This is a genomic window from Campylobacter sp. CFSAN093227 (genome assembly GCF_012897855.1).
Classification (GTDB): Bacteria; Campylobacterota; Campylobacteria; order Campylobacterales; family Campylobacteraceae; genus Campylobacter_D; species Campylobacter_D jejuni.
Genome location: NZ_CP040610.1, coordinates 287,201 through 344,871 on the forward strand (window position 1 = coordinate 287,201; position 57,671 = coordinate 344,871).

The 57,671-nt window shown below is 30.5% G+C and carries 59 protein-coding genes and 2 pseudogenes (2 of these 61 running past the window's edge); 35 read left to right on the forward strand and 26 right to left on the reverse strand.

The genetic code is table 11. The annotated features are described in order from the left end of the window. The 13 genes from FBF06_RS01510 to FBF06_RS01570 all read left to right on the forward strand — a co-directional run. On the forward strand, positions 1-733 hold the 3' portion of the coding sequence (locus FBF06_RS01510) for an HAD-IIA family hydrolase (RefSeq protein WP_168977501.1). Its footprint begins 35 nt before the window's first position; only the last 733 of its 768 coding nucleotides appear in the window; its start codon lies beyond the left edge, outside the window; its stop codon occupies positions 731-733. After that, positions 721-1,794: a prephenate dehydratase gene (gene pheA / locus FBF06_RS01515; protein ID WP_032582615.1), complete on the forward strand. Its 1,074-nt coding sequence runs from the start codon at positions 721-723 to the stop codon at positions 1,792-1,794. The genes FBF06_RS01510 and pheA overlap by 13 nt, the downstream gene beginning before the upstream one ends. Continuing rightward, the gene (gene hisC / locus FBF06_RS01520) at positions 1,784-2,878 is read left to right on the forward strand and encodes a histidinol-phosphate transaminase (RefSeq protein WP_168977502.1); all 1,095 of its coding nucleotides are present in this window, start codon (positions 1,784-1,786) and stop codon (positions 2,876-2,878) included. The genes pheA and hisC overlap by 11 nt, the downstream gene beginning before the upstream one ends. A 51-nt stretch (positions 2,879-2,929) precedes the next feature. Continuing rightward, positions 2,930-4,612 carry a flagellar basal-body MS-ring/collar protein FliF gene (gene fliF, locus FBF06_RS01525; protein WP_032582619.1) on the forward strand — a complete coding sequence of 561 codons (1,683 nt, stop codon included), beginning with the start codon at positions 2,930-2,932 and terminating at the stop codon, positions 4,610-4,612. Continuing rightward, positions 4,612-5,640 carry a flagellar motor switch protein FliG gene (fliG, locus tag FBF06_RS01530; protein WP_002854670.1) on the forward strand — a complete coding sequence of 343 codons (1,029 nt, stop codon included), beginning with the start codon at positions 4,612-4,614 and terminating at the stop codon, positions 5,638-5,640. Before fliF ends, fliG begins: the two co-directional genes overlap by 1 nt. A 7-nt stretch (positions 5,641-5,647) precedes the next feature. Further along, positions 5,648-6,478 (forward strand): flagellar assembly protein FliH, encoded by an 831-nt coding sequence (fliH, locus tag FBF06_RS01535; RefSeq protein WP_002867751.1) that lies wholly within the window; start codon positions 5,648-5,650, stop codon positions 6,476-6,478. Next, entirely contained in the window at positions 6,471-8,318 is a 1,848-nt protein-coding gene (dxs, locus tag FBF06_RS01540; protein WP_002901197.1) for a 1-deoxy-D-xylulose-5-phosphate synthase, read from the forward strand. The genes fliH and dxs overlap by 8 nt, the downstream gene beginning before the upstream one ends. Before the next feature lie 85 nt (positions 8,319-8,403). Then, complete coding sequence (gene perR, locus FBF06_RS01545) at positions 8,404-8,814, forward strand: peroxide-responsive transcriptional repressor PerR (RefSeq protein WP_002854244.1); 411 nt, start codon at positions 8,404-8,406, stop codon at positions 8,812-8,814. A gap of 45 nt (positions 8,815-8,859) precedes the next feature. Continuing rightward, entirely contained in the window at positions 8,860-10,056 is a 1,197-nt protein-coding gene (locus FBF06_RS01550) for a hypothetical protein (RefSeq protein WP_002860308.1), read from the forward strand. Positions 10,057-10,058: 2 nt separating this feature from the next. Further along, positions 10,059-10,766, forward strand: a complete 708-nt coding sequence (gene ubiE, locus FBF06_RS01555) for a bifunctional demethylmenaquinone methyltransferase/2-methoxy-6-polyprenyl-1,4-benzoquinol methylase UbiE (RefSeq protein WP_052796130.1) — start codon at positions 10,059-10,061, stop codon at positions 10,764-10,766. Continuing rightward, on the forward strand, positions 10,763-11,926 hold the full coding sequence (gene xseA, locus FBF06_RS01560; RefSeq protein WP_038400990.1) for an exodeoxyribonuclease VII large subunit: 1,164 nt from the start codon (positions 10,763-10,765) through the stop codon (positions 11,924-11,926). The genes ubiE and xseA overlap by 4 nt, the downstream gene beginning before the upstream one ends. A gap of 9 nt (positions 11,927-11,935) precedes the next feature. Continuing rightward, positions 11,936-13,012, forward strand: a complete 1,077-nt coding sequence (serC, locus tag FBF06_RS01565) for a phosphoserine transaminase (protein WP_168977503.1) — start codon at positions 11,936-11,938, stop codon at positions 13,010-13,012. Continuing rightward, complete coding sequence (locus FBF06_RS01570) at positions 13,009-13,359, forward strand: RidA family protein (RefSeq protein ID WP_002901194.1); 351 nt, start codon at positions 13,009-13,011, stop codon at positions 13,357-13,359. Before serC ends, FBF06_RS01570 begins: the two co-directional genes overlap by 4 nt. On the opposite strand, the gene FBF06_RS01575 is transcribed toward FBF06_RS01570, so the two are convergent. From FBF06_RS01575 to FBF06_RS01600, 6 genes are all read right to left on the reverse strand, one after another. Next, positions 13,356-14,330, reverse strand: coding sequence for a beta-ketoacyl-ACP synthase III (locus FBF06_RS01575; protein WP_002869731.1), 975 nt, complete (start codon positions 14,328-14,330; stop codon positions 13,356-13,358). The genes FBF06_RS01570 and FBF06_RS01575 overlap by 4 nt on opposite strands. Next, positions 14,323-15,309 carry a phosphate acyltransferase PlsX gene (gene plsX / locus FBF06_RS01580; protein ID WP_002860304.1) on the reverse strand — a complete coding sequence of 329 codons (987 nt, stop codon included), beginning with the start codon at positions 15,307-15,309 and terminating at the stop codon, positions 14,323-14,325. Before plsX ends, FBF06_RS01575 begins: the two co-directional genes overlap by 8 nt. A gap of 5 nt (positions 15,310-15,314) precedes the next feature. Continuing rightward, complete coding sequence (gene rpmF, locus FBF06_RS01585) at positions 15,315-15,461, reverse strand: 50S ribosomal protein L32 (RefSeq protein ID WP_002858674.1); 147 nt, start codon at positions 15,459-15,461, stop codon at positions 15,315-15,317. 23 nt (positions 15,462-15,484) lie between these two features. Next, on the reverse strand, positions 15,485-15,838 hold the full coding sequence (locus FBF06_RS01590; protein WP_002857618.1) for a hypothetical protein: 354 nt from the start codon (positions 15,836-15,838) through the stop codon (positions 15,485-15,487). After that, positions 15,839-16,252: a nucleoside-diphosphate kinase gene (gene ndk, locus FBF06_RS01595; protein WP_070318271.1), complete on the reverse strand. Its 414-nt coding sequence runs from the start codon at positions 16,250-16,252 to the stop codon at positions 15,839-15,841. 112 nt (positions 16,253-16,364) lie between these two features. Further along, complete coding sequence (locus FBF06_RS01600; RefSeq protein WP_002854354.1) at positions 16,365-16,649, reverse strand: 4Fe-4S dicluster domain-containing protein; 285 nt, start codon at positions 16,647-16,649, stop codon at positions 16,365-16,367. 205 nt (positions 16,650-16,854) lie between these two features. Between FBF06_RS01600 and FBF06_RS01605 the strand changes: the two genes are divergently transcribed. Continuing rightward, entirely contained in the window at positions 16,855-17,451 is a 597-nt protein-coding gene (locus FBF06_RS01605; protein WP_002854219.1) for a peroxiredoxin, read from the forward strand. 118 nt (positions 17,452-17,569) lie between these two features. Beyond that, positions 17,570-18,658, forward strand: a complete 1,089-nt coding sequence (gene flhB / locus FBF06_RS01610) for a flagellar biosynthesis protein FlhB (RefSeq protein ID WP_002857279.1) — start codon at positions 17,570-17,572, stop codon at positions 18,656-18,658. A 5-nt stretch (positions 18,659-18,663) separates the two neighbouring features. Here flhB and motB read toward each other — a convergent pair whose 3' ends face one another. The 3 genes from motB to polA are packed head-to-tail and all read right to left on the reverse strand — an operon-like array spanning position 18,664 to position 22,841. Further along, the gene (gene motB, locus FBF06_RS01615) at positions 18,664-19,407 is read right to left on the reverse strand and encodes a flagellar motor protein MotB (protein WP_168977504.1); all 744 of its coding nucleotides are present in this window, start codon (positions 19,405-19,407) and stop codon (positions 18,664-18,666) included. Between the two features lie 2 nt (positions 19,408-19,409). Beyond that, positions 19,410-20,186 (reverse strand): flagellar motor stator protein MotA, encoded by a 777-nt coding sequence (gene motA / locus FBF06_RS01620; protein ID WP_002869732.1) that lies wholly within the window; start codon positions 20,184-20,186, stop codon positions 19,410-19,412. Positions 20,187-20,201: 15 nt separating this feature from the next. Beyond that, positions 20,202-22,841, reverse strand: coding sequence for a DNA polymerase I (polA, locus tag FBF06_RS01625; RefSeq protein ID WP_168977505.1), 2,640 nt, complete (start codon positions 22,839-22,841; stop codon positions 20,202-20,204). 163 nt (positions 22,842-23,004) lie between these two features. Between polA and FBF06_RS01630 the strand changes: the two are divergent. Then, positions 23,005-24,366, forward strand: a pseudogene (locus FBF06_RS01630) (MFS transporter). Further along, positions 24,363-25,369 (forward strand): annotated as a pseudogene (locus FBF06_RS01635) (nucleoside hydrolase). The pseudogenes FBF06_RS01630 and FBF06_RS01635 overlap by 4 nt, the downstream one beginning before the upstream one ends. Here the strand turns inward: FBF06_RS01635 and FBF06_RS01640 are convergent. The 6 genes from FBF06_RS01640 to FBF06_RS01665 all read right to left on the reverse strand — a co-directional run bounded on the left by FBF06_RS01640 (position 25,325) and on the right by FBF06_RS01665 (position 31,305). Then, entirely contained in the window at positions 25,325-25,768 is a 444-nt protein-coding gene (locus FBF06_RS01640; RefSeq protein WP_002858712.1) for a YqaA family protein, read from the reverse strand. The pseudogene FBF06_RS01635 and the gene FBF06_RS01640 overlap by 45 nt on opposite strands. Continuing rightward, positions 25,768-26,364 carry a hypothetical protein gene (locus FBF06_RS01645; protein ID WP_002860300.1) on the reverse strand — a complete coding sequence of 199 codons (597 nt, stop codon included), beginning with the start codon at positions 26,362-26,364 and terminating at the stop codon, positions 25,768-25,770. Before FBF06_RS01645 ends, FBF06_RS01640 begins: the two co-directional genes overlap by 1 nt. Beyond that, the gene (locus FBF06_RS01650; RefSeq protein WP_002894535.1) at positions 26,345-27,052 is read right to left on the reverse strand and encodes a hypothetical protein; all 708 of its coding nucleotides are present in this window, start codon (positions 27,050-27,052) and stop codon (positions 26,345-26,347) included. Before FBF06_RS01650 ends, FBF06_RS01645 begins: the two co-directional genes overlap by 20 nt. A gap of 19 nt (positions 27,053-27,071) precedes the next feature. Continuing rightward, on the reverse strand, positions 27,072-27,623 hold the full coding sequence (locus tag FBF06_RS01655; protein ID WP_002860298.1) for a hypothetical protein: 552 nt from the start codon (positions 27,621-27,623) through the stop codon (positions 27,072-27,074). 1 nt (position 27,624) lies between these two features. After that, complete coding sequence (gene uvrA / locus FBF06_RS01660; protein WP_070317314.1) at positions 27,625-30,447, reverse strand: excinuclease ABC subunit UvrA; 2,823 nt, start codon at positions 30,445-30,447, stop codon at positions 27,625-27,627. Positions 30,448-30,519: 72 nt separating this feature from the next. Next, complete coding sequence (locus FBF06_RS01665) at positions 30,520-31,305, reverse strand: TSUP family transporter (RefSeq protein ID WP_002858695.1); 786 nt, start codon at positions 31,303-31,305, stop codon at positions 30,520-30,522. A 121-nt stretch (positions 31,306-31,426) separates the two neighbouring features. Between FBF06_RS01665 and FBF06_RS01670 the strand changes: the two genes are divergently transcribed. From FBF06_RS01670 to FBF06_RS01710, 9 genes are all read left to right on the forward strand, one after another. After that, positions 31,427-31,516, forward strand: a complete 90-nt coding sequence (locus FBF06_RS01670; RefSeq protein WP_042635777.1) for a hypothetical protein — start codon at positions 31,427-31,429, stop codon at positions 31,514-31,516. Between the two features lie 201 nt (positions 31,517-31,717). Continuing rightward, entirely contained in the window at positions 31,718-32,968 is a 1,251-nt protein-coding gene (locus tag FBF06_RS01675) for an anthranilate synthase component I family protein (protein WP_052796124.1), read from the forward strand. Continuing rightward, positions 32,965-34,566: an anthranilate phosphoribosyltransferase gene (gene trpD / locus FBF06_RS01680; protein WP_002867764.1), complete on the forward strand. Its 1,602-nt coding sequence runs from the start codon at positions 32,965-32,967 to the stop codon at positions 34,564-34,566. Before FBF06_RS01675 ends, trpD begins: the two co-directional genes overlap by 4 nt. Next, positions 34,553-35,152 carry an N-(5'-phosphoribosyl)anthranilate isomerase gene (locus FBF06_RS01685; RefSeq protein ID WP_002872431.1) on the forward strand — a complete coding sequence of 200 codons (600 nt, stop codon included), beginning with the start codon at positions 34,553-34,555 and terminating at the stop codon, positions 35,150-35,152. The genes trpD and FBF06_RS01685 overlap by 14 nt, the downstream gene beginning before the upstream one ends. Continuing rightward, a complete protein-coding gene (gene trpB, locus FBF06_RS01690; protein WP_052796123.1) occupies positions 35,149-36,315 on the forward strand; it encodes a tryptophan synthase subunit beta in 1,167 nt (388 codons plus the stop codon). The genes FBF06_RS01685 and trpB overlap by 4 nt, the downstream gene beginning before the upstream one ends. Positions 36,316-36,318: 3 nt before the next feature. After that, on the forward strand, positions 36,319-37,068 hold the full coding sequence (gene trpA, locus FBF06_RS01695) for a tryptophan synthase subunit alpha (RefSeq protein WP_052796122.1): 750 nt from the start codon (positions 36,319-36,321) through the stop codon (positions 37,066-37,068). Positions 37,069-37,138: 70 nt separating this feature from the next. Further along, the gene (locus tag FBF06_RS01700) at positions 37,139-37,561 is read left to right on the forward strand and encodes a chemotaxis protein CheX (protein ID WP_002854524.1); all 423 of its coding nucleotides are present in this window, start codon (positions 37,139-37,141) and stop codon (positions 37,559-37,561) included. Continuing rightward, the gene (gene fliN / locus FBF06_RS01705) at positions 37,561-37,869 is read left to right on the forward strand and encodes a flagellar motor switch protein FliN (protein ID WP_002824739.1); all 309 of its coding nucleotides are present in this window, start codon (positions 37,561-37,563) and stop codon (positions 37,867-37,869) included. Before FBF06_RS01700 ends, fliN begins: the two co-directional genes overlap by 1 nt. Further along, positions 37,870-38,667 carry a hypothetical protein gene (locus FBF06_RS01710; protein ID WP_002901809.1) on the forward strand — a complete coding sequence of 266 codons (798 nt, stop codon included), beginning with the start codon at positions 37,870-37,872 and terminating at the stop codon, positions 38,665-38,667. On the opposite strand, the gene FBF06_RS01715 is transcribed toward FBF06_RS01710, so the two are convergent. The 5 genes from FBF06_RS01715 to plsY all read right to left on the reverse strand — a co-directional run bounded on the left by FBF06_RS01715 (position 38,664) and on the right by plsY (position 42,142). Beyond that, entirely contained in the window at positions 38,664-40,124 is a 1,461-nt protein-coding gene (locus tag FBF06_RS01715; RefSeq protein ID WP_002866641.1) for a Ppx/GppA phosphatase family protein, read from the reverse strand. The two genes, FBF06_RS01710 and FBF06_RS01715, sit on opposite strands and share 4 nt — an antisense overlap. Further along, the gene (locus FBF06_RS01720; RefSeq protein WP_002854647.1) at positions 40,124-40,369 is read right to left on the reverse strand and encodes a YfhL family 4Fe-4S dicluster ferredoxin; all 246 of its coding nucleotides are present in this window, start codon (positions 40,367-40,369) and stop codon (positions 40,124-40,126) included. The genes FBF06_RS01715 and FBF06_RS01720 overlap by 1 nt, the downstream gene beginning before the upstream one ends. Positions 40,370-40,481: 112 nt before the next feature. After that, positions 40,482-41,153: a homeostatic response regulator transcription factor HsrA gene (gene hsrA, locus FBF06_RS01725; protein ID WP_002854696.1), complete on the reverse strand. Its 672-nt coding sequence runs from the start codon at positions 41,151-41,153 to the stop codon at positions 40,482-40,484. Positions 41,154-41,231: 78 nt separating this feature from the next. After that, on the reverse strand, positions 41,232-41,549 hold the full coding sequence (locus FBF06_RS01730; protein WP_002854273.1) for a dihydroneopterin aldolase: 318 nt from the start codon (positions 41,547-41,549) through the stop codon (positions 41,232-41,234). Then, positions 41,534-42,142 carry a glycerol-3-phosphate 1-O-acyltransferase PlsY gene (gene plsY, locus FBF06_RS01735; RefSeq protein ID WP_002854681.1) on the reverse strand — a complete coding sequence of 203 codons (609 nt, stop codon included), beginning with the start codon at positions 42,140-42,142 and terminating at the stop codon, positions 41,534-41,536. The genes FBF06_RS01730 and plsY overlap by 16 nt, the downstream gene beginning before the upstream one ends. A gap of 200 nt (positions 42,143-42,342) precedes the next feature. Here plsY and FBF06_RS01740 point away from each other — a divergent pair, with 200 nt between their 5' ends. The 4 genes from FBF06_RS01740 (at position 42,343) to hemJ (ending at position 45,698) form a co-directional block, all read left to right on the forward strand. Continuing rightward, complete coding sequence (locus FBF06_RS01740; RefSeq protein WP_002854298.1) at positions 42,343-43,368, forward strand: cytochrome-c peroxidase; 1,026 nt, start codon at positions 42,343-42,345, stop codon at positions 43,366-43,368. Positions 43,369-43,461: 93 nt separating this feature from the next. Next, positions 43,462-44,799: a phosphoglucosamine mutase gene (gene glmM, locus FBF06_RS01745; RefSeq protein WP_002854369.1), complete on the forward strand. Its 1,338-nt coding sequence runs from the start codon at positions 43,462-43,464 to the stop codon at positions 44,797-44,799. Further along, the gene (lspA, locus tag FBF06_RS01750; RefSeq protein WP_002858678.1) at positions 44,792-45,262 is read left to right on the forward strand and encodes a signal peptidase II; all 471 of its coding nucleotides are present in this window, start codon (positions 44,792-44,794) and stop codon (positions 45,260-45,262) included. The genes glmM and lspA overlap by 8 nt, the downstream gene beginning before the upstream one ends. Next, positions 45,246-45,698, forward strand: coding sequence for a protoporphyrinogen oxidase HemJ (gene hemJ / locus FBF06_RS01755; RefSeq protein WP_052799364.1), 453 nt, complete (start codon positions 45,246-45,248; stop codon positions 45,696-45,698). The genes lspA and hemJ overlap by 17 nt, the downstream gene beginning before the upstream one ends. On the opposite strand, the gene FBF06_RS01760 is transcribed toward hemJ, so the two are convergent. After that, the gene (locus FBF06_RS01760; protein WP_002851099.1) at positions 45,695-47,041 is read right to left on the reverse strand and encodes a coproporphyrinogen III oxidase family protein; all 1,347 of its coding nucleotides are present in this window, start codon (positions 47,039-47,041) and stop codon (positions 45,695-45,697) included. The genes hemJ and FBF06_RS01760 overlap by 4 nt on opposite strands. Before the next feature lie 127 nt (positions 47,042-47,168). Between FBF06_RS01760 and cmeU the strand changes: the two genes are divergently transcribed. Then, complete coding sequence (gene cmeU, locus FBF06_RS01765) at positions 47,169-47,420, forward strand: CmeU family protein (protein ID WP_052800600.1); 252 nt, start codon at positions 47,169-47,171, stop codon at positions 47,418-47,420. Between the two features lie 22 nt (positions 47,421-47,442). Here the strand turns inward: cmeU and cmeC are convergent, their stop codons facing one another. The 5 genes from cmeC to ccoG form a co-directional block, all read right to left on the reverse strand. Beyond that, positions 47,443-48,921, reverse strand: coding sequence for a multidrug efflux transporter outer membrane subunit CmeC (cmeC, locus tag FBF06_RS01770; protein ID WP_052800599.1), 1,479 nt, complete (start codon positions 48,919-48,921; stop codon positions 47,443-47,445). Beyond that, on the reverse strand, positions 48,914-52,036 hold the full coding sequence (gene cmeB / locus FBF06_RS01775) for a multidrug efflux RND transporter permease subunit CmeB (protein WP_168977506.1): 3,123 nt from the start codon (positions 52,034-52,036) through the stop codon (positions 48,914-48,916). The genes cmeC and cmeB overlap by 8 nt, the downstream gene beginning before the upstream one ends. After that, the gene (gene cmeA / locus FBF06_RS01780) at positions 52,036-53,139 is read right to left on the reverse strand and encodes a multidrug efflux RND transporter periplasmic adaptor subunit CmeA (RefSeq protein ID WP_002869744.1); all 1,104 of its coding nucleotides are present in this window, start codon (positions 53,137-53,139) and stop codon (positions 52,036-52,038) included. Before cmeA ends, cmeB begins: the two co-directional genes overlap by 1 nt. A gap of 93 nt (positions 53,140-53,232) precedes the next feature. Continuing rightward, complete coding sequence (gene cmeR, locus FBF06_RS01785) at positions 53,233-53,865, reverse strand: multidrug efflux system transcriptional regulator CmeR (protein ID WP_168977507.1); 633 nt, start codon at positions 53,863-53,865, stop codon at positions 53,233-53,235. Continuing rightward, the gene (gene ccoG, locus FBF06_RS01790; RefSeq protein WP_002868682.1) at positions 53,852-55,228 is read right to left on the reverse strand and encodes a cytochrome c oxidase accessory protein CcoG; all 1,377 of its coding nucleotides are present in this window, start codon (positions 55,226-55,228) and stop codon (positions 53,852-53,854) included. The genes cmeR and ccoG overlap by 14 nt, the downstream gene beginning before the upstream one ends. 160 nt (positions 55,229-55,388) lie before the next feature. On the opposite strand from ccoG, the gene rpsU reads away from it, so the two are divergent. From rpsU to FBF06_RS01810, 4 genes are all read left to right on the forward strand, one after another. Then, positions 55,389-55,601, forward strand: coding sequence for a 30S ribosomal protein S21 (rpsU, locus tag FBF06_RS01795; RefSeq protein WP_002780697.1), 213 nt, complete (start codon positions 55,389-55,391; stop codon positions 55,599-55,601). A 119-nt stretch (positions 55,602-55,720) separates the two neighbouring features. Continuing rightward, positions 55,721-56,326 carry a UPF0323 family lipoprotein gene (locus FBF06_RS01800; protein ID WP_002868683.1) on the forward strand — a complete coding sequence of 202 codons (606 nt, stop codon included), beginning with the start codon at positions 55,721-55,723 and terminating at the stop codon, positions 56,324-56,326. Between the two features lie 9 nt (positions 56,327-56,335). Next, positions 56,336-57,505 carry a glutathionylspermidine synthase family protein gene (locus FBF06_RS01805; RefSeq protein ID WP_002868684.1) on the forward strand — a complete coding sequence of 390 codons (1,170 nt, stop codon included), beginning with the start codon at positions 56,336-56,338 and terminating at the stop codon, positions 57,503-57,505. Positions 57,506-57,508: 3 nt separating this feature from the next. Continuing rightward, a protein-coding gene (locus tag FBF06_RS01810) for a D-2-hydroxyacid dehydrogenase (RefSeq protein WP_002854730.1) crosses the window boundary here: on the forward strand, positions 57,509-57,671 show its start. Its footprint extends 773 nt past the window's final position; the window shows 163 of its 936 coding nt (coding positions 1-163); it begins with the start codon at positions 57,509-57,511; its stop codon lies beyond the right edge, outside the window.

Below are 57,671 nucleotides of genomic sequence, written 5' to 3' on the forward strand. Positions count from 1 at the left end.
TGATCATGATAAGAGTTTAATCCATGGCGCTAAAGAATTGATCGATTTTTTAAATGCAAAAAATCTTCCTTATGTTATCATTACTAACAATACAAAAAAACTTGATTTTTTAGAAAAATTACAGCAAAAAGGATTGGCTATAAAAGAAAATGCTTATATTGATCCTTTTAGCGTTTTAAAACACCTTTTAAAACCTTGTAAAGTTGCGGCTTTTGGTGCAGATGAGTTTGTAAAAAGTCTTGAAAATCTTGGTTTTGAACTTGATTTTGTAAATCCTAGTGCTGTGCTTGTAGCTAGTTATGATGATTTTAAATTTGTAGATTTTGCTAGTATGATAGAATTGGCTAGAAGAGAAGTTAGGTTTATAGCTATGCACGAAACTAGCATTTATAAAAAAGATGGTAGGCCTTATCCTGGTGTAGGTAGCATTATGGCTATGCTTAAAAATGCTATTGATTTTGAATACGAGGTTGTGGGTAAGCCTAGCATTACTTTTTATAAAGAAGCTTTAAATTTGATAAGAAAACAAAATTCAAAAATCGATTTTGAAGATATTAAAATCATTAGTGATGATTTTAGAGGAGACTTGCTTAAGGCAAAAGAACTTGGCATGAAAACCTTGCTGGTTTTAAGCGGAAAGATAAGCGACACAAAAGGGCTTGATACGGATTTGCTTGATGGAGTTTATCCTAGTGTTTTTGAGTTTTTAAAGGAGCTAAAATGCCAAATTTAGAAGAATTTAGAAATAAAATCGATGCGGTTGATGATAAAATTTTAGAACTTTTAAATGAAAGAATGACTTATGTTAAAAGTATAGGCGAGCTTAAACAAAGTAGTGGGGGAGCTATTTATCGTCCTGAGCGTGAAAGAGCCATTATCAATCGTTTAAAAAATGCAAATTTAGGACTTTTAGATCAAAATGCCATAGAGGCAATTTATCAAGAAATTTTTGCAGTTTCAAGAAATTTAGAAATGCCTCAAACTATAGCTTATTTAGGGCCTGAGGGAACTTATACTCATCAAGCAGCAAGAAGTCGTTTTGGTGCGATGAGTCGTTATATAGCCTTGGCTAATATCGAAGATGTTTTTAAAGAGTTAAGCAACAAAGAAGCAAAATACGGTGTTGTGCCTATAGAAAATAATACCGAAGGTGCAGTAGGTATTACTTTAGATTGTCTAGGTAAGTATAATGAGCTTAAAATTTTTGGTGAAATTTATATGGATATTCATCATTCTTTTGTGGGAATTAATGAAAATTTAAAAGAAATCAAACGCATTTATTCGCATCCGCAAGGTTATAATCAATGTCGTAAATTTTTAGAAAGTCATGAACTTAGTGCTATAGAATTTGTTCCTTCAAAATCTACAGCTAATGCAGCTTACCTAGCTTCGCAAGATAAATATGCGGCAGCAATTTGTTCTAGAATAGCGGCTAAGCTTTATAATGTGCCTGTACTTTTTGATAAAATAGAAGATAATGCAGCCAATAAAACAAGATTTTTAATTTTAAGCGATATTAAAAATCCTAAAATGCCAAATTGTAAAACTTCTATTTTAGCACACACAGCACATAAACCTGGGGGACTTAGCTTTTTATTAGAGCAGTTTAAAAAAGAAAATATCAATCTTACTAAGCTTGAATCTCGCCCTGTAAAATCAAAAGAATTTTTACACAGTTTTTATATAGATTTTGAAGGGCATATTGATGATGAAAATGTAAAAAAAGCCTTAAAAGATATACAAGAGATTGTTTGGCTTGGATCTTATTTATCAGGAGAAAAAGATGAAATTTAATGAATTTTTAAATCATTTAAGCAATTATGAACCCGGAAAAGATATAGAAGTTATTGCTAAAGAATATGGCGTTAAAGAAGTGATAAAATTAGCAAGCAATGAAAATCCTTTTGGCACGCCACCAAAAGCTATAGAATGTTTAAGACAAAATGCAGATAAAGCCCATCTTTACCCTGATGATAGTATGATAGAACTTAAAAGCACATTGGCTCAAAAATACAAAGTTCAAAATGAAAATATTATCATCGGTGCAGGTAGTGATCAAGTGATTGAATTTGCTATACATGCTAAGTTAAATTCTAAAAATGCTTTTTTGCAAGCTGGAGTTACCTTTGCTATGTATGAAATTTATGCCAAACAATGTGGTGCAAAGTGTTATAAAACTCAAAGTATTACTCATAATTTAGATGAGTTTAAAAAACTTTATGAAACGCACAAAGATGAAATTAAACTTATTTTTTTATGCTTACCAAACAATCCTTTAGGCGAGTGTTTGGATGCAAGTGAGGCGACCGAGTTTATTAAAGGTGTAAATGAGGATTGTTTAGTTGTGATTGATGCAGCTTATAATGAATTTGCAAGTTTTAAAGATAGCAAAAAACATTTAAAACCTTGCGAATTGATTAAAGAATTTGACAATGTACTTTATTTAGGAACTTTTTCTAAGCTTTATGGATTAGGAGGTTTACGCATTGGTTATGGTATAGCTAATGCTAATATTATTAGTGCATTTTACAAGCTTCGTGCGCCTTTTAATGTGAGTAATCTTGCTTTAAAAGCAGCAGTTGCAGCAATAAATGATGATGAATTTGCTAAAAAAACTTTAGAGAATAATTTTTCTCAAATGGAGCTTTATAAAGAATTTGCTAAAAAACATAATATCAAAATCATTGATAGTTATACAAATTTCATCACTTATTTTTTTGATGAAAAAAATAGTACAGATTTGTCTGAAAAATTGCTTAAAAAGGGTATAATAATAAGAAATTTAAAAAGCTATGGTTTAAATGCTATACGCATTACTATAGGAACATCTTATGAAAATGAAAAATTTTTTACAGAATTTGATAAGATTTTAAGATAGATAAATCAAATAAAAATATGTAAAATTCGCTAAACTAAGGGATGAGAATTAATGGATTTTAAAAATATGCTTCATCAAATTGGGCAACTTTATCAAAATTTAACTCGCAAGCAGCGTATAGTGATTGCTGCATCTATTATAGTTGTGGTTGGGTTTTTGGTTTTTTTAGCTTTATTTCGTGGAAGTGGTAGTAATGCAAATAATGGATATGCAGTTTTAATTGAAAATGTAAGCCCAAGTTCTTCTGCTGCAATTGTAGCTAAACTTGAACAAAATAATATTCCCTATAAATTAGAAAGTGAAAATAAAATTTTAGTTCCACAAGATCAGGTTTATCGTCAAAGAATGTTTATTGCAAGCGAAGGTCTTATAAAAGATAGTCGCGTGGGTTTTGAAGCTTTTGATACTCAAGCTTTTGGAGCTACAAATGAAGAGCAAAAGGTAAAATACCAAAGAGCCATAGAAGGTGAACTTGCAAGAACTATTGAGACTTTAGAACCTATTCGTAGTGCTGTTGTACATATAGCATTTCCTAAAGATAGTGTTTTTACCGAAAGGCAAATTCCGCCTACAGCTTCAGTTGTTGTTAATGTTCGCGAAGGTTTAAAGCTTACTAGAAAACAAATTGATGGTATAAAAAATATTGTTTCAGCGGCAGTTCCAAAACTTACTAAAGAAAATGTTAAGATTAGTGATCAAAGTGGTGTGCCTTTAGATGAGCAAGAAGCATATGAAGATGACTTGGTTCGTGCGCAAATTAAATTTAAAAGTGATCAAGAAAAAGCTTTAGAAGATAAGATTATAGAAAATTTAGCTCCTTTTGCAGGTGGCATGGATAAAGTAAAAGTGAGTGTAAATATAGATTTTGATTTTTCCAAGCAAGAATCTCAAAGTGAAATTTATGATCCAAATCCTATAGTGCGTAGTGAGCAAACTTTAAACGAGGAAAGAACAGGTAGAAAAGATCCAGAAATTCAGGGTGTTCCAGGTGCTGTTTCTAATATAGGTCCTGTTGAAGGACTTGACAATAAGGGTCAAATTGACACTTATAAAAAAAATCAAGTTACTACAAATAATGAACTTTCTAAAACTATCACAAATACCAAAAAACAATTTGCAACAGTTTTACGCACTTCAGCAGCTGTTACTATAGATGGAAAATATCAAGATGTGGTTGATGAAAATGGGGATGTGAAAAGCGAATATGTCCCATTGACTAAAGAAGAGCTTGCAAGTGTTGAGAGTATAGTTAAAAATACTATTAATTTTAGCGCTACTAGAGGTGATAGTGTTGTGGTGCAAAATTTACCATTTCATCGTGAGTCGATTAGAGTTGAGAGTAAAGTTAAAACTTTTTACAATCGTTTTGTTGAGCCATTTATTCCGCCGGTTAAATACTTTATTGCAGCGATTTTACTTTTTATTTTTTACAAAAAAGTTATTGCTCCATTTACTCAAAAAATGCTTGAAGATGTCGCAGCACAAGAGGAAATGCAGCAAGGTCCAAATGCTGTTTTAGATGATGCTGAAGATGCTTTAGAGAAATTTAATGCAGCAAGGAAAAAAGTTGAAGAACAACTTGGTTTTGGGGATAACTTCAATGAAGATTCTATCCAGTATGAGGTTTTGCTTGAAAAATTGCGTGGTTTGGTAAGTGATAAAGGTGAGGAAATTGCAGCACTTTTGCAAAACTTAATTCAAAATGATAGCGAATTTGGCGAAAAGGATATGTGATGATAAAGCTAAGTGAAGAACAAAAAATGGTCTATGATGATTTATCGATGCCTGAGAAGGTAGCGATATTTCTTATACAACTTGGCGAAGATGCAACCACTTCTGTGTTTTCACATATGGAAATTGATGTAATCACAGAAATTTCACGTTATATTGCTATGGCTAAAAATGTTGATAGATCTGTAGCTACTGCAGTTTTAGAAGAATTTTACACTCTGCTTCAATCAAATCAATATATTAAAAGTGGTGGTTTAGAATATGCTAAAGAAATACTTTTTCGTACTTTTGGACCAGAGATTGCAAATAAAATTCTTGAAAAACTCACTAAAAGCATGGAGAATAATCAAAATTTTGCTTATTTGGCGCAAATTAAACCACAGCAACTTGCAGACTTTATTACCAAAGAGCACCCACAAACCATCGCTCTTATTTTGGCACACATGGATTCTATTCATGCGGCAGAAACTTTAGAGTATTTTAGCGATGAATTAAGGGCTGAGGTGGTTATAAGAATGGCAAATCTTGGCGATATTTCTCCAAGTATTATTAAAAGAGTTTCTGCAGTGCTAGAAAGCAAGCTTGAAAGTCTTACCTCTTATAAGGTTGAAGTGGGCGGCCCAAGAGCAGTAGCAGAAGTGCTTAATCGTTTGGGTCAAAAAGCAAGCAAATCAACCATTACTTATATTGAACAAAGTGATGAACGCTTAGCAGAGACTATTAAAGAGCTTATGTTTACTTTCGATGATATACAAAAACTTAGCACTCAGGCTATAAGAGAAATTTTAAAAGTAGCCGATAAGCGTGATTTAATGATAGGTTTAAAAGGTGCAAGTGAAGAGTTAAAGCAAAAATTCTTAGCCAATATGTCTACGCGTGCAAGCGAAGCTTTTCTTGAAGAAATGGGTTTTTTGGGTGCTGTGCGTGTTAAAGATGTTGAAGATGCACAAAGAAAGGTTGTTGAAGTGGTGCAAAAACTTGCAGAACAAGGTCTTGTTCAAACAGGCGATGCGGATGAAATGATAGAGTAGGTGAGAGATGGTTAATCGTAGCAATGTAATTTCTGGTGGGGCTTCTGATCAGCATGTTGTTGAAGGATATCGTTTTAAAGTTATTTCAGAATTTGATAATCATACAGGTGAAAAAAAACATACTCAAACTCCAGATGAAGAAAATGCTAATATATCTTTAAATGACGAAAAACCAGTCGAAGAAAATCAAGTCATTGCCTCTACGCAAGCTGTTATGGAAACTCAAATTCCAACATTTCAACCAAGTTTTGTTGAAGATTTGCTTAAAAAAACAGATGAAATGTCAAGCAATATTATTAAACTTCAAATGCAAATAGAAAGCCAAGAGAATGAATTTAATAACCGCTTAAATTCAGAACTTGAAAATGCTAAAGAAAAATTTGCCAAAGAAGGTTATGAGAAAGCAAAAGAAGAATTTCAAAAGGAATTGAGTGATTTTAAAGATAAGTATTTAAAAAGTATAGCCAAACTCGATAATGCTTGCGAAAATCTTGAAAATTTCATAGAAAAAAATGAGAAAGAATTAGCAGATACTGCTATAGATATCGCTAAAGAAGTAATCTTAAAAGAACTTGAACTAAATTCAAGTAAGATAGCTTATGCTTTGGCTAAAGATTTAATCGGCGAGCTTAAGGGTGCTAGTGCAATTGAGCTTAAGGTTAATGCAGAGGATTATGAGTATTTAAAAGAGCAATTTGATCAGAATGCTCACATTAAAATAAGTCTTGATGATGCAATTAGCAAAGGAAGTGTTGTTATTATAAGTGACGCAGGTAATATAGAATCCAATCTTAACTCTCGTCTAGCTAAAATTAAAAAAATGGTGAATAATGAGTAAAAAATTTGTCCATACTCAAGAAGAGTTAGAAAAGCTAAGTTTAAAAGAATTAGAAAATTTAGCAGCATCTATGCGTGAAAAAATCATACAAGTTGTGAGTAAAAATGGTGGGCATTTAAGTTCAAATTTGGGTGCTGTAGAACTTAGTATAGCAATGCATTTGGTTTTTGATGCAAAAAAAGATCCTTTTATTTTTGATGTGTCGCATCAGTCTTATACACACAAGCTTTTAAGCGGAAAAGAAGAAATATTTGATACTTTAAGACAAATCAATGGTTTAAGTGGTTATACAAAACCTAGCGAGGGAGATTATTTTGTAGCAGGGCATTCTAGCACCTCTATTTCTTTGGCAGTAGGTGCTTGTAAGGCCATTGCTTTAAAAGGTGAAAAGCGTATTCCTGTTGCTTTGATTGGAGATGGTGCTTTAAGTGCGGGTATGGCCTATGAGGCTTTAAATGAATTGGGTGATTCTAAATTTCCTTGCGTAATACTTTTAAATGATAATGAAATGAGTATTTCAAAACCAATTGGAGCAATTTCAAAGTATCTTTCTCAGGCTATGGCAACGCAGTTTTATCAAAGTTTTAAAAAGCGTATTGCTAAAATGTTGGATATATTGCCTGATAGTGCTACTTATATGGCTAAGCGTTTTGAAGAGAGTTTTAAACTTATTACTCCTGGGCTTTTGTTTGAAGAATTAGGGCTTGAATATATAGGGCCTATTGATGGACATAATTTAGGTGAAATTATTTCTGCATTAAAACAAGCAAAAGCTATGCAAAAGCCTTGTGTGATACATGCTCAAACTATAAAGGGTAAAGGCTATGCTTTAGCTGAAGGAAAACATGCTAAATGGCACGGGGTGGGAGCTTTTGATATAGATAGTGGAGAGAGTGTTAAAAAAAGTGATACTAAAAAATCTGCTACTGAAATTTTTTCTAAGAATTTGCTTGATTTAGCCTCAAAATATGAAAATATTGTTGGGGTTACGGCGGCTATGCCAAGTGGAACAGGTCTTGATAAGCTTATAGAAAAATATCCAAATCGTTTTTGGGATGTGGCTATTGCAGAACAGCATGCAGTAACTTCTATGGCCGCTATGGCAAAAGAAGGATTTAAACCTTTTATTGCAATATATAGCACTTTTTTGCAGCGTGCTTATGATCAAGTGATCCATGATTGTGCGATTATGAATTTAAATGTGGTTTTTGCTATGGATAGGGCAGGGATAGTAGGCGAAGATGGGGAGACGCATCAAGGTGTTTTTGATCTTAGTTTTTTAGCTCCTTTGCCAAATTTCACTCTTTTAGCCCCAAGAGATGAACAAATGATGCAAAATATAATGGAGTATGCTTATTTACATCAAGGACCTATTGCTTTTCGTTATCCTAGAGGGAGTTTTATTTTGGATAAAGAATTTAATCCTTGTGAGATAAAACTTGGTAAGGCGCAATGGCTTGTAAAAAATAGTAGTGAAATTGCTTTTTTAGGTTATGGACAAGGTGTGGCAAAAGCGTGGCAAGTCTTAAGAGCCTTGCAAGAAATGAATAATAATGCTAATTTGATTGATTTAATTTTTGCTAAACCTTTAGATGAAGAGCTTTTGTGTGAGCTTGCTAAAAAAAGTAAAATTTGGTTTATTTTTAGTGAAAATGTTAAAATTGGCGGTATAGAAAGTTTAATTAATAATTTTTTACAAAAATATGATTTGCATGTAAAAGTTGTTAGCTTTGAATATGAAGACAAATTTATTGAACATGGAAAAACAAGTGAGGTGGAAAAAAATCTAGAAAAAGATGTCAATAGTTTGTTGACGAAAGTTTTAAAATTTTATCATTAAATAATAAAAAATATTATTTAATATAAACTTCTTTTAATAAAAATTTTATTATTATTTTTACTTAAAAAAGTAAGGAATAAATAAAATGGAATTACTACAAATGCTTAAAAAACATGAGTTAAAAGCTACTCCGCAAAGACTATGTGTTTTAAAAATTTTAAAAAGACATGAGCATCCTAATATTGATGAATTATATACAGAAATTAAAAAAGAATACCCTTCAATCTCTTTAGCGACGGTTTATAAAAATCTTAATACTTTACAAGAACAAGGTTTAGTTGTTGAAATCAATGTTTTAAATCAAAAAACTTGTTACGATATCTATGAAGAAGAACATATTCATGTTGTTTGCGCCAAATGTGGTGGTATAGAGGATTTAAGTTTTAAAGATGCTAAGCTTTATGAATATCAAGAGCATTTAGAAAAAAAGATAGGCAATCTCGTCAATCATCTGTCTGTTTGTGCTTATGTTGATAGTTGCAAAAAGTGTCATTAAGCAAAATAAGGTTAAAATAACCCATATATTTTAAGGGTTATTTTAATGGTTTATGAAATTCAAAAAAACTTTTTACTATCTGATTGCACTCTTTTAGAGAATTTAAAAAAAGATAATATACCTTTTCGAAATTCTAAATTTGAAACTTTTTATACTCAAATAACTTCAAATCATAGTGTTAAATTTCAAAGTTTTTGCAATGAATTTTATAAAATTACAAAATTTAATAATTCAATTTTAGAACAGAATCAAGAAGAGAAAATTTCTAAAAAAAAATTTGAAAAAGCTCGAAAAAAGATTATAGGAAAGAGTATTAAAAAAGAACGCTTCGAATTTAAATTTTGCTCTTTAAAAAGTTATATTGATATTTATGAAGAGCCTAAAATTTGTATTTTAAAAATATTTTTTCCAACTTTGGATAGTTCCAATGAATTTAAAATTCCTAAAGATTTTAAAATTCAAAAAGAATTACATCATGATTTAAATTCTAAACATATCGTTTTATATGGTTTTGAATATCAAAATTTTGATATAGAGAAATATTTTAAAATTATAGAAAAAAATCAGAATTTTAGCTTGGATTTTCCAAATTATATTAATGCTTATGATGGATTTAGAATTTTTTTATTTTATTTATTTAAAAAATTAAAATTTTATTGGACTTTATCTTTAGAGAGAAAAGATAAGCAAAGTTTATGCGAATTTTTATTTTATTCAAGAAGCTTGTATATAGTTTTATCAAGTATGAATACTATTTTAGATAAAAATTTGAGTAATATTTTGGCTTTAAAGTTTAAAGATATAACGAAAAAAACTCAAGATATTTTAGCAAGTGAAAATTCAAATCAAGATTTATTGCTATTTTTAAGCGATGAAAAAATCCAAGATTTGTTTAATGATTTTGATTTTTTCATAAAGGAAAATTCTTTTTATGAAGGCGATTGCAAAGATAGGTTTTTTAAACAACTTGTTGCGTTAGAACTTAGAAAAAAAATTATTTTATTTAGAAAAAATATACTAAAAAATTTTGATTTAGAGCTTTTTGAAAATAGTTTTTTTGAATTGGCAATATTTTTAGAATATTTTTATCGTTTTTTAGAGATAAAAAATTTAAACAAACTTTATGAAAAATATTGCAAAGATAGGGATAAAAATATTTTTTCGAAAATAATCAATAATAAAAATAAATTTTGCAAATTGCTTAAAAAATCAAGTAAAAATTTGAAAATTTACAAAGGATAAAAATGCAAAAACAAGAAAAAATTATAGAAATGTTTAATCAAATTGCACCTACTTATGATAAGGCGAATAGAATTTTAAGCTTTGGAGCTGATGTAGCGTGGCGCAAAAAAGCTTGTCAAAGAGTGATGAGTTTGTATTTAAAAAAAGATTTAAAAATCGCTGATATTGCCTGTGGCACAGGGGATATGATAGAGATTTGGCAAGAGAGTGCTTTAAAAATGGAAAAAAATATTCTAAATATTAAAGGTATTGATCCAAGTAGTGGCATGCTAAATGTTGCAAAAGAAAAATTTCCAAATGTTGAATTTATAGAAGCAGGGGCGCAAAATTTACCTTTAGAAAGTCAAAGTTTAGATATTTTAAGTATTAGTTATGGCATTCGCAATGTTGTAGAAAGACAAAAAGCCTTAAGCGAATTTGCTAGAGTACTTCAAAAAGAAGGTATTTTGGTAGTTTTGGAATTTACAAAAAGAGAAAAGGGTGGATTTATAGCAGCTTGTAGAGATTTTTATCTTAAAAATATTTTACCAAGTATAGGTGGGGTAATCAGTAAAAATAAAAGTGCTTATGAGTATTTGCCAAATTCTATTGAAGGATTTTTAAGTAAGGAAGAGTTTATTTTAGAGCTTAAAAATGCTGGTTTTAAAATGCTTGATTATAAAAGTTTTAGCTTTGGCGTGAGTTCAATGTTTATAGCAAAAAAACTATGACACCAACAGAATTAAATCTTAAAGCAAAGGCTTTATTAGAAACACATTTTGATGATATAGTTTTAAGTGGAGAAATTTCAAAAATTACTTTGCATGGTTCAGGGCATTGGTATTTTGATTTAAAAGATGAAAGATCAAGCATTGCTTGTGCTATGTTTAAAGGGGCTAATTTAAAAGTCGGATTTAAACCAGCGGTGGGGGATTTTTTAGAGCTTTGTGGAAGTGTGAGTTTATATCCTGAAAGTGGTCGTTATCAATTTATCGCTACTAGTATGAAAAAAGCAGGTTTTGGAGATTTGGAAGCGCAGTTTTTAGCTTTAAAAGAGCGTTTGCAAAAAGAAGGACTTTTTGATTCACGCTTTAAAAAATCTTTGCCAAAATTTCCTAAAAAAGTAGGCATTATCACTTCAAAAACTTCTGCTGCTTTGCAAGATATGTTAAAACTTATTCATCAAAAAGAATATTTTTTGGCAAAAATTTATATTTTTGATGCTTTAACTCAAGGAAATAGTGCTCCTTTTTCTCTTATACAAGCTTTAAAAAAAGCCGATGATATGGATTTAGATGTTCTTATTATAGCACGTGGCGGAGGAAGCAGGGAAGATCTTTTTTGGTTTAATGATGAAAATTTAGCAAGAGAGATTTTTAAAGCAAAAACTCCTATTATTTCAGCCATAGGACATGAGATTGATTATGTTATTAGTGATTTTGTTGCAGATTTTAGAGCTCCAACGCCCTCAGCTGCTATAGATGCTTTGTTTTATTCTAAGTTAGATATAGAACAAAGTTTAGATTTAATGGAAGAAAAATTAATGCAACTTTGGAATTATAAAATACAAAATTATGAAAATTTGCTTTTAAATTTAAGCAAATTTTTCAAATTTAATTCTTTGCCAAAAATAATAGATGAAAAAATAAAACAAAGCTATAATATAGAAAAGCAATTAAATCATCTACTGGCAAATCAAATGAGTTATAATGAATTAAAATTAGATAAATTGCAAAATGCTTATTTGCAACATGAGAATTTTTTTAATAAAAGCAAAAAGTTTATTTGTATCAGAAAAAATGGTAAAATAGTGAACTTAGAAGATCTTAAGAGTGATGATATTGTTATTTTAAGTTCTCTAACTTCTCAAAAAGAAGCAAAAATTTTATAAGGATAGATTATGAGAAAAATCAATTTCAGTGCAGGGCCATCAACTTTACCTTTAGAAATTTTAGAGCAAGCTCAAAAAGAACTTTGTGATTATCAGGGTAAGGGTTATTCTATAATGGAAATTTCTCACCGCACAAAAGTATTTGAAGAAGTGCATTTTGGAGCACAAGAGAAAGCTAAAAAACTTTACGGGTTAAATGATGATTATGAAATATTATTTTTACAAGGTGGAGCAAGTTTGCAATTTGCTATGATTCCTATGAATTTAGCTTTAAATGGGGTTTGTGAATATGCAAATACAGGAGTTTGGACAAAAAAAGCGATTAAAGAAGCACAAATTTTAGGTGTCAATGTTAAAACCGTAGCAAGTAGTGAGGAAAGTAATTTCGATCATATTCCTAGAGTGGAATTTAGCGATAATGCTGATTATGCTTATATTTGTTCTAACAATACTATTTACGGCACTCAATATCAAAATTATCCTAAAACTAAAGCTCCTTTGATTGTGGATGCATCGAGTGATTTTTTTTCTAGAAAAATAGATTTTTCAAATATTGCTCTTTTTTATGGCGGGGTGCAAAAAAATGCTGGAATTTCGGGTTTAAGTTGTATTTTTATCCGTAAAGATATGTTAGAAAGATCCAAAAATAAACAAATTCCTAGCATGTTAAATTATTTGACTCATGCTGAGAATCAGTCCTTGTTTAACACGCCTCCAACCTTTGCCATTTATATGTTTAATCTTGAAATGGATTGGCTTTTAAATCAAGGCGGACTTGATAAAGTATATGAGAAAAATTCTCAAAAAGCTGCTATGCTTTATGAATGTATTGATTTAAGTAATGGATTTTATAAAGGACATGCAGATAAAAAGGACAGATCTTTAATGAATGTGAGTTTTAATATTGCTAAAAATAAAGATTTAGAGCCTCTTTTTGTAAAGGAAGCCGAAGAAGCTGGAATGATAGGACTTAAAGGACATAGAATTTTAGGAGGAATTCGTGCAAGTATTTATAATGCGCTTAATTTGGATCAGGTAAAAACCTTGTGCGAATTTATGAAAGAATTTCAAGGAAAATATGCATGATAAAGCGTTTTGATGAGTGCGATAGAATGTCGCAAATTATTGTTTTTGATAAATATTTTAAGACTGCAGGACAAGTGGCTTTTGAACCTAGCGGAGATATTAAAAAACAAACCAAAGAAGCACTTGCAGAACTTGATGCTTTGTTTGAAAAAATAGGCGCAAGCAAAGGAGATTTGATTCAAATTCAAATCTGGTTAGCTAATATGCAAGATTTTGATGCAATGAATGAAATTTATAATGCTTGGATTAAAAATTATCCTAAACCTGTTAGAGCTTGTGTAGGAAGTGCTTTAGCAGAGGGTTATTTGGTAGAAATTCAAGCTTTTGGAAAGCTAAGAGAGAATTAAAAATTCTCTCCTCCAAATTTTAAAAGCGCAGATCCCCAAGTAAAACCACCGCCAAAAGCATCTAGTAAGATCAGATTTCCTTTTTTAAGTCGTCCTTCTTCATAGGCATCATTCATTGCCATAGGTATAGAAGCAGCTGAAGTATTGCCATATTTTTGTACGGTAATCACACATTTTTCATCGCTTAGATTGAGTTTTTCTTGGACGGCTTTAATGATGCGTAGATTAGCTTGATGAGGAATAAAAAGATCAATTTCTTGTGCTAAAATGTTATTTTTAGCTAAAATTTCTACAACATCATTGCTAAGCGTGTTTACTGCTATTTTAAAAACTTCATTGCCTTTCATTTGCATAGAAAGTGTTTGACATAGACTTGATTTTTGCGATCTTTGAGTCATTAAAAGATCTCCATAATTACCATTGCTTGCAGTATGTACATCAAGGATATGATTTTCATTGTCCAAACTTACAACTCCAGCACCCGCACCGTCTCCAAAGAGTATGCAAATGCTTCTGTCATTGTAATCCATAATTGAACTTGTTTTTTCAGCTCCTACGATTAAAACATTTTTTTTCAAACCACTTTCTACTAAGGCTTTAGCTTGTTCAAGCAAATAGATAAAACCAGAACAAGCTGCTGAAATATCAAAAGCACTAATATTTACAAGTCCTAAATTTGAAGCAATTTTACAAGCCGTTGAAGGCATAGTAAAATAATCAGGACTTAAAGTGGCTACAAGAATCGCATCAATATCTTCAGGTTTTAAATTTGCTCTTTCTATGGCTTTTAATGCAGCTTTTGTGCCCAAATCGCTAGAATTTTCATTTTCACTAGCAATGCGTCTTTCTTTAATACCTGTGCGTCTAGTGATCCATTCATCGGTGGTATCTACTATTTTTTCAAGATCAGCATTGCTTAAAATTTTTTCTGGAATATAAGAAGCTATACTTTTAAGACCGGCTTTAAGCATTGTATTTCCCAAGTTCATTTTCTATAAGTTCATTGATATGAGATTGGCTAAAATTTATAGCTTGAAAAATTGCATTTTTAATAGCTCTAGAATCACTTTTTCCATGACTTATGATCACGCAGCCATTAACTCCAAGAAGGGGTGCTCCGCCATATTCTTGCCAATCTGTGTGTTTTTTTAATTTTTTAAAAGATGACTTCATAAGTAAAGCACCTATTTTAGAAATAAAAGATTGCTTTACTTCGTTTTTTAGAAGCTGAAAAATAGCTGTTGCTACACCTTCACAAGCCTTTAAGATAACGTTTCCATCAAAACCATCGCAGACTAAAACATCTATTTCACCATTGAAAATATCTCTACCTTCAGCATTACCTATAAAATTTGGAATTTTTTTCATAAGCTGATGACTTTCTTTGGTAAGTTCATTGCCTTTGCATTCTTCTTCACCATTAGAAAGTAAAGCAAGGCGTGGTTTTTGAATTTGCATAATTTCTCTAGCATAAACTTCACCCATTATGGCAAATTGAAATAAATTTTCAGCTTTACAATCTGTATTAGCTCCAACATCCAAAAGTAAAGTTCTGTTAACGATATTTGGCATTAAAGTGGCAATAGCAGGTCTTGAAATACCTTTAAGTCTTCCAAGCCTTAAGGTAGCCAAAGACATACTTGCTCCACTATGACCCGCTGAAACTACAGCATCTACTTTTTTTTCTTTTAATAAATTAATAGCTTTGTATATGGTTGTTTCTTTATTTTTTAAAGCATCTGTGGCATTTCCATTCATCGAAAAAATTTCACTAGCTTCTTCGTATTGTATATATTGTTCTAATTTTTTTGGTATTAAAGGTTTTAGAATTTTAGAATTTCCCACTAAGATAGCGTTAAAAGGTTTTGCTTCTAGCGCCTTTAAAACGCCTTCTATAATGGGTTTTTCTCCAAAATCACCACCCATTGCATCAATGGCAATGTTAATCATTGATTTTAATATTCCTTAGTTGTTGGATTCGCACGGTGAGGCATTTTGTAGCTTCCATCTTTGTCTTTTATAGGCATAGGAAGACTAACTTTATAGTGAGTTCTGCGTTTAGCTGCACGAGTTTTGCTCACTCTTCTCTTTGGTACTGCCATTTTTTCTCCTTTATAAAATTTAATTAATTATTGCAATTTATGCAATAAAAATAATCACTCAAATAAGCTTCAAGCTCGCTAATAGCAACTTCTATTAAATCAATATGTCCATCGAAAAATTCTATAGTATTGCTCAATTCGTTTGCTTCATCTTTAAAAATACCATCACTTGCAAAAAGTTCTAAATTTTCTTTAATTTCAAGTTCTAACTCAGTTCCACAACTATCACAAGGTCTATAGATAAAACCTTGCATAATAGCATTTATTTTAACAAGCTTAGGATTTATTTTTACTAAATTTCCCTCAAAAATCATATTTTCAAGATTAAGTTTAAAAGGATATTCCTTTGTATTAATCTTAGAAAAAGGGATTTTCATTTAGCAAATTTCATTTGGTTTAAAGAAAAAATCAATTTCTATTTTTGCATTTTCCAAGCTGTCACTTCCATGAACAGCATTAGCATCAATACTCTCAGCAAAATCGGCTCTAATTGTTCCTGCTTTAGCTTCTTTAGGATTTGTCGCTCCCATTAAATCTCTATTTTTTAATACAGCACCTTCTCCTTCTAGTACAGAAACAACAACAGGACCGCTAATCATAAATTCAACCAAGTCTTTAAAAAAAGGTCTTTCTTTATGAACAGCATAAAAATTTTCAGTTTGTTCTTTACTAAGTTGAACTTTTTTCATTGCAGCGATTCTTAATCCATTGCTTTCAAAACGATCTAAAATTTTTCCTATAACACCTTTTTTAACAGCATCAGGTTTAATTATAGATAAAGTTTTTTCCATCTTTGTAATAACTCCTTATTTTAATAAAGCTTAAAATTATACTTGAATTTGTTTAAAGAAAGTTAAATTAAAAGAAAAAGCTAGGAATCTCTAGCTTTTTAATTTTTTAAAACTATGCAAAAACTGGAGTGTCCCCACTTCTCATATCAGCGCCAATATTATCACGACTTGGTTGTCCTGATTCTACAGCACTCCAAACTATACATCCATCTGTTGGGCAAGCACTGGCACAAGCTGGTTGATCATTATGTCCTACGCATTCAACGCATTTGTTTGCATAAACATAATATCTATCTTCACCTTCTGGATTGTTAGCATCATCAACGATAGCACTCACTGGACACTCATCAATACAAGAACCACAAGCAATACATATATCTGTAATTTTTACAGCCATTTTTTCTCCTTTTTAATATTAAGATTTAAAAGATTTTAGCATAAAATTCTTAAATAATGTAAATTTTGATAATCAAAAATTTACATTATTTGATAATAATTATAACTTTCTTAAATTTTTAATATTATTTTAGATATTTAAAAAAAAATAAAGATTTAAACGATATAATTTCGTTATCAATAAAATTTATTATTTAGGAGAAAATATGATAGTTACTAAAAAAGCTTTAGATTTTACTGCTCCAGCAGTATTGGGAAACAATGAAATTGTTCAAGATTTTAATCTTTATAAAAACATAGGTCCAAAAGGAGCGGTAGTATTCTTTTATCCAAAAGATTTTACTTTTGTTTGTCCTTCAGAAATTATAGCTTTTGACAAAAGATATCAAGAATTTAAAAATCGTGGCATTGAAGTAATTGGAATTTCAGGAGATAATGAATTTTCACATTTTGCTTGGAAAAATACTCCAGTAAATCAAGGTGGTATTGGTCAGGTTAAATTTCCGCTTGTTGCTGACTTAACTAAGCAGATTGCTAGAAATTTTGATGTACTTTATGCAGAAGCAGTTGCCCTTCGTGGTTCGTTCTTGCTTGATGCTGATGGAACAGTTCGCCATGCTGTGGTTAATGATTTACCACTAGGTAGAAATATAGATGAAATGTTAAGAATGGTTGATACTATGCTTTTTACAAATGAGCATGGTGAAGTTTGTCCTGCAGGATGGAATAAGGGCGATGAAGGTATGAAAGCTAACCCTAAAGGCGTGGCTGAATATCTTGGCAAAAACGAAGCTAAACTTTAATTTCTTAGTATAAAGCCTCTTTACGAGGCTTTTTCTTCATTTTTATTCTTTAATTGAAATTCATAAATTTTCTACTATAATTTTACACACATATTAAAATTTTTATTTAGGCTAAAATATGGCAGGCGAAGATCAAGAAAAAACAGAAGAACCCACGTCCAAAAAGATAGAAGATGCGCGTAAAGAAGGTAATGTTCCAAAGTCTCAAGATGCGGCAGCTATTGTAACTTTGATAATTGGAGTAACTATAACTTTATTTATGATGAGTTTTATGGGCGAGAGAATTGTAAATTTATATAGATACTATCAAAGTTTTATTGGTGTTGAATTTGATTTGCGTATTATTCAAGCCATTATGATTAAAAGCATTTTTGAGGTTTTAATTATTCTTGCACCTATTGTTTTAAGTATTATGATTGCTGGGGTTTTGGGAAATATTATGCAATTTGGTTTTATTTTTACAACCAAACCTATTATGCCAAATTTAGGAAAAATCAATCCTTTGAAAGGTTTAAAAAACCTTTTTTCATTGAAAAAAATTGTTGAAAGTATAAAAATTATTTTAAAAGTGGGTATTGTTTTTACTATAGCTTTTATAGTTTTGCTTAAATTTATGCAAGAGCTTCCAAGAGTTGAGCTTTATACTATGGTTGCACAGCTTACTTGGCTAAGAGATAGGGCTATTGTTTTAGCAGCTATTGTTATAGTTGCTTTTTTAATTATTGCTGTTTTAGATGTTTTTTTGGTGCGTTTTCAGTATTTTAAAGGTTTGCGTATGAGCAAACAAGAAATAAAAGATGAATATAAACAAATGGAAGGAGATCCTCAGGTTAAAGGTAGAATTCGTAGACTTCAAATGGAAGCTGCCCGTCGCCGCATGGTTCAAGATGTTGCAGGTGCGGATGTAGTGATTACAAATCCAACTCATTATGCCGTAGCTATTCGTTATGATACAAGTAAAGAACAAGCTCCTAGAGTTGTTGCCAAAGGAGTGGATTTTCTCGCACTTCGTATAAAACAAGTAGCCTATGAAAATAATGTTGTAGTTTATGAAAATCCTCCTTTAGCAAGGGAGCTTTATAAAGCTTGTGATGTTAATGATCTCATTCCTAGGGAAATGTTTAAAGCTGTAGCTGAGGTGCTAGGATTTGTTTATAATACAAATAATAAGAGTCGTTTAGCTGGTCAAGTAAAAAAAGGAAACTAAAACTTTTAAGGTGCTTTAGTTCCTATTTTATTGATAAGTTCAAGAACTGATTTTTGAGTGCTTGTATCTGCCGTATCGACTTTAAAATATATTTCTACTCTATTATTTTCTAGAGCTTGTGGATTTCCATTGATAGGATTATTAAGCCCGTAGCTTTTAATGCTAATATTTTTCAAATTTGCTCCACCTTCTATAAAATATTTTAATACATTTTCCGCTCTTTGGTAGGCGAGTTCATAACTTCTTATAATAGAGTCGCTATTGTCTGTATAGCCTCTAATTTCTATTTTTGCTTGAGGTGGCAAATATGTTGTTAGCTCAGCCATACGTTTTAAATAATCTTGTATATCAGCTGAAACGATTTGAGCACTACCTCTTTCAAATTCAACTTTAGATGGAAGGTTAAGAGCAACCTGATTATCGCTTTGATCTAGAGCTGCTTGAAGACGTTTGATAGTTTCTTGCTGTGTCATAGTCATTTGTTTTAACGATTTGAGTTCATCGCTTTCTTCTTTTGCTGTGCCTTTATATTTTTCTTGGGTTTTACTCTCTTCTTTGACTGTTTGAGTAGAGGTGTAATCAAAGATTTTAACAAATTCAGTTTTTAAAGCCTCTACTTTAGCAGGATTTGTTTTAGAAATTGCCCAAAGAGCAATAAAAAGTGCCAAAAGCAAACTTAGAAAGTCTGCATAAGGTACAGCCCATTTTTCGCCTGCTGGACATTCTGGGCATTTATGTTTTTTAGCCATTTTTAACCTTTGTCAAATTGTGAAATTCTTGGATCATCGTGACTTAAGAAGTTAAAAAGTTTAGCTTCTAAATCTCTAGGATTAGCACCTTCTGCAATTCCTTTTATAGCTTCAGTAATGACAATTTGCTCTTTTACAAGATCCATTCCATTAGCTTTTAATTTTTTCCCCCAAGGAGCAAAAAGTGCATAAGCGCCAAAAATTCCCGTAACTGTAGCCGTGAAAGCACCTGAAATACCTGCTGCCATTGCTTGAGGATTGTCTAGTAATTTAAGAGCTAAAATAAGTCCAAAAACCGCTCCAACAAGCCCCATGGTAGGACAAGTCTCTCCAAATACTATCCAATATTCTGCACATTCTTTATAATGCTCTTCAAGTTGTTCAGTTTGTATTTCCATGCTTTCATGAATTTCTTCAAAGCTTTTACCATCTACAAGCATCATCATAGCATTTTTTAAAAATTCATTTTCAATCTCACTGGTTCTTGATTCTAACGCTAAAAGACCATCTCGTCTTGCAATAATAGCAAATTCGACTAGCTGGGCTATCCTTTCGGGTAAATTTACTCCAGAACCTTTAAAAACAACTTTGAGTTCTTTGTAGGCTGCTTTTACAATTTTTTTATGCGTAGAAGTCATTGCGCAAAATGCAGCTGTTGGCATAACTATGAGAAAGGAAGAAAGATGCACAACATGCAAAGGATTGCCTCCCTCTAGTATATCTCCTACCGAAATACTAGTAACTGCAAGCACCATTCCTAATATGGTTGAAAGATCCATTAATTATCTCCTTGATTATTTTAAATCGCCCCAATTTTTGGCGATACTTGAACTTGTTTTTAATTTTACTTTTAATTTTACTATATTTTCCATAATATCTCTAGTTTTTTTTACAAAATTTTCACACAAATCGTCTTTTACTTCAAAAATTAATTCATCGTGAATTTGCAAAATAAGCTTTTTGTCTTCATTTAATTCTTTATTGATTTCTAGCATTGCAAGTTTGATTACATCAGCCGCTGAGCCTTGTAAGATTGAATTAATGCTTTCTCTTTCATACATGGCAATTTGCATAGGTTTTGCGTTTTCAAAATCAAAATAACGCTTACGACCGCTTAAAGTAGTGATAAAGCCATTTTGTTTAGCTTCATTTTTAACTGTTTCAAAATATTTTTTAATACTAGTAAAATTTTCAAAATATTTTTCTATGTAAGATTTGGCTAAATGAGCTTCTATTTTTAAATTTTGACTTAAAGTTTTATAGCCCATGCCATAAATAAGTCCAAAATTTATACTTTTTGCAACACTTCTGGTTTCATAATTGCTTTCTCCAAAAATCATTATAGCTGTTCTTGCATGTATATCTTCATCGTTGGCAAAAGCATTTAAAAGTTTTCCATCTTCGCTAAAATGTGCAAGCATTCTCAGTTCGATTTGAGAATAATCAAGAGAGATAAAACTAAATCCATCTTTAGCTACAAAGCAAGATTTATAATCTTTTGCGTATTGTCCGTGTGCAGGAATATTTTGCAAATTTGGATCCTTAGATGAAAGGCGTCCTGTAGCGGTTCCAGTTTGTAAAAAACTTGAATAAATGCGTGAATTTTTATCTTTTAATGCTAGTTTTAACAAAGGTTCGCAATAAGTGGAATAAAGCTTGGCAAGTTCCCTATAATCTAAAATTTTGGTAATCACAGGATGTTTATCTAAAAGTGCATTTAAAACTTTTTCATCGGTAGAATATCCTGTTTTACCTTTTTTTCCACTTGGGAGTTTGAGTTTTTCAAAAAGTATATCACCTACTTGTTTAGGTGAATTTAGGTTGAATCTATCCTCACAAAGAGTATAAATTTCTTCACTTAAATTTTTGATTTCATTTTCAAATTTTTTCATAAGGATTTCAAGTGCATTTGTATTAAGTTTGATACCATTTTCTTCCATCATCATAATGATTTTAATGAAATCAAATTCACAGTTTTTAGCAAGTTCTAATAAAGGAGTTTCAAGATTTTTTAAAAAATCAAGATAAAATCTTAAAGTTATATAAGCATCTTCTGCGGCGTATTTACAAGCTTTTTCAAGTTCTACGCTTGCAAAATTTTCTCCTTTTTTAACAAGGCTTTCAAAATGCAAGGTTTCGTAATTAAAAAGTCTTAAAGCTAAATCATCCATATTTACTCTTGAAGAAGGATTTTTAAGCCATGCTAAAATCATTGTATCTGCGTATTTTTGAGGTAAATTTAAGTCAAAATTGTTTTGAATGATTTTAAAATCATATTTGAGATTGTGCCCTATAACAAAATGATTAAAGATTACTTCTATAGCTTTTTTGGCACTTTGCAATGAGATTTGCTCACCTACTCCAAGATAATTATGAGTTAAAGGCACGTAAAAGGCTTCATTTTCATTCATGCAAAAACTAAAACCAACAATTTTTGCTTCTTTAGTATCAAGTCCTGTGGTTTCGGTATCAAAAGCAATAATACTTTCTTTATCAAGGGTATTTAAAATTTCAAAAAGTTTGTTTTCATCTTGTACTAAAGTGGCTTTAAAACCTAAATTTTTATCTTTATTATCAGGATTTTGACGCAGTTTTTTAAGCAAAGTATTAAGTTCGTAATGTTCTAAAATTTCAAGTATTTTTAAAAGAGGTTCTTCATCAGGATAAGTGGCTTTTTCTATGAGATTTTGTACTTCTAAATTGTCATACAAAGAAGCTAATTTTTTGCTTAAAAATGCATTTTCCTTACCCTCTAAAAGCAAGTTACGACTTCTTTCGTTACGTACTAGGGTTAAATTTTCATAAATTCCCTCTATGCTACCAAACTCATCAAGCAAGGTTTTAGCTCCTTTTGCACCTATACCTTTAACGCCTGGAATATTATCAGAACTATCCCCACAAAGAGCTAAAAAATCTCTGATTTGATTAGGTTTTACTCCGTATTTTTCTAAACACGCTGCTTCATCATAGTCGTTTTTAGAAATAGGACTGTAAATGCTTGTTTTACCATCTTTTATGAGTTGATAAAGATCTTTATCTTGAGTGATAATGCGTACAAAAATATCCCTATCTTCACAAGTTTTTACAAAAGAAGCGATGATATCATCGGCTTCATAACCTTCCCTAGAAACGCTTATAAAACCCATTTTTTCTATCATCTTTATGCAAATTGGAATTTGTTCTAGAAGTTCAGGCGGTGGTGGAGTGCGATTTTGTTTATAGTTTGGATCAATTTCACTACGAAAAGTTTTTCCTTTGGAATCTAATGCAAAAACAATATAATCACTTTTATGTTCATTTTTTAAGCTATAAATAAAATTTGCAAAACCGCTAATCATTCCACTAGCTTGTCCTTGTGAATTTTTAAAATCTTTTAATGCGTAGTAAAGTCTGAAAAAAAATCCAAAAGTATCAATAATAGTTAAAGTTTTCATAATAATTTCTTTTTTTGATAAAATATATTTTTTGGTTATATTATTTCAAAATTTTGCTTAAAATGTCTCGAAATTTAAAGATATTTAAGCGAAAATACTCCAATTTTTAGTCATAATTATAGAGTAGAGTAAAATTTTATATGAATAATGTAAGGAAAATGCAATGACAAATCAGCAAATTGATGGAATTGCAGATAAGAATTTTAACACACCTGAAGGTAGAAAAGTTTTTAAAAAGGCAGTTTTTTCTTGCTGGTTGGGAACTGCTATGGAATATGCAGATTTTGCACTTTATGGTTTAGCAGCTGCAACAATTTTTTCAGAAGTGTTTTTTCCTGAGCAAACTCCAGTAATTGCACTTTTGCTTAGTTTTGTAACTTATGGTATAGGTTTTATTGCAAGACCTATTGGGGCTTTGTTTTTTGGTCATTTAGGTGATAAACACGGAAGAAAAAATGTTATGATGGCTACAATAGCTTTAATGGGAATTTCAACTACTCTAATAGGTTTTATCCCAAGTTATGCAGTAATTGGTGTTTGGGCGCCTATTTGTTTGGTTGCATTGCGTTTTATGCAGGGTTTTGGCGCAGGAGCTGAACTTTCAGGTGGAACAGTTATGCTTGGAGAATATGCTCCTAGCAAGAGAAGAGGGCTTGTTTCCTCTGTGATTGCTTTAGGGTCAAATAGTGGAACTTTGCTTGCGTCTTTTGTATGGCTTTTGATGGTACAAATAGATGAAGCAAGTTTTAAAGAATGGGGCTGGAGAGTTCCTTTTATGGGAAGTATCTTAATCGCTCTTTTTGCTGTATATATTCGTTTTCATGTCAAAGAAACCCCTGTTTTTGAAAAGCAAAAAAATGAAATGATGAAATTGCGTCTTAATAACGAAAAGCATATGAAAAAAGATGAAAGAAGTTTTTGGCAAAGAAGTCGTGCTTTTTGGACTATGGTTGGCTTAAGAATAGGCGAAAACGGACCTTCTTATCTTGCGCAAGGTTTTATTTAGGTTATGTGACTAAAATTTTACTTTTAGACAAATCAGTAGTTACTACAGCGGTAATGATAGCTTCATTGGTAGGGTTTTTAGTTATTCCTTTGGCGGGTTATTTAAGTGATAAATTTGGAAGATGTATTACTTATAGAATGTTTTGTTTGCTTTTAATGATTTATGCTTTTCCTGCTTTTATGCTTTTAGATAGTAAAAATGAAATTATTGTGATTTTAACTATTATTGTAGGTATGTCTTTAGCATCTTTAGGGATTTTTGGTGTGCAAGCGGCTTGGGGTGTGGAGCTTTTTTGGGGTAAAAAACCGTTATACAAAAATGGCTTTTGCTAAGGAGCTAGGTTCTATTCTTTCAGGAGGAACAGCGCCTATGGTGGCTTCTGCTTTGCTTGCATATTATGGCGCTTGGTGGCCTATCGCGACATATTTTGTATTAACTGCAGGTATAGGTTTTGTGACTACATTTTTTGCGCCAGAAACTAGAGGTAGAGATTTAAATAAAATAGAAGATGCGATATGAGACTTATCTTAGACACGGACATAGGCAATGCTATTGCAGGAGCAAATACTGATGATGGTTTAGCACTTGCTTTGATTTTGTCATCTAAAGAAATCAAACTTGAAATGCTAAGCACAGTTTGCGGTAATGTTCCAAGCCTTGTTGCCTATAGTGTGGCTAAGGATTTATTTAAACGTTTAAATTTAAATATCCCCGTTTATTTGGGAGCGAATGAAGCTCTAAAAGAACCAAGTAAAGCTTGGCGTCAAAGACTTGATGAAAGTGTTAAAAATTTTAAACTTGAATATCTTTGGGAAAATATAAAAAGTCCTGAAATTTTAGAAAATATAAATCCTGATGCGATTTTAAAATGGGTGAGTTGGTGAGTAAAAATCCTAAAGAAATTTCTATTTGTGCGATAGGACCTTTGACAAATATCGCTATGACTATGAAAATTTTTAAAGATTTTGATATAAATCTTAAAGAGCTTTTTATTATGGGCGGCAGTTTTGATATGCCTTATTACACTAAAGATACAAATTTTGGTTTTGATCCTGAGGCGGCTAGTATAGTGCTAAATTCAAGAGCTAAAATTACACTCATACCTTATAATGCAACCATGCAGACTTTATTAACACACGAGGATTTAAAAGAGTTGCAAGGTAAGAATATTTTATGTGATTTTATCGTTGAAACTTTAGGTGTTTGGATTGATTATGCCTCTAAAACACGTGGTACAAAGGGAACTTGGATACATGATGCTTTAACGATAGCTTACGCATTAGATTCTAGTATTGCAGATTTTGATGAGTGTTATGCTGATGTTATTTGCGATAGTTCTTTGGCAAGAGGTATGAGTTGGCGTTGTTTTAAAGAACCAAAAATGAGTATGGGGGTGGATTTAAGCACTAAAAATTGTGTTAAAATTCTAAAAAATGTAGACAATGCAAAGCTTTTAAAACTTATAAAAGAGAGGTTTTTAAAAGGAGTTTGCTATGAAAATTATGAAAGTATAACGACTTAATTTTCCAAGTAAGATAAAAAATATAGTTTTTAAAAAAGAATATTTCGCAAAACCAAGTCCCAAGGCAAAAAGATCTCCCACTAAAGGTAAAAAAGTAAAAAAAGCAAATATACTTCCAAATTTAGCAAAATTAGCATTGAAATTTTCTAATTTTTTCAAGGATTTGCTAAAGTATTTTTCTAAAATTTTTTCTTTTCCAAAATACGCTAAAGCATAAGTACTTAAACTTCCTAAGGTATTACCCAAAGTGGCTACGATAAGTACCAAATTCGGATTAAAATCAAGTTTTATAAAGCCTAAAACAAAGGCTTCACTTGCTAAGGGTAATAGTGTGCTTGAAAGAAAACACACCATGAAAAGCCCTAAATAGCTAATATCATTATATAAAAAATCAAACATTAAAACTCTTTTTTACGCATTAAAATAAACAAAATAAAAAGATGGATAGGAAATAAAAAAGATTTGATAATTTCAAAATACAAATTTAAAATTCCAAGATCTAATCTTAAAAAAATAGCACCTACAATGATAAAAATAAAATAAATTTTGAAAAGATGGCTTTGAAAAAATTTATCTAAAAGAAATATATAAATAAAAGAAAGAATAAAAGCTAAATAAATGAAAAATTGCCATAAGTTAGCGTTTTCTAGATGAAAATACATATCAATACAACAAACAAACATTATATAAATAAAACAAAAAGCCAAAGGAAATATCAATTTTTCTTTTCTAAAAATAAAAAAATAAAATAAATGTATAAAACAAAATAAAATTAGCAGTAAAAAAGTTAAAATAGAATTTAAAAAACGCAAATTTTCTCTTAGATGATAAAGCTTTTGATCGGCTAAATTTAGCATTTGAAGGTTTTGCGGTGGTAATTCATAAAGGCTATAATCAATGGTTAAATAGTGATTAAAAACAAAAACTAAGGTGATTTGACTTAGGCTTAAAAAGATAACAAATAAAATACTATAGTTAAATATTTTCTTTTTCATTGGATAAAAGCTTTAAATTTGGGATAAATTTGATATTTTGGTTTTTACTAAGTGCGAAAGCAAATAGGGCGTAATAAATGACAAACAATAAGCCTGTAAAGAAAAAAAACATAAACAAAGTTATGGCTAAAGCAAGTGAAGGCTTGCTATGAATTAAAAAAAGCATAAATATAAAAACAATTATCAAAATCATACTTTTAAAAATAAAACATAAGAGAAAATAAATTTGATTTTCACATAAAGCTCTTAGTGTTTTAAAAAATATAAAAGTACAAAAAATGGCTACTATAAGACATAAAAAAGAAAAGCTATATAGAGCAATACGCGTCTGACTGAGAGGATAAGCACTCATAATAAGAATTAAGTTAAACAAAGCGATAAATTGAGTGCTTGCAGCTATAAAAAAACTTATCAACAAAACTTTACTTTTACTTGTAAAATAAAGTTTTAAAATCATAATTGAATAAGAAATTAAAAAAATCACACAAAAAATTATAGTTAAAATGTTAGCGATAGAATCAAAATTATACAATTTTAAATCATAGATAAAATCAAGAACGATAGGTAAAAAATAAAAACAAATTGAAAGTAAAAAACTTATAAAAACTATCCAAGCAAACTTTTTAACGCTTTTAAAATCATTTTGTCTTCGAATTTCAAACATTTGATGAAAGTTTAAATTTGACACTTTTCTTCTTTAAAATATTTCAATCTAGCTTTTTTAAAATTTTATACCTTTCAAAGGCATAAGCAAAACTCAAAAAATGCAAAGTAAGGAAAAGAAATAAAAGGCTTAATTTATAGATAAATATAAAAGATAAAAATGCCAAAAGCATGCACAAAAATGCAAATAAAAAAGACATTTTCACTTCTTTAAAAAGCAAAGCAAGGGTAAGTGAAAATAAAAAATAAAAAACGAAAAATAAAGCTAAAAGCCCTAAAAATAAAATTTTATTTTCCAAAAGAAAAAAAGATGCACCAAGGTTTATAATGGCAAGCAAAAAATAAATTAAAATCTTATTAGAAGAAAATAAAAAATGAATTCTGACCACCATAAAAATAAAAGCAAGAACTATGTAAATACAAGAAAAGAAGCATAAAAATATACCGCCAATATAAAGAATTTCGTTCCCAACTTCATATGAACTCGTCACCCCTTCATAAGAAAAAAAGTAATAAAAATTATATAAAGCACAGAAAAATATATAAACACTTAATCTTTTAATCTTAAAAAATGCAATTTTTTGTTCGTGTGTCATTTCAACTCCTTGCGTTTTTAAGCTCTAGATCTAAATAATATCCTGTATAGGATTTTGTTTTCTTATGCTCTTTAGCGACTTTTTCCACGCTTCCTGTGCTTATAACTTTTCCACCTTTAACTCCGCCTTCAGGCCCCATATCGATGATATAATCAGCATTTTTAATCACATCTAAATTATGTTCTATCACAAAAACAGAATTTTTAAGATCAACCAAATGTTGTAAAACTAAGATGAGTTTATTGACATCTTCAAAATGCAGTCCTGTTGTAGGTTCATCAAGTATATAAAGCGTTTTTCCTGTATCGCTACGGCTTAGTTCTTTAGCAAGTTTGATTCTTTGTGCTTCACCTCCACTTAAGGTGGTGGCATTTTGTCCTAGAGTTAGATAATCTAAACCCACTTTTACTAGAGTATCTAATTTTTGTTTGATTTTGGGAACAGCTGTAAAAAATTCACTCGCTTCTAAAACACTCATATTTAAAATTTCACTGATATTTTTGCCTTTATATTTAATTTCTAGCGTGGCATCATTGTAGCGTTTGCCCCCGCAAGTATCACAAACTACCATAACATCAGGTAAAAAATGCATTTCTATTTTGATTTCTCCATCTCCGCTACATTTCTCACATCTTCCACCCTTGACATTAAAAGAAAAGCGTCCCGCTTTATAACCACGCATTTTAGCTTCTTTAGTGGCGGCAAAAAGATTTCTGATTTCATCCATAGCGCCTGTATAGGTGGCAGGATTTGATCGTGGTGTGCGTCCAATTGGGCTTTGATCAAGATAAATGACTTTATCAAGTTTTTCAAGTCCTTCTATTTGCACCCCACCAAGTTTTTTAACTTTTTTAGCGCGGTTTAATTCCTCTTGTGCAAAAGGAAGTAGGGTTTGAAGTATCAAAGAACTTTTTCCAGAACCTGAAACTCCTGTTATAGCGACTAAATTTTGCAAAGGAAATTTTACGCTTAAATCTTGGATATTGTTAATATTTACATTTTTAAGCTCAAGCCATTCTTTCTGTGTTCTGTTTTGAAGTTGTGAAATTTGTTTTTTACCATTCATATAAAGTGCAGTTTCGCTTTTGCTTTTTAAAAGTTCTTTATAAGTTCCACTAAATACAACCTCACCCCCAAATTTTCCTGCTTTTGGACCAATATCTACAATAAAATCTGCTTCTTCTATGGTCATTTTATCATGCTCTACGACAATTAGGGTATTGCCCTTTTGTTGTAAATTTCTTAAAGTTTTAATCAGTTTTGCAGTATCTCTTTCATGAAGTCCTATGCTAGGCTCATCTAAGACATACATCACTCCGCTTAAACCACTGCCAATTTGTGAAGCTATGCGGATTCTTTGTGCTTCACCCCCACTAATCGTTCTTGCATCGCGCCCTAAAGAAAGATAACCTAGCCCCACATCATACAAGAAAAACAATCTTTCGTTGATTTCTTTTAGGATAGGTTTAGAAATAAGTTTTTGTTGCTCGCTTAAATAAGAAAAATTTTTCTCATCTGCAAAAAAGGCCGTACTATCTTCTATGCTCATATCTAAAATTTCACCCAAGCTTTTTTTGGCTGCTTTCACGGCTAAACTTTCGGGTTTTAAACGATGCCCACCGCAGTCTTTACAAATTTTTTCACTCATATATTCAGCTAAATCTTTTTCATCTTTTAGCATTTCATAAGCCATTTTAACCACGCCTTCAAAAGTGCGTTTTAGGCGATTTCTTTTCCAAAGAAATTCTATAGTTTTGGCATTACCATATAATACAAGACGTTTTTGTTCTTCGTTTAATTGCATAAAAGGTATTTTGATAGGAATTTCATTTTGTTCGCAAAAGGCGATTAGGAATTTATAATAATAACTTTTATTAAAACCATACATGATTTTAACAGCACCGTTTTCGAGACTTAAATTTTCATCGATGATTTTTTTCATATCTAAAGTATAACGAATTCCAAGTCCATCGCAAGCTTCACATGCTCCTTTTGGAGAATTAAAAGAAAAGCTTAAAGGTTCAAGTGGAACAAAGGAAATTTTACAATCAAAACAAGCTGAATGCTCGCTAAAATGATAGTGTTTATTAAGGTTTATTTCCTCATGATTTAAAACTTCTATTTCTATTTCTCCAAAGCTTTCCTGTAAACCTTTTTCTATATCGCTTGCAAGACGAGAAAGTAAATCTTCTTGAATTTCAAGTCTATCTATGACAAGTTTAATGGTGTGTTTTTTGGTTTTGGCTAGTTCAATTTCTTCATCAAGTCTTACCAAAACTCCATCAATTTGAGCTCTTACATAGCCTTTGTTGCGTAAATTTTCAAGCAAATCTGCATAAGTTCCTTTTTTTTCTCGTATGAGTGGGGCGTAGATGATGATTTTTGCACCTTTTGGAAATTTTAAAATTTCACTGACTATATCACTTACACTCATAGATGAAATTTTTTGTCCACATTGATGACAATGTTGAATGCCAACTCTTGCGTATAAAAGTCTTAGATAATCATAAATTTCAGTGATGGTTCCTACAGTAGAGCGTGGATTTTTAGAAGTAGTTTTTTGATCTATGGCAATGGCTGGAGTTAAACCTTCGATTTTATCGACATCAGGTTTGCCTACCTTATCTAAAAATTGTCTGGCGTAAGCACTTAAACTTTCTATATAACGGCGTTGTCCTTCAGCATAAAGAGTTCCAAAAGCAAGGGTTGATTTTCCACTTCCGCTCAGTCCTGTAAAAACAATGAGTTTGTTTTTGGGAATTTCAAGGTGGATATTTTTTAGGTTATTTTCTCTTGCGCCAATGATTTTTATGGTATCGTTCATAGTCTTTCCTAAACATTAAATAAATTTAAGATTTTAGCATAATAATATTAAAAGAACTTGGATAAATCCAAGTTAAAAATTTATAAAATTTAGCTTATTAAGCAAAGAGTGGGTGGTTCCAAGTATTGATAAGGCATATACGCAAAGTAAAATTTTTCTATGAGCTGAAATATGCATTTTTTCTATGATTTTAATTCCTATAAAAACTCCAACCATAGAAGCTATACCTACTAGTATTCCTTTATGAATAACTTCAGAGTCTATAACTCCAGAATTTGAAAAAGATATAATACCAGAGACTGAAGCAAAAATAACAAAAAACAAGGATAAGGAAACAACTTTTTTACTATCATAGCCTAAAAAATAAGCTAAAATCGGAGCAATTAAAAGTCCGCCACCAATTCCCAAAGAAATAGCAAAAATACCAGTAAAAGCTCCAGCAATAAATAAAATGACATTCTTTACCCAAACGCTTCTTTGATTTTGCACAATGTTTTCTTTAATTCCAAAAGCATATTTGATAAAAAATATACAACTTACCGCCAAAAATACGCTAGTAAGAGCTACATCACTTAAAGCTTTTAAAAGCATTCCGCTAAAGCTTGCCCCTATGAGCCCTCCAAAACCTATCATAATACCATCTTTAAGATTTAGATTTTTTTTCTTATAATTAATATAAGAGCCAAAAACTGCTGCAAAAATCATTTGCAATACTGAAATTCCGATAGCATGGTGAGCACTTGCTCCAAGTGCGAACATAGAAGGAACGATAATCATACCTCCACCAATGCCAAAAAGTCCAGAAGCAATACCTGAAATGATTCCTATGATTAGATAAGGTAAATCTGTGATTTCCATAGCTTTTCCTAAAAAATATTAAATATTTCAAATACGGAATAATTTTATCTTATTAAGCTAAGTATTATCTTAGTTTTTTATAACAATAGAATATTTTTTGGTAACTTTAAGCATCGTAAAAATGTTTCAAAATATTATAAAATATAAAGATTTTATAATATTTATTTTAAATTTAAAGCAAAATTTATATTTATTGATTAAAATTAATTAAGACTTTAAAAATTTTCATAAAAGTCTTAATTTTTGAAATATTTTATAAGAAAGGTAAAAGATGAGTGAAAATGATTTTTTTAGTAATTCTTTGATTTTAAAACTTACACACACTCTTCGCTCTTGGCGTTTCTAAACTTCTTTTTATCTAAATTTTTTCTTTAATATTATTTTAATTTATTTTTTTTAAAAAAGGTTTATTATGTTTGTTAAAAATGTAAATTTTTATTATAGACAAATCCTTGAAAAATTTGAAAATTCTTATTTTGCAGAGGATTTGACTAAGGTAATTATAGGGATTGATTGTGATTATTTAGATGCTAATGAATTATCCTTTAGCGAGTTTAAGGCAAAATATTATGAAGCTTTAAGCAAGAATAAAATTTGCGACTTTGCTGGATTTTTTGGAGTTTTTAGTGCAAATTTTGTATCTTTGTTTGAAAAAATTCCACTTTCTTCTAAGAAAAATTATGATTTTCCTTTATTTTTATTTGCCAATGCTAAGGCTTATTTGATTTATGAGAAAAATAGCAAGATGTTTTTTAAATTTGGTGCTTCAAAATATTTTGAATATTTAAAAGATGATATTGAACCAATGAAAAAGAAACAAAAAAATGATTTTGAAATTTTAAATTCTTTAGAAGATGAAAAAAATGATTTTTTAAAAATGTGCGAAAAAGCCAAAGAATATCTTTTAAGTGGAGATATTTTTCAAGTGGTCTTAAGTAAGCAACTTTGTATCAAACATCAAGTAAATGCTTTTGATTATTATGAGAGTTTAAGTGCTTTAAATCCAAGCACTTATATGTTTTATTTTCCAAGTAAATATGGTGTTGTTTTGGGTTCTTCTCCAGAGTTTTTATTGAAAATTAAAAAAAGAGAGATTTATTTAGCCCCTATTGCTGGAACTAGAAATTTGGAAAATAACTGTGATCTTTTAGCTTTAGAAAAAGATCTTTTAAGTGATGAAAAAGAACTTAGTGAACATAAGATGCTTGTAGATTTAGCAAGAAATGATGCTTCTAAATTTGGCACTCAAACAAGAGTGGAAAATCTTTTTTCTATTATTAAAAATAAATTTGTAATGCACATAGTGAGTGAAGTGTATGCCAATATGAAAGAAGATGCGAGTATTTTTGATGTGATTGAAGCAGTTTTTCCAGCGGGAACTTTAAGCGGAGCTCCTAAAATAAGAGCTTTAGAGATCACTAGCGAGCTTGAAGATTGCGATCGTGGAATTTATGGTGGTGCGGTAGGATTTTTAAATTTTAACGAAGACATAACTTTAGCGATTTTAATCCGTTGCGCTTTTTTTACTCAAGATAAGGCTTATTTGGCAAGTGGGGCGGGTATTGTTTTGCAAAGTGAGAGTCAAAAAGAATATGCAGAAATTTGTGCTAAACGCAAGGCGCTTTTGGTAGCTTTTGAAAATTTAAAAAAGGAAAATCAATGATACTTTTAATTGATAATTATGATTCTTTTGTTTTTAATGTTAAAAGCATGTTAGAGCAACTCAGCAATGATGAAATTTTAGTAAGAAGAAATGATGCAATTTCTCTGAGTGAAATTAAAAATTTAAATCCTACTCATATTATTTTAAGTCCTGGTCCAAAGCATCCAAGTCAAAGTGGGATTTGTCTTGAAATTTTTAAAGCAAGGCTTAATATCCCTGTTTTGGGCATTTGCTTAGGGCATCAAGCTTTAGCTTTAGCTTTTGATTCTTTAGTGGTTAAGATGCAAGAGCCTATGCATGCAAAAAATTCTTTGATAAAACAGTGCAGGGAAAATGAATTATTTTCTAATTTGCCTTCAAATTTTAGTGTAATGCGTTATCATTCTTTAGAGGTTAAACAGCTTAGTGATGAGCTTGAAATTTTAGCCCTTGATGAAAAGGGTGTGATTATGGCTTTGGGACATAAAAATTTACCTTATTATGGTGTGCAATTTCATCCTGAAAGCTATTTTAGTGAATATGGCTTACAACTTTTTTCTAATTTTTTAAAACAAGATATAAAAAAACCACAAAAACAAGAAAATCCTTTAAGTTTTTATTTGCAAAAAATGAGTGAAAATCATTTTTTACAAAGCGATGATTTTGAGCAAATTTGTAAGATTATTATGTCTAAAGATTATGAAATTTTACAAGTAGCGGCTTTGTTGATTTTAATCACTGAAAAGTCTTTAAACGAAAAATCTTTAAGTGCTTTTGTAAGACAAATTTTAAGATATTCTCAAACTTTTAGTGATGAGAGTGAGATGATTGATATTTGTGGAACAGGTGGAGATGGTTTTAAAAGTATCAATGTTTCTACGACTAGTGCTTTTATTTTAGCAGCTTTAGGAGTAAAAGTAGCCAAACACGGAAATCGTGCCATTTCAAGTTCTAGCGGAAGTACAGATGTGTTAGAAGCTTTAAATATAACTACTCCAAACACTTTAGAATCAGTTTTAAAACAACTAAATAATCAAGGGCTTAGTTTTTTACATGCTCCATTTTTTCATCCTTTGGTAGGAGAACTTAAAGAGGTCAGATCAAGACTTGGAGTAAGAACGGTTTTTAATGTTTTAGGTCCTTTATTGCACCCTAATTTAAAGTTAAAATATCAACTTATGGGAAATTATCACGCACCTGTGCATAGGCTTTTGATAGAGGTTTTAAAAAATTTAGGACGCAAAAAAGCTTTAGTGGTAAGAGGAAATGATGGTATGGATGAGCTTAGTATTTGCGATGAAAGTAAAATTTATGAGCTTTGTGAAGGAGAAATTTTAGAGTATTCTATCTGTCCTGAACAATTTGGTTTTAAAAGAGCTTTTCATAGTGAAATCATAGGATCTAGTGCATATGACAACGCTAAAGATTTAAAAGATATTTTAAGCGGTAGAATGCAAGGGGCAAAATTTGATTTGGTAGTTTTAAATGCTATGTTTGCACTTTATACAGCCAATAAAGCAAGTTCGCCTTTAGTGGCTAAAGATATGATTTTAGAAGCCATTTATTCAGGTAAGGTTATAGAATATTTTAAGGAGTATCAAGCTTATGCTAAAGCTTAAAATTTGTGGTATTAAAGATGAAAAAAATGCCAAAGATTTAGCTTTTTTAAATATTGATTTTTTTGGACTTATTTTTGCTAAAAGTCCAAGAAGAGTGAGTTTAGAACAAGCAAGAAATTTAAGTGCAATTTTTCATGAAAAAGATAAAAAAGTTGTCGGTGTTTTTGTAGATGAAAATTTGGAACAAATTTTAAGATGTATTAAAGAAGCTAAGCTTGATGGGATACAAATTTATCGCACTATTACCAAAGAAGAATTTGAAATTTTAAAGGTGCAAAATGTTTTTGTTTGGCAGGTGATTAGTGTGGAAAATAGTTTAGATTTAAAAAGTGAAATTTTTGCTAATTTAGTACTTTTTGATGCTAAGGGAATTTTAAAGGGCGGTAATGGAATAAGTTTTGATTGGACTTTATTAGGTTCTTATACTAAAGATTTTGCATTAGCTGGAGGCATAGGTTTGGATAATGTTCATAAGGCTGTACAAACGGGAGCTAAAATTTTAGATCTTAATTCAAAACTTGAAGATGAAAAAGGCTTAAAAGATATCAACAAAATAAAACAAATTTTAAAGGAGTTGAAAAAATGAAAAAAGCGTATTATGGGGATTTTGGTGGGCAGTTTTTGCCTGAAAGTGCAATGTTTGCTTTAAATGAGCTAGAAGGTGCTTTTTTGAAATTTTCTAAAGATAAACTCTTTAAAAAAGAATTAAATGAGCTTTTAAAAACTTATGTAGGGCGTCCTACTCCACTTTATTTTGCTAGAAATTTAAGCAAAAAATATCAGCATGAAATTTATTTAAAACGCGAGGATTTAAATCATACCGGAGCACATAAAATCAATAATGCCATCGCTCAAGCCCTTTTAGCAAAAAAAATGGGAAAGAAAAAAATCATAGCAGAAACAGGAGCAGGTCAACACGGGCTTGCAACAGCCACTGCAGCAGCACTTTTAGGACTTGAATGTGAAATTTATATGGGGGCAACCGATGTGCAAAGACAGGCTTTAAATGTTTATAAAATGGAGCTTTTGGGTGCTAAAATTCATGCAGTACAAAGTGGGCTTAAAACTCTAAAAGAAGCTACTACTGCGGCTATTCAAGCTTGGGTTGGAGATATTAAAAATATTTTTTATGTGGTTGGAAGTGCGGTAGGTCCTTATCCTTATCCTAAAATGGTAATGCATTTTCAAAGTATTATAGGAAAAGAATGCAAAATGCAACTTCAAAAACTCAATAAAAAAGTAGATTATATTATCGCAGCTGTTGGGGGTGGAAGCAATGCAGCTGGGATTTTTTATGATTTTATCAAAGATGAAAATGTTAAACTTATAGGTATTGAAGCAGGGGGGCTTGGCATTGATACGCCTTATCATGCAGCGACTTTAAATAAGGGAAAAACAGGCATTATTCACGGTATGAAAACCAAGGTTTTACAAGATGATTTAGGCAATATCTTGCCTGTACATAGTGTTTCTGCAGGGCTTGATTATCCAGGAATTGGTCCTTTGCATGCTTTTTTATTTGAAAGCAAAAGAGCGCAATATCATGCTATAAGTGATGAAGAATGTATGCAGGCTTTAAAATTACTTTGTAAAGAAGAAGGTATTATTGCAGCGATTGAAAGTTCGCATGCTTTGGCATTTTTAGAAAAACTTTGTCCAACTTTAAAAAAGAAAAGCGTGATAGTAGTAAATCTTTCAGGCAGGGGAGATAAAGATATGCAAATGATTAGAGATTATAAAAAAGGGTGATTTATGGTTGATTTTAGAAAATTTTATAAAGAAAATGCAAATGTGGCTTATACGGTTTTAGGTTATCCAAATCTTCAAACAAGTGAAGCTTTTTTGCAAAGATTGGATCAAAGCCCTATTGATATTTTAGAACTTGGTGTTGCTTATAGTGATCCTATTACCGATGGTGAGATTATTGCAGATGCGGCAAAAATAGCTCTTGATCAAGGCGTGGATATTCATAGTGTTTTTGAGCTTTTAGCTAGGATAAAAACTAAAAAAGCTTTGGTTTTTATGGTTTATTATAATTTAATTTTTTCTTATGGCTTGGAAAAATTTGTGAAAAAAGCAAAATCTTTAGGGATTTGTGCTTTGATTGTGCCTGAATTGAGTTTTGAAGAAAGTGATGATTTAATTAAAGAGTGTGAAAGATATAATATAGCTTTAATTACACTTGTAAGTGTTACAACCCCTAAAGAAAGGGTTAAAAAGTTAGTAAAACATGCTAAAGGTTTTATTTATTTATTAGCAAGCATAGGTATTACAGGTACGAAAAGTGTCGAAGAAGCAATCTTACAAGATAAAGTAAAAGAAATCAGATCTTTTACAAATTTGCCTATTTTTGTAGGCTTTGGCATTCAAAATAATCAAGATGTAAAAAGAATGAGAAAAGTTGCTGACGGAGTGATTGTGGGAACTAGCATAGTAAAGTGTTTTAAACAAGGAAATTTGGATATAATAATGAAAGATATTGAAGAAATTTTCAAAAAATAAAATTTTAAAACATATTTTTATTTTATATTTACTATAATTTTAAATTAAGTTTTTTATAAAGGTGGTAGTTATGTTAAAGATTCTTGAGTATTCCATCACTCATTTTTGCGAGCATATTTTAAGACTTCGCATTGAAGCAGCTCAAGATATAAGCGGTGAACTTTATGGAGCGAGTATTCCTATCATGGGCAAAAGCGAAGGAGAATGTAATTTTTATTTATTTTTTCCAAAAGAATTTTTAAAAAAAATTGCAGAAATTTTAATTAATGATGAAAAATTTAAAGAAGATGACTGGTGCGATTTAACTAAAGAATGTGCCAATCAGATTATAGGTTATGCTAAAAATTTGTTAAATGATGCCAAGGGTGATGACGAGTATAAACTCGGAATTCCGGAATATTTAGGAAAAGTTGATTTTTCTGAAATAGTTCTAGATGAAGCTTTAACTTATAAATTTGAAAATTGTTATTTTAGAATAGGATATTGCAAATAATGAGCGATGATATAGAGTTTAACATTCATCATGGGCTTTTACAATCTTATGAAGATATCTTAGATATTACAGTAGATTTTGTAAGCGAGCTTGGAACTACAAATATGAGTGTAGCGGAGCTTTTAAAACTTGAAGTAGGTTCGGTTATTGATCTTGAAAAGCCTGCTGGAGAAAGCGTTGAGCTTTATATCAATAAAAGAATTTTTGGCAAAGGCGAGGTTATGGTTTATGAAAAAAATCTCGCTATAAGAATTAATGAAATTTTGGATTCTAAGACTGTGCTTCAATACTTTAAAAAAGAAATTTAAATGAGATTGCTAGTATTATTTTTTTTAATTTTACCTTTATATAGTGTTGAGCTGATTAGTTTTAATATCTACGATAGAAATGATCGAGTAGATTTAATGCTTTCTTTTGATAATGCCTATAATGGCAAGATTTCTCAAAAAAAAGAAAAAAATTTAACTCTTTTAACTTTTAGTGATTTAACGTATTCTAAAGATGAATTAAAAGAACTTAACTCTCAACTTGTAGATAAAATTAGTATTAGTTCTAAAAATAATAATACCTATATTATACTACAAAACAAACAAAATATTAATTTAGAACTTAGCTCTATCAATGATAAATTTGGAGTAAGGATACGAGCTATAGAGCAAGGAAAAGCAAATATCGAATCTGTACCTACAACTACTGTGAATAATTCTCAAGAATTAATGCCTAAACCAAAAAGTACAAGTTTAGAAGGGTATGATTATACAAATTATATCTTAGTAATGCTAATTTTAGTTATTTTGTTAATAGTGCTTTGGTGGTTTAAAAAGACTATGGTTTATAAAAATAACAATGTTTCTAGAGATTTTACTATGATTTTCCAAAGATTTTTAGATAAAAATAATCAACTTGTTATTTTTGATCACGCTAATAAACGTTATACAATGATAATAGGTAATTCCAATGTGCTTTTAGAAAGTGTTGAAATTCCAGAGGAACAAACAATAAAACATATAGAAAAAACAGAGAAAAATTTTGATTCTTTTTTTGAAGAGAATAAAAAAAGAATTCAAAATCTTATAGAGCAGCGTCAAAAAGGTAAAAAATCTTAAATTTTTTGATTGATTGCTAATGCTATGGTAGCTGGTTTTGCAATTTTTTTGAGCTCATCTTTGGGTAAATTAAGAATTTTGTTTTCTTGATATATATAAAGAGTATTGTTTGCAAAAGCAAAATCAATCTTATCTTCATTTGTGCTTAAAGTTTTAGCTAAGCACAAAATAAAATTAAGCCATGAAATGGTATGAATATTGGGTAAAAGTTGTTTATAGGGTTCAAGATTATAAGGATTAACTTTTTTTCCATTAAGCTTAATAATACTAGCAATTAAAGCTTTTTCTTTATGCGAAAATCCATAATTTAATCCACCTAGTACAAAATGAGCAGAGTGTTCATTAGCAAAATAGAAATTTAAATATTCTCCAATATGGCATAATTTGGCAGCATTTAGTAAAGTATGCTTATAGTTATCGTTAAGTTTATGAAGATTTTTAAGGGTTGTAAAAATTTGCAGAGCAAAATGTGGAGTTTTATTTTTTTGTTTTGATTGTAAAAATTTATCTTGCAAACATTTTAAACTAGGATTGAAATTTGGTGGAAATGTGATTTTAGGACGAAGTAAATCTTGCAAATAAACTCCTTCTCTGATTCCAACCCCACTCGTGATAACTTGTTTGGCTTTTATTTTTTCCGCAATCTTTAAAAAAATAAATATACCCTCTTTAATGGTATCAAAACGATCCTTTTTTATGCCAAAATTGATTAAAGAGTCTAAGTTTGAATTAAAAATTTTTAAAATATGCCCTTTTTCTTCATCTAGCATATAGCGAAAATCATGTAAATTTTTCAGTGGATAGGAATTTTTTTGCATGATGGAATTAGATATTGCTCTTAAGCTTCCACCTATTGCAATAAGGTTTTGATTGCAAAATTCTTTAGGAATTTGTTCTAAAATTGGTTTTATAAATTCTTCTAAAGAATCCATTTTTCCAGTATCATAGAACAATTCTTTTAGCCTAACAGTGCCAATATCAAGAGATATGCAAGAAATAATTCTATTATTTTTTATTAAACACAATTCACTAGAACCACCACCTATGTCTAAAGTGGTTCCATCCTTAAAAGGACTTAATAAATTTAGAGCTGCAAGACCACCTAAGTAACTTTCGCTTTTTCCATCTATACAGCGTATATTTAAAGACAGATTATCTTTGATTCTTTTAATGAAATTTTTTGAATTTGGGGCATCTCTTAAGGCTGATGTGCCTACTATAAATATTTTTTTGCACTTATGCTTTAAAGCGCATTGTTTGAAAAAAGCTAAGGCATCTTCGGCTCTTTGCATGGCTTCTTCTTGGAGAATTTTGCCATTATTATAAGCATTTTCTCCAAGTCTTACTTTGCGTTTGTATTCGCAAGTTGTATAAAAACCATATCTAGAAGTTTTTTCAAAAATCACCATTCTAATGGAGTTTGAGCCAAGATCAACAACGGCTGTTTTTTTTGCCATTAAAATTCTCTATCTCTATGTTTGAGTTTTAATTCTTCTATAGTTTCTACATTATCAGGATCAGGAATGATACATTCATATGGGCAAGCAACAATACAGGCAGGCTCTGAAAAATCATTAACGCACTCTGAACAAAGATCAGGGTCTATTACATAAATTGGACTATTTTCATAAATAGCTTCATCAGGACATTCTTCTCTGCAAGCATCACAACATACGCAGTCTTTTGTAATTAAAAGAGACATCATAACCTTTCAAAAATTTAAAAAATAATTTTAGTTTATACAATAACCAAACTTAAATAAAATATAAAAATAGAAATAAAGATAAATTTTTTGCACCGAAGGTGCAAAATTGTTAAGATTTTTTAGGGAAGCAGAAACGGTATCCTCTACGACGAACTGTTTCTATGGTAGATATATTTAATGGTTTATCCATTTTTTGACGAATTTGATTGATAGCTACTTCGATAACATTTGGAGTTACTAGCTCAGGTTCTTCCCAGATGGCATCTAAAAGTTGTTCTTTGGATACAATTTGATCCGAATGTCTTGCTAAGTGCGTTAAAACTTCAAAAGGTTTTCCTTTAAGTTCTATATCTTGATCTTTATAAGTAATTTTTTCCTCATCTGGATCAATAACTAAGTCTTCAATTTTAATAACATTGGTTCCGCCAAGTCTTAGTCTTGCTTCAATTCTTGCGAGTAGAATATCAAAATCTAAAGGTTTTGCAACAAAATCATCAGCTCCAGCTTTCAAAGCTTTGATTTCTGTTTCTTTGTCTGTTTTTGAAGACATAATCATAACTGAAGTTCTTGGAGATTTATGCTTAATAGTGTTAACAAGTTCCGCTCCATCTCCATCAGGTAAAGTCCAGTTTGCTAAAACTAAATCATAATGTCTAATGCCGATAAAGTATTCTCCATCTTTAAAATTTTCAGAAGAATCAGTTTGATAACCAAATTCATTAAGATTGTCTATAATTGTTTTATTTAGGCTAATCTCATCTTCTATAACTAAAATTCTCATTTGTTCTATCCTTATTAAGAAAAATTTAAAGAATTATATCATAGCTTAAGTAAATGTTTAGATATCTTTAAAAAAAAATTAATATTTTTTTTTCAATTTAACCCCAACTGTAGCATTTTTTATTATATGGGGTTTGAAAATTTTTATGTTAAGATTGGTTAAATTAGGAAAATCTTTTTTTAAATTTAAGCTTACAAAGTCTAAAGACTCTTCAAGGGTGTAAAATTCTTCTTTTTTATACCATGTTTTAATTTTGGTAATTACTTCTGCATAATTTAAAAATTCATTTGCTTTAGCTTTAAGCTTGATAATAATTTTTTGTTTTTTCCTTCTTTCGAAATCTAATATACCAATGATACACTTAAAGTGAAATTTTATTTTTATATGACTTTGCATTCTTCTTTAAAAATCAATCTTTTAATATTAGGTAGATGTTTATATACTATAATAAAAGCGATAATGAAAACGGGTGCATGTGTATGAATTTCTAAGTCATAATTAAATATAAAAGAACTTACAACAAAAGCAAGTAATGCTGCTAAAGAAGCTAACGAAGATATTTTAAAAATTTTTCCTATAACTACCCATACAATAAATGCTGTAAGCACTTCCAATGGAAGCAAAACTATCATAGCACCTGCTCCTGTTGCTATGCCTTTCCCTCCTTCGAATAACAAGTAAATTGAAAAACAGTGTCCCAAAATAGCCAAAACTGCCACGCTCCAAAGCAAAGCTTGATCATAATGAAGAAATTTCAAGGTTAATAAAGGAATAGCTGCTTTTGCAAAATCTAAAATTATTGTAGCAATGGCAAGTTTTTTTGCTAGTTTGGGATTTTTTTCTTTTACTACTCTTAAAACATTGGTTGCTCCTATACTTTTTGAACCTTCTTTTTTGATATCAGTTTTAGCAAAAAATTTAGCTAGGATTAGCCCAAAAGGGATTGAACCTAAAAGATATATAAAAGCGTAAATTATTAAATTTTCCATAATATCCTTTTCAAATCATCTTAAAATTTTAAGATTTATAACTAAAAATTATATCTTATGAAAATAAATAAACAAAAATAATTTTTATAGGATAAAAATAGTATTAATTAATTGTAAATATTTTTTAATAATATTTATCTTTATTTAAGCTCTAAATAATTATTATTTTATTTTAATTTATCTTTAATAGGAGTTTATAAATGAAAGTAAAAGCATTGCTAATCGCATCCTTAGTTGCTTTTTCAAGCTTAAATGCTGCAAGTCTTATAGATGAAGCTAAAAATTCAGGTCTTGTTGCCTTGCCAAAAGATCAAAAAGGTGTTGATGAAATTTTAAAACAAAATGGAGTAAAGGCTAGTGAATTTACTCTTGAAAAAGCAGAGCTTGGCAAAAAGCTTTATTTTGAACCACGCCTTTCAAAAAGTGGTATCATTTCTTGTAATACCTGTCACAATGTAGGACTTGGTGGAACAGATGGGGTTAGTACTGCAATAGGTCATAAATGGACAGCAAATCCCCATCATTTAAATTCACCAACAGTTTATAATGCGGTTTTAAATAATACTCAATTTTGGGATGGTCGTGCAGGAACATTAGCCGATCAAGCTAAAGGTCCAATCCAAGCTGATCCTGAAATGGCAACTCCTGCTAAACTCGCAGTAGAAAAAATTTCATCATTGCCTGAATATGTGAGTGAGTTTAAAAAAATCTATGGTAAAAGTGGTGTAAATTTTGACAATATTGCTGATGCAATTGCAAATTTTGAAAGAACCTTGATCACTCCATCTCGTTTTGATAAATTTTTAGAAGGCGATGAAAAAGCTTTAACAAAAGAAGAGCAAAAAGGCTTAAAGCTTTTTATAGACAAGGGTTGTGTAGCTTGTCATAATGGTGTGAATTTAGGTGGCAATATGCAAGCGTTTGAAGTTGCTGGTAAATATAAATTTGCAAATTTAGGTGATTTTAAAGGTGATGCAAATGGCATGGTAAAAACTCCAACTTTAAGAAATGTTGCTGAAACTGCTCCATATTTTCATAATGGCGCTATTTGGAATCTAAAAGATGCTATTAAGGAAATGGGTAGTGTGCAACTTGGCATTAAAATTTCTGATAAAGAAGCAAAAAGTATTGAAACTTTCTTAAAATCCTTAACAGGAACAAAACCAGCAATTGTTTATCCACAACTTCCTATTTCTACTGAAAAAACTCCTAAACCTGAACTATAAGGTTCCAAACAAGCTCTATTTTTAGAGCTTGTTTAAATTTCTTTATCTTAGCTTTGTTATAATTGTCTTTAAATTTTGCTAGAAAGGTTTGCAATGAGACTTTTTGGAACTGATGGAGTTCGTGGAAAAGCGGGTGAATTTTTAGATAGTTTTTTGGCTATGCGTTTAGCAATGGCTGCGGGTATTTATTTTAAAGATAAAAGTATTACTAATAATATCTTAGTAGGAAAAGATACAAGAAGAAGTGGCTATATGATAGAAAATGCTATTGTTTCAGGGCTTACTTCTATAGGATATAATGTTATACAAATTGGTCCTATGCCAACTCCTGCGATTGCATTCTTAACTGAAGATATGCGTTGTGACGCAGGGATTATGATTTCAGCTTCTCACAATCCTTATTATGATAACGGTATTAAATTTTTTGATGCTCATGGAAATAAACTCAGTGAAGATATAGAGAAAAAAATAGAAGAAATTTATTTTGATGATAAGCTTATACAAGCCTCTAAGGTAGATATGGAAAAAATTGGTCAAGCAAAAAGAATTGATGATGTTATAGGAAGATATATTGTTTCTATTAAAAATTCTTTTCCAAAAGATCTTACTTTAAAGTCTTTGCGTGTTGTTTTAGATGTGGCTCATGGGGCAGCTTATAAGGTAGCACCTACTGTTTTTAAGGAATTAGGCGCTGAAGTTATAGTAATGAGTGATAAACCTAATGGACTTAATATCAATGAAAATTGTGGAGCTTTGCATCCTGTAAACTTAGCTGCTGAGGTAAAGCGTTTGCGTGCAGATGTGGGCTTTGCTTTTGATGGTGATGCAGATCGTTTGGTGGTTGTAGATGAAAAAGGCGAAGTGGCTAATGGGGATAGTTTATTGGGCGTATTGGCACTTTATCTTAAAGAACAAGGTAAATTACAATCAAGTGTTGTGGCTACTATAATGAGTAATGGTGCTTTAAAAGAGTTTTTAAATAAACATGGTATAGAACTTGATACTTGTAATGTTGGCGATAAATATGTGCTTGAAAAACTAAAAGCCAATGGTGGAAATTTTGGTGGAGAACAAAGTGGGCATATTATTTTTAGCGATTATGCAAAAACTGGAGATGGTTTGATAGCTGCCTTGCAATTTAGTGCTTTAATGCTTTCTAAGAAAAAATCTGCAAGTTCTATTTTGGGTCAAGTTAAACCTTATCCTCAGCTTTTAATCAATCTTAAAATTGCAGAAAAAAAAGATTTAGATAAAATTAAAGGTTTAAAAGAATTAAAAAAAGATTTAGAAAATAAAAATATTAATACCTTATTTCGCTATTCTGGAACAGAAAATTTGATAAGACTTTTACTAGAAGCCAGAGATATTAAGCTCTTAGAAAAAGAAATGAAAAATGTTGTGGAGTTTTTTAAGAAAGCTTTAAATGGCTAAAACTTTTAAATTTATTTTTTATTTTTGGGGTGCCTTTGTTTTGGTTTTTGCCCTTGATCAATGGGTAAAATCCTTAACTTTAGCAGGATTTAGATGGCAGAGTGAATACCTAGATTTAACTTATGCTCTAAATACAGGCGTAGCTTTTTCAATGTTGAGTTTTTTAGAACATAATTTAAAATATTTACATCTTGCTTTAATTGGCGTGCTTTTTATTTATCTTTTTTGGCAAAGAACACTTTTAAAAACTCATAGCATAGCTTTTGGAATGATGCTTGGTGCCGGCGTTTCAAATTTATTGGATCGTTTTATACATGGAGGTGTAGTGGATATGTTTTTTTGGCATAAATGGTTTAATTTTGCTATTTTTAATGTTGCAGATGTCATGATAAATATAAGTGTGGCTTTGATTTTAATACAAGAAATATTTAAAAAAAGGAAAAAAGATGACAGAATGGATTAATGATTATTATTTTTGGATTAAATGGGTGCATTATTTGGCATTTGTTTCTTGGATGGCGGGTCTTTTTTATTTACCTCGTCTTTTTGTGTATCATGCTGAACATAAAGACAATAAAGGTTTTGTCGAGGTTGTAAAAATTCAAGAAAGAAAGCTTTATTATTATATACAAACTCCTGCAATGATTGTGACTTTAATCACAGGAAGTTTAATGTTGCATGCTCATAAGGAAGTTTTAATGGTAGGTGCGGGTTTTATGCATGTTAAACTTACCTGTGTTACACTTTTGATTATTTTTCATATACATAATTATTATTGTTTAAAAGCTTTAGCAAATGATACTTCTACTAAAAGTAGAAAATATTTTAGAATTTATAATGAATTTCCAACTATAATGTTTATTATCATCGCTTTAATGATGGTTGTTCGTCCCTTTTAGTTTGTCTCCGCTTTAAATTCCATACTAGCGGAGTTAAGCGGATCAATATTTTCTTTCATGATATCGATATAATCTTTATTTTTAAGACGCTTATCATCTCTAAATACTGCGCGCACAAGATCCATTCCTGTGTAAAAATCTTTCATTAAAACCACAAAAAGATATTGACCAAATTCAGTTGCGATTAAAGCATTTTGATCTTTTATGATGGCACCACTTGTTTTAAGTCCTAAAAGTTCTATGAAAAGTTCTTTTTCGAGATTGCAATTTAGAGTTTTATTAAATTTATCAATTTCTATTTTCCCTGAAAAAATTTCAGTTAAAAAGACATATTTGATAATTTCTTTTTTATCAAAACAAGCTTTGGCTATATTAGCATTTTGTTTTTCTTGTATAAATTTAGCATAATCATTTAGATTAAATGCATTGATTAAAAGCTCCCCATCTAAAAAGCTAAAAGCTCCGCTGCCTACTCCTAGGTATTCATGATGAGAACTGACATATTCGTCATTAAGCTTGTTTTTTTCTAAAGAAAAACTCCAACCATTGTTTTGGGTATAGTCTTTAAAAAATTCTCGTATGATTTGATAATAAGTAAATTCATTATCTTTAATGCTTACTCCTAGACTTTTAGCGATATTATCTTTGGTAAGATTTGATTTCATTAAAGGATAGGTTGTGATTTGTTGCGGGGCTAAATTTTTAGCAATTTCTAAGTCATTTAAAAGTTGTTTTTCGTTTTGTCCTGGAAGATTGAAAATAAGATCTATACTAAAAATAGGTAAAATTCCTAAAGCTTTTGAAATTTTTTCTTGAAGTTCTTTAGATGAACCAAATTTATTATATCTTGCCACTTTTTTCAAAGTTTCATCATCAAAACTTTGAATCCCGCAACTTAAACGATCAATTATACCTTTAAACATAGAAAGCTTATTTGGATCAATATGATTTGGATCGCTTTCGCATGAAATTTCTTTTATATTAAATAACTTTTTACAAAGTTCTAAGGTTTTTAATAATTCCTCTTCATCAATCAGTGTTGTACCACCACCCACATACATGGAGGTAAAATCAAAACCTTTATTTTTCATGATTTTAATTTCTTCTCTAAGATTTTGAAAATATACTTTGGCTAAATTTTCATCATAATAATATTTATGAAAGCTACAATAAGGACAAAAAGTATGGCAAAAAGGTACATGGGCATAAAGCATATAGCTTTTGTCTTGTTTTGGAATTTTTTCTTCGGGTTGTTTTAAAAGTTCGACATTGAAACCTTTTTGGAGGGATTTTTCCATCATAGTATGAGAGTATTTTAAAGCTAAATTTTGAAATAAATTCATAAGTGGCCTATATATTAAAATATTTAAGATATAACTTTATCAATTTTTAGCTAAAATAGGAGTAAATTTTTTATTTCTTAAATAAAAAATGGGATTAAGTTTTTAAATTATTTAAAAAGGATATAAAATGGATAAAGCCAAAATTGTTCAAAATTTAAATGCTTTGTTTAAACAAAGAGCAGAGTTTTACTCTTATTTTGATGAAAATATTGCCAAAATCAATGATACTGAAGTATTTGATTTTAAGAATGCTAAAAATTTAAATCCAGAAGAGGTATATAAGCAATTTTATCATTTTGATTATGCTATAAGAAAATTATTGCCTGCTATTTACAAGGCTTATGAAATTACAGATGCAGATTTAGACAAAGATTTTTAATTTATTTAGAGAATAGAATAAACTATTCTCTAAAAGACATATCTAAATTTTTTGATTCTTCTTTTATATTTTTACTCGTATCTTCACTTTGCTCAAATCCTCCACCAAATGCTTTGATTACATCTACTATGGAATTGGCATAAGAATATTTAATATTATTAAAAGCAACCGCAGCATTAAGCCAATTTTGACGTGCCTCTAAATAATCTTGCAAAGACATTTCTCCTATATCATAGCGTTCTTTAGCAATTTCATAGATTCTTTTGTAAGATTGTTCGCTTGCTTGTGCATTATCGTATTGTAAGCGTATAGTTTTTCTAGCTACTAAAGCATAGCGAATTTCTCCAAAAGCAGTAATCAAAGTATTTTGATAATTTACAAAAGCTTCATCTTTATTAAGCTTGGCTAAATTTACATTTTGGTAAATTTCACCCCAATGAAAAATAGGCAGAGTAAAGTTTCCACCTATATTCCAAGTCTTAGAACCTCCTTTAACCAAGGTATCTAAATCCCCGCTTTCAAATCCCAATAATCCTGTTAAAGAAAGGCTAGGTAAGAAAGCCGTGCGAGCTACTCCAACAAGATAATTTTGCTGAGTTAATTTTTCTAAAAAAGAGCCAATATCTGGACGTTGAAGCAAGATGGTACTTGAAATTCCAGTTGGAATGTCAAATTCTTTAAGATTAAAAACTTGATAGCTTTGATTTTTGTAAAGTATGTCATTTAAATCATTTGAAGTTAAAATTTTTAAAGCTTTAAGGTAATTTTCTTTATTTAACTTTGCTTCATTATATTGCAAAGCCATACTTTCTAAGTTGGCTCTTGCTTGAGCAAGTTCATATTCACCTACAGCACCAACTTGAAATTTTTCATCATTAATCCTATAAATTTCTTTTGCCGATTCATAGGTTTCTTTAAGAGCATTTTCATTTTCATAAGCATTTACAAGATTAAAATAAGTTTGAACTGTATTTGAAATAACAGAAAGTCTTGCAGCTTCATAATCATACTCACTTGCTTTAAAGCCTGATTTTGAGGCGCGATATGTATCGCGATATTTTCCCCAAAGATCGATTTCATAGCTTAAATTAAGTCCCATTTTAAAATCATTACCGTAACTTACTTCCCCAGTTCGATTGCTTGGAGCATTTATAGCTGTTTTTGCACGACTTCCGCTTGCACTACCATCAAATTTTGGCAACAAACTGCTAAAATCTATACCTAATTGAGCAGCAGCTTGTTCCATGTGTATGAAGGCAAGTTTTAAATCATTATTATTTTTAAGTGCTAAATCAACCACTTTATTTAAATTTTCATCATCAAAGTCTTTCCACCAATTTTTTGTGATAGAGCTATTGTTTTCTTTTTCCCAAGATAAGGCTCCAAGCTTATTATCAATGCTATAGTTTGCTTCGGGAGTATTTAAATTTGGACTTAAAGAGCAAGCTGAAATCAAAAGAGTAAAACTTGCTATAGTGCTAATTGAAATTATTTTATTCATGAACCTTACCTCTTTTTTTATCTAGCCATTCATTAAAATTTTCTAAAAGATAGAAAAATAAAGGCACGAAGAATATCGCTAAAGTTGATGCTGCGATCATTCCACCAACAAGCCCTGTTCCTAAAGAGTGTCTTGAAGCACTTCCTGCTCCTGTTGCGAAAATCATTGGTAAGACCCCAAAAGTAAATGCCAAAGAAGTCATTATGATAGGACGAAAACGAAGTTTTGCTGCTGCAACAGCTGCTTCAAAAACTCCTTTACCTTTTTTAAAGCGCTCTTCCATTGCAAATTCTACGATTAAGATAGCATTTTTAGCTGAAAGTCCAATCAAGAGCAAAAGTCCTGTTTGAAAATATATATCATTGCTAAATCCTCTTAAATATACCAATAAAAATGATCCAAATACCGCAAAAGGTACAGCTGTTACGACTGCTAAAGGTATAAGCCATCTTTCATATTGAGCAGCTAGAATTAAAAAGACAAATATCATACCTAAAGCAAAAGCATAACTTGCTGTTCCTTTACTAGAAACTTCTTGATAAGCTGATCCACTCCAAGCTATGGAATAATCATCCCCTAAAGTTTCTTTTGCTACTTGAGCAATCGCTTCTATAGCTTGACCTGAAGTATAACCTGGTGCGGGTTGACCTTGAACTTGTGCTGCTGGGAAAAGGTTGAATCGTTTTACATCATCAGGCCCTGAACTTCTTTGTAAAGTTAAGAAAGAATCAAGTGGTATCATTTTTCCATCATTTGATCTTACAAAAATATTTTTTAATGTATCTTGTGTATTTCTAAAATCACCTTTTGCGCGGATATTTACTTGGAAATTTTTACCTAGCATAGAAAAATCATTAACATAATAAGTGCCTATAGTTGCATTCATCGTGTTAAAAACATCTTGCATGTTAAGATTGTAGTGTTTTAATTTATCTCTATCAATTATAAGCTTGTATTGAGGGAAAGTTGTATCAAGTGTTGTTCTTACTCTTGATAGTTCTTTTCTTTGGTTGGCCGCAGTAACAAGTTTATTTACATCTTTTTGTATTTCATCATAGCTTTTTCCGCTTTTGTTTTGAACATACATTTCAAAACCGCCTGTGATACTTAATCCAGGTATAGGAGGTAAGCCTATAAATATACTTGAAGCATTGCGATCAAAAGCAAATTTTTTATTAAGCTCCATGGCGATTTCATCAGCACTCACATTTCTATCTTTCCAATCTTTCAAGCCTATAAACATTGCAGCGGCATTTTCTTTGAGTGAACTTGTAAAAAGATCAAATCCTATCATAGCCATTGCATCTTTAACTCCATTAGTTTTTAAAACTTCTTGACTTATGTGATCAACTTCTGAGATTGTTCTATGGAGTGCTGAAGCTGAAGGAAGGTTGATAATACTAATCATCAAACCTTGATCTTCTTCAGGAACTAAAGAGCTTGGTACTGCTTTATTAAGATAAAAAATCGCTCCAAGCATAATACAAAAAATTAAAACAAAACGAATGGTTCTTTTTAGAATATATGCTACTCCTGCACTAAATACAGAGGTACTCCAATCAAAAAAATCATTAAATTTCTTTACAAATTTAAATGGATCTCCTTCATTACGTCGCAAAAAGAGTGCGCTTAAAGAAGGTGTTAAGGTAAGAGCAACAAAACCTGATATGGTTACAGATATAGCTAAGGTAAGAGCAAATTGTCTTTGAATTTCTCCAACAAAACCTGATATAAAAGAAACTGGTACAAAAACAGCACAAAGCACAAGAACAATTGAAATAACCGGAGAGCTAACTTCTTGCATTGCTTGGATAGCAGCATCTTTTACGCTTATTTGTTCATTTTCGTGTAAAATCCTATCGATATTTTCCACAACTATAATCGCATCATCTACAACAATCCCTATAGCTAAAATCAAGGCAAAAAGTGTAAGCAGGTTAATACTAAAGCCTAAAACATAAAGTCCAGCAAAAGTTCCTAACAATGAAACAGGTACAGCTATCATAGGAATAAGCGTTGCACGGAAATTCTTTAAGAACATATACATAACAATAATAACTAAAACTAAAGCTTCAATAAAAGTTTTAATTACTTCTTTGATTGATTCTATCACGAATTTTGTTGTATCATAAGGAATATTATATGTTAAACCTTTTGGGAAATTTTTTGAAAGTTCTTGCATTTTAGCCTGGACAAGTTCTGCTGTATGCAATGCGTTTGCCCCTGATTGAAGATTGATTATAATCGGAACTGCATCATTGCCATTTAATCGTCCTTGTGAGCTGTATTGTTGTGACCCTATTTCTACATCAGCTATATCTTTAAGTCTTAAAAATGATCCATCATCATTTGTTCTTAAAATAATATTTTCAAATTCACTAGGATTTTGTAGTCTTCCTTGCATGGTGATTGAATAAACATAAGGGGATTTTTGGGTTACAGGTTCTTCGCCAATTTTACCAGTTGCGTATTGGGCATTTTGATCATTAACCGCAGAAATTACATCAGTAGCTGTGATTCCAAATTTATTTAATAAATCAGGCTTGAGCCAAATTCTTAAAGAATAATTACGATTTCCTATAGCGTTTGCATCTCCAACTCCTGGAACCCTTTTTAACTCATCTAAAACATTTAAAGTGATATAGTTATATACATCTACTGCACTCATTGAGCCATCACTTGAATACATAGAAATTGCAGCAAGTGTTGTTGAGGAAGTTTTTCTAACTGTTACTCCAAGTTTTTTGACTGCATCTGGCATTTTTGCAGTTGCGGCTGAAATTCTATTATTAACATCTATGGTGGCTTGATCAGGATCTGTACCGATATCAAAATAAACAGTCAAACTCATAGTTCCTGAAGAACTTGAAGTTGAATCCATGTAAATCATATTATCTGCGCCATTGATTGCATCTTCGATAGGACTTGCAACTGTTGAAGCAATGGTTTGTGCATCAGCTCCTGTGTAAGTTGCACTTACTTTAACTGTAGGAGGGGTTAAAGAAGGATATTGTTCTATAGGTAAATTTGTAAGACCTATAGCTCCAGCTAAAGAAATGATAATTGCAACAACTGAAGCAAAAACAGGTCTTTCGATAAAAAATTTAGAAAACATTATTGTGCTCCAATTTCTTTAACTTCGCTACCAACTTGAATTTTTTTAAAGTTATCTAAAATGATTTTATCGCCATTTTGCAATCCTTTGTCAATAATGGCATATTCATTGTTTTGGTAGCTTATATGTACAGAAGATTTTTCTACTTTTCCATTTTTAACAAGAAGAACATAAACATCATTTTGATTTTGTTTAACAGCTATTTGAGGCACTTTAAAGCCATTTTTTTGTATAAAACCTTCTGAAGTAATTGTTGCAAAAGCACCTGGTAAAAGTGTTGAGTTGTTGTTGTCAAATATAGCTTTGGCTTTTACTGTTCCACTATTAGCATCTATAACAGAATCAATAAAATAAAGTTTGCCTTGAACGGTTTCTCCATTAAGATTTAAATTTGCATGAATGCTGTCTAAATCCCATTTTCCACTTTGAGTATTGCGGACTAAATTTAGTTTATCTGTATCTGAAATAAAGAAATCTGCGTAAATAGGATTTAAATTTGTAACTCTAACTAGTTCAGTTGTTGAAGCACTTACATAATCTCCTATATTAACTAAAGCATCTCCTATAGTACCATCAAAAGGAGCTTTTATTTCGGTATAATCTAGATCAATTCTTGCATTTGCAAGCTGTGCTCTAGCACTTGCTAGACTAGCTTTTGAATTGTTAAATGTAGCAAGAGAAGAGTCGTATTCCTTTTGAGAGATTGCACTTTTACTAAAAAGAGCTTTAGAACGATTAAAATCCTTGCTTGCATTTTCGAAAGTTGCCTTAGCCATCAAAGCTTGTCCGTAAGCCGAATCAACACTAGCTTTAAATTTATCTTGTTCTATAATAAATAATGTTTGTCCTTTTTTTACTTTATCTCCAGCTTTAAAAAGTTTATTTTCTATTACGCCACTAACTTGAGGTTTTATAATGACATCATAATCACTGACAAGTTTAGCAGGGTAAGTAAAACTAAGTGGTAAATCTTCAGATTTAGCACTCATGGTTGTTACAGGTTGAGGCGGCATTTGTATTTTTGGTGCTTCTTCTTTGCTGCAAGCAGTGAGTAAAAGCACAACACCTAAAGCTAAAATAGTATTTTTTTGAAATAATTTCATGGTTTTGCCTTGAAAAATTAAATTAAAAATTGTAATATTTATTACAAAAATTTTTGGCTAATTATATCTTAATTTTGGTTAATAAAATTATTTTTAAGCTTTGGATCCATTGATCCCATTTAGAAAAACGTTTACAACAAATTCAACATGTTCTTTTTGTTCTTTTTTATTTTTTAAACGAGCATTAATTAAAACATTAAGATGATGATAAGGTTCTTTTAACATAGTGTAAAAAAGAACAGCAAGTTTTTCTGCATTTTTTTTCATATAAGAATTATTTTGTTGCTTGAAAAAATCCATAAGTATGTTATAGGAAAAATTTTGTTGATTGTTTTCTATCCAATTGGCAAGATGTCTATCTTTGTCATAAACTTGAGAATAGATAATTTTACCAAAAGCTACAGCTTCTGGTTGATTGAAAATTTCTATAAAAGCTAAACCAAAAGAAGTTAAAATTTCTTTTAAAGTGCCATTTTCAATTTCTTGTGTTTTGGAATAAATAAGATGAAAGTGTTTTTTACATATGTCATCTAAAATTTCAAAGAATAGCCCTTCTTTACTTTTAAAACCATCATAAATATTAGAATAAGATCCTCCAGATAATTTAATAATATCACTCAAACTTGTTTCTTGGTATCCTTTTGTTAAAAAAAGCTCTAAGGCCACTGCTTTGATTTTTTCTTGTCTGGCTAAAACTTTTTGTGATGGTGTTCTATTTGAGTTCATTTTTATCCTTTATAAGAGTGCTTTTAGGGTATACAAATATACTTTTTCTAAAAACCGAAATTTTTTCATTATCCTTTGCGTAAGCTTTTATATGTAAAGGAAAGATTACGTCTTTTTTATCATTATTTGCTAAATTTTTTGTAGCCCTGATAACAACTATTTTTTTGACTTGTTCTCCTGCTTTTAATTTAAAAGGTTTGTTTGGTCTTATGATTTCAATTCCATCATTTATTCCTTCTAAATTTGCTGTAAAATAATATTCATGAGGTTTAGAATCTGTATTTTGAAACAAAAAGGTATAAGCATTTGAAATGACTAATTCACCTTTAACATTTGAAATATTATATAATTCACTACTACGATTGATATTTAAAAGCATGCTTTCTTTTTTGCTTCCCATGATGATTAAAGCCAGTAAAGCAATTAGAAGAACTATAAAATATGCTATCGTTCTAAATCTTAAATAATGAACCTTAGAACGCGTTTCAATAGCTTTTGCACTTGTCCAATTGATCAAACTTGGACGATTAAATTTGCTTTGAACCTTAGAGCAAGCATCGGCACATTCAAGACAATTAATACATTCAAGTTGCATTCCTTTGCGTATGTCAATATGAGTTGGACAGATGCTAACACAGGCTTCGCAACCTATGCATTCTCCCTCAGGCGGTTTTTTATGAAGTTTGGTGTGTCCATCATAGATCAAGCCCCCGCGTTTTTCATCGTAGATCACTTGCATTGTATCATGATCGAACATTACAGATTGTATTCTTGCATAAGGACAGACATAAACACAAAATTTTTCTTGTAAATAGGTAATATCCAAAGTAAAAAGTAAGCTAGCACAAAATAAAATTCCAAGTAAAAGTAGATGCTCGCCAGGATTTTGAATATAATTGAAAAAATCTTCAGGAGGAATAAAGTACCAAAGTAAATTACTAACAGCAACTAAAGATATAAAATAAAAAATTATTACTCCAAGAAATTTTTTAAAATATTGTCCCTCATATTCTTTTTGTTTGTTATTGATATTTTTGCGAATTTTAAGAAATTTAGTTTGTATGATATCTCTATATATAACTCTAAAAATCGTTTGTGGACAACTCCAAGCACACCAAATTCTTCCACCTAAAGTTGTAATAAAAAAAATAAATAAAAAAAGAAATATAAGAACAAAAGGCATGAGATAAAATTCTTGTGTTGAAAAAGAAATAAAAAATAGATTTAATTTAGAGTGATCAAAACTTAAAAGAAAAAAATGATTCTCATTAATTCTTATGAAAGGTAGGGCAAATATGATAATACTTGCAATTAAATATACAAAATATCGTTCTTTTGTATAGTTTGTAATGTGTCCTTGCATTTTTAGACCTTAAATTATAATTTTTTAGTACTTTGTAATTAAGGATTATAACCGATAAAAACTAAAACAATTTTTAAATGCTTTCTAAGTTAGAATTAATAAGAAGTGTTTTATAATTATATTTCACAACAAAAATTTACACAGAAAGGTGGTGAGGACTGTGCCAGGAATCAAGGTGCATCCTAACGAGTCTTTTGATGAAGCGTATCGTAAATTCAAAAAACAAGTAGATAGAAATCTAGTTGTGACTGAAGTAAGAGCAAGAAGATTTTTTGAGCCTATGACTGAAATTCGCAAAAAACAAAAAATTTCAGCACGCAAAAAAATGCTTAAAAGACTTTATATGCTTAGACGCTACGAGTCAAGACTCTAACCCAAAAGCCCGAAAGGGCTTTTTTATATCTACAAACTTCATTTGGTATTAAATTAAAAAGTATTTATTATTTTTTGTTAAAATTTCTAATTTAAATTTTCTGTTTTTAGGATAAACTTATGAAAAAAATCAAAAAAATCATTCAAATTGGTATGATAGGTGGTTTAGCAGCTGTTGCTGGAGGTGCTTTAGCAGGTTGTGGAAGTAATAATGACAATTCAGATACTTTAAATCAAGCAGCTAATGCTCAAGGAGCTTTTGTAATTATCGAAGAAACAGCTCCAGGGCAGTATAAAATCAAAGATCAATATCCAAGTGATGAAACAAGGGTAGTTTTAAAAGATCTTAATGGCACAGAAAGAATTTTATCCAAAGAAGAAATGGATGCTTTGATTAAAGAAGAAGCAGCTAAAATTGATAATGGAACTTCAAATTTAACTAAAGACAATGGACAAATCAGTAGTGGGGGATTGAGTTTAGGGGAAACTTTACTTGCAAGTGCTGCAGGTGCTATTTTAGGAAGTTGGATAGGTTCAAAACTTTTCAATAATCAAAATTTTGCCAACCAACAACGCGGTGCTTTTTCAAATCAAAGTGCTTATCAAAGGAGTGTTAATAGTTTTAATAAAGCAGGCACAACAAGCTCTGCTTCAAGTGCTAAAAAATCAGGCTTTTTTGGCGGAGGCTCTAAAGCCACAAGTTCTAGTTCTTCTTTTGGTTCTTAAGGATAAATAATGCAATTACTACAAGTAGATAAACTTCAAAAAGATTATTTAGAAAATATAGGTTTTTCTTGGCATACAGATGAAGATGGAAGTGATTATATTAGCAATAAGTTAGTTTGTGTTAAGGAAAGTGAAGCTAATGCTTATTATGAAGCGGTAAATGAGCTTTATGATATGTTTATTGCTGCAGCGCAAGAAGTGATTGATAATGATCGTTTTGATGAGCTTGGAATTCCTTTTAATCTTATTGATGCAATTAAGATGAGTTGGGAAAATGAGGTTCATTGGCATTTATATGGGCGTTTTGATTTAGCGGGTGGACTTGATGGCAAGCCTATAAAACTTATAGAATTTAATGCTGATACCCCTACTGCTCTTTTTGAAAGTGCGATTTTACAATGGGCACTTTTAAAACAAAATGGAATGGATGAAAGCGCACAATTTAATAGCATTTATGAAAGTTTGATGGATAATTTTAAAAGACTTATTACCCTTGATGAAAGTGTTGAAGGGTTTGAAGAGCATTATCAAGGATGGAAAATTCTTTTTTCAAGTGTTGCAGGAAGTAAAGAAGAAGAAATCACTACAAAATTGCTTGCACATATAGCCAATGAAGCAGGTTTTCAAACTAATTTTTCCTTTGTGGATGAGGTGGAATTTAGCGAAGAGGGTATTTTTAAAGAGGGCGAAAATTATGAGTATTGGTTTAAGCTTATTCCTTGGGAAGATATAGCCATAGAAGAGGGTGAACTTGCCATGCTTTTAACTCAAATCATGCGTAATCAAAGAGCAATTATTTTAAATCCTGCTTATACGCTTTTATTTCAATCTAAGGGAATTTTAAAAATTCTATGGGAACTTTATCCAAATCATCCATTACTTTTAGAAACAAAAGATACTCCTTTGGAAGGTAAAAACTATGTTAAAAAACCTGTTTTTGGTAGAGAAGGTGCAAATATCAGTATAATTAAAGATGGAAAAACTTTGCATGAGAATGTAGGTCCTTATGGGAATAATAAGGCTATTTATCAAGAATATGTAGAGTTTAATTCATGTGAAAACGAATACTATCAAGCAGGTGTTTTCTTTGCTTATGAAGGGTGTGGCTTAGGATTTAGAAAAGGAGGACTTGTGCTTGATAATTATTCTAAATTTGTAGGACATATTATAAAGGATTGAAAAATGAAAATTGTTTGTTTAGATGCGGCAACTTTAGGGGATTATGATTTAAGTGTTTTTGAAAAATTTGGTTCTTTGCAAATTTATACCACAACAAATAAAGAGCAAACCATAGAGCGTTTAAAAGATGCTAATGTCGCCATGACAAACAAGGTTGTAATTGATA

Coding starts and splice junctions, on each gene's coding strand:
- pheA (WP_032582615.1), top strand. CDS start 721: ATGCCAAATTTAGAAGAATTTAGAAATAAAATCGATGCGGTTGATGAT.
- hisC (WP_168977502.1), top strand. CDS start 1,784: ATGAAATTTAATGAATTTTTAAATCATTTAAGCAATTATGAACCCGGA.
- fliF (WP_032582619.1), top strand. CDS start 2,930: ATGGATTTTAAAAATATGCTTCATCAAATTGGGCAACTTTATCAAAAT.
- fliG (WP_002854670.1), top strand. CDS start 4,612: ATGATAAAGCTAAGTGAAGAACAAAAAATGGTCTATGATGATTTATCG.
- fliH (WP_002867751.1), top strand. CDS start 5,648: ATGGTTAATCGTAGCAATGTAATTTCTGGTGGGGCTTCTGATCAGCAT.
- dxs (WP_002901197.1), top strand. CDS start 6,471: ATGAGTAAAAAATTTGTCCATACTCAAGAAGAGTTAGAAAAGCTAAGT.
- perR (WP_002854244.1), top strand. CDS start 8,404: ATGGAATTACTACAAATGCTTAAAAAACATGAGTTAAAAGCTACTCCG.
- FBF06_RS01550 (WP_002860308.1), top strand. CDS start 8,860: ATGGTTTATGAAATTCAAAAAAACTTTTTACTATCTGATTGCACTCTT.
- ubiE (WP_052796130.1), top strand. CDS start 10,059: ATGCAAAAACAAGAAAAAATTATAGAAATGTTTAATCAAATTGCACCT.
- xseA (WP_038400990.1), top strand. CDS start 10,763: ATGACACCAACAGAATTAAATCTTAAAGCAAAGGCTTTATTAGAAACA.
- serC (WP_168977503.1), top strand. CDS start 11,936: ATGAGAAAAATCAATTTCAGTGCAGGGCCATCAACTTTACCTTTAGAA.
- FBF06_RS01570 (WP_002901194.1), top strand. CDS start 13,009: ATGATAAAGCGTTTTGATGAGTGCGATAGAATGTCGCAAATTATTGTT.
- FBF06_RS01575 (WP_002869731.1), bottom strand. CDS start 14,330: ATGCTTAAAGCCGGTCTTAAAAGTATAGCTTCTTATATTCCAGAAAAA.
- plsX (WP_002860304.1), bottom strand. CDS start 15,309: ATGATTAACATTGCCATTGATGCAATGGGTGGTGATTTTGGAGAAAAA.
- rpmF (WP_002858674.1), bottom strand. CDS start 15,461: ATGGCAGTACCAAAGAGAAGAGTGAGCAAAACTCGTGCAGCTAAACGC.
- FBF06_RS01590 (WP_002857618.1), bottom strand. CDS start 15,838: ATGAAAATCCCTTTTTCTAAGATTAATACAAAGGAATATCCTTTTAAA.
- ndk (WP_070318271.1), bottom strand. CDS start 16,252: ATGGAAAAAACTTTATCTATAATTAAACCTGATGCTGTTAAAAAAGGT.
- FBF06_RS01600 (WP_002854354.1), bottom strand. CDS start 16,649: ATGGCTGTAAAAATTACAGATATATGTATTGCTTGTGGTTCTTGTATT.
- FBF06_RS01605 (WP_002854219.1), top strand. CDS start 16,855: ATGATAGTTACTAAAAAAGCTTTAGATTTTACTGCTCCAGCAGTATTG.
- flhB (WP_002857279.1), top strand. CDS start 17,570: ATGGCAGGCGAAGATCAAGAAAAAACAGAAGAACCCACGTCCAAAAAG.
- motB (WP_168977504.1), bottom strand. CDS start 19,407: ATGGCTAAAAAACATAAATGCCCAGAATGTCCAGCAGGCGAAAAATGG.
- motA (WP_002869732.1), bottom strand. CDS start 20,186: ATGGATCTTTCAACCATATTAGGAATGGTGCTTGCAGTTACTAGTATT.
- polA (WP_168977505.1), bottom strand. CDS start 22,841: ATGAAAACTTTAACTATTATTGATACTTTTGGATTTTTTTTCAGACTT.
- FBF06_RS01640 (WP_002858712.1), bottom strand. CDS start 25,768: ATGTTTGATTTTTTATATAATGATATTAGCTATTTAGGGCTTTTCATG.
- FBF06_RS01645 (WP_002860300.1), bottom strand. CDS start 26,364: ATGAAAAAGAAAATATTTAACTATAGTATTTTATTTGTTATCTTTTTA.
- FBF06_RS01655 (WP_002860298.1), bottom strand. CDS start 27,623: ATGACACACGAACAAAAAATTGCATTTTTTAAGATTAAAAGATTAAGT.
- uvrA (WP_070317314.1), bottom strand. CDS start 30,447: ATGAACGATACCATAAAAATCATTGGCGCAAGAGAAAATAACCTAAAA.
- FBF06_RS01665 (WP_002858695.1), bottom strand. CDS start 31,305: ATGGAAATCACAGATTTACCTTATCTAATCATAGGAATCATTTCAGGT.
- FBF06_RS01670 (WP_042635777.1), top strand. CDS start 31,427: ATGTTTCAAAATATTATAAAATATAAAGATTTTATAATATTTATTTTA.
- FBF06_RS01675 (WP_052796124.1), top strand. CDS start 31,718: ATGTTTGTTAAAAATGTAAATTTTTATTATAGACAAATCCTTGAAAAA.
- trpD (WP_002867764.1), top strand. CDS start 32,965: ATGATACTTTTAATTGATAATTATGATTCTTTTGTTTTTAATGTTAAA.
- FBF06_RS01685 (WP_002872431.1), top strand. CDS start 34,553: ATGCTAAAGCTTAAAATTTGTGGTATTAAAGATGAAAAAAATGCCAAA.
- trpB (WP_052796123.1), top strand. CDS start 35,149: ATGAAAAAAGCGTATTATGGGGATTTTGGTGGGCAGTTTTTGCCTGAA.
- trpA (WP_052796122.1), top strand. CDS start 36,319: ATGGTTGATTTTAGAAAATTTTATAAAGAAAATGCAAATGTGGCTTAT.
- FBF06_RS01700 (WP_002854524.1), top strand. CDS start 37,139: ATGTTAAAGATTCTTGAGTATTCCATCACTCATTTTTGCGAGCATATT.
- fliN (WP_002824739.1), top strand. CDS start 37,561: ATGAGCGATGATATAGAGTTTAACATTCATCATGGGCTTTTACAATCT.
- FBF06_RS01710 (WP_002901809.1), top strand. CDS start 37,870: ATGAGATTGCTAGTATTATTTTTTTTAATTTTACCTTTATATAGTGTT.
- FBF06_RS01715 (WP_002866641.1), bottom strand. CDS start 40,124: ATGGCAAAAAAAACAGCCGTTGTTGATCTTGGCTCAAACTCCATTAGA.
- FBF06_RS01720 (WP_002854647.1), bottom strand. CDS start 40,369: ATGTCTCTTTTAATTACAAAAGACTGCGTATGTTGTGATGCTTGCAGA.
- hsrA (WP_002854696.1), bottom strand. CDS start 41,153: ATGAGAATTTTAGTTATAGAAGATGAGATTAGCCTAAATAAAACAATT.
- FBF06_RS01730 (WP_002854273.1), bottom strand. CDS start 41,549: ATGCAAAGTCATATAAAAATAAAATTTCACTTTAAGTGTATCATTGGT.
- plsY (WP_002854681.1), bottom strand. CDS start 42,142: ATGGAAAATTTAATAATTTACGCTTTTATATATCTTTTAGGTTCAATC.
- FBF06_RS01740 (WP_002854298.1), top strand. CDS start 42,343: ATGAAAGTAAAAGCATTGCTAATCGCATCCTTAGTTGCTTTTTCAAGC.
- glmM (WP_002854369.1), top strand. CDS start 43,462: ATGAGACTTTTTGGAACTGATGGAGTTCGTGGAAAAGCGGGTGAATTT.
- lspA (WP_002858678.1), top strand. CDS start 44,792: ATGGCTAAAACTTTTAAATTTATTTTTTATTTTTGGGGTGCCTTTGTT.
- hemJ (WP_052799364.1), top strand. CDS start 45,246: ATGACAGAATGGATTAATGATTATTATTTTTGGATTAAATGGGTGCAT.
- FBF06_RS01760 (WP_002851099.1), bottom strand. CDS start 47,041: ATGAATTTATTTCAAAATTTAGCTTTAAAATACTCTCATACTATGATG.
- cmeU (WP_052800600.1), top strand. CDS start 47,169: ATGGATAAAGCCAAAATTGTTCAAAATTTAAATGCTTTGTTTAAACAA.
- cmeC (WP_052800599.1), bottom strand. CDS start 48,921: ATGAATAAAATAATTTCAATTAGCACTATAGCAAGTTTTACTCTTTTG.
- cmeB (WP_168977506.1), bottom strand. CDS start 52,036: ATGTTTTCTAAATTTTTTATCGAAAGACCTGTTTTTGCTTCAGTTGTT.
- cmeA (WP_002869744.1), bottom strand. CDS start 53,139: ATGAAATTATTTCAAAAAAATACTATTTTAGCTTTAGGTGTTGTGCTT.
- cmeR (WP_168977507.1), bottom strand. CDS start 53,865: ATGAACTCAAATAGAACACCATCACAAAAAGTTTTAGCCAGACAAGAA.
- ccoG (WP_002868682.1), bottom strand. CDS start 55,228: ATGCAAGGACACATTACAAACTATACAAAAGAACGATATTTTGTATAT.
- FBF06_RS01800 (WP_002868683.1), top strand. CDS start 55,721: ATGAAAAAAATCAAAAAAATCATTCAAATTGGTATGATAGGTGGTTTA.
- FBF06_RS01805 (WP_002868684.1), top strand. CDS start 56,336: ATGCAATTACTACAAGTAGATAAACTTCAAAAAGATTATTTAGAAAAT.